Source organism: Neisseriaceae bacterium CLB008 (genome assembly GCA_041228285.1).
Lineage (GTDB): Bacteria > Pseudomonadota > Gammaproteobacteria > Burkholderiales > Neisseriaceae > JAGNPU01.
The window spans coordinates 3,159,686-3,217,356 of record CP166133.1 but is presented as its reverse complement, the minus strand read 5'-3'; the positions used below and the strand labels follow the sequence as shown (position 1 = coordinate 3,217,356).

Below are 57,671 nucleotides of genomic sequence, written 5' to 3'. Positions count from 1 at the left end.
GGCCTATCTTAGAAGCCCCTCAGCGTCAAACCTATGCCGTTTGGCAACCTAACCCTTCACCGGCTGCCCAGCGCTTTTTGGCCTTACTGTCACTGCAATACACCCAGGACTAAGCTGACCATTGCGGTCAGAGACTCAGTATGAGATGCTGTGCCACAATAAAGATGAATATTAAATGAAGCTTATAAATGCAATCAATCTATAAATCAGATAATAGGAACCCTCATGTCCAGCCACTATCTGCAGCAAACGTTTAACCTCCCCCACCCGATTATTCAAGCGCCGATGGCCGGTGGCCCCACCACTCCGGCTCTGGTAGCGGCGGTGGCCAATGCCGGTGGCTTAGGCACGCTGGCCGCCAGCATGCTCACTCCTCAGCAAATGAAGGATGCCGCGGTGGCGATTCGCGCCTTAACCGATCGGCCTTTTGCTTTAAACCTTTTTATCTTGCCCGATCCTCAGGTCGATACTCAGGTTGCACAGCAAGGGCTGGCTCATTTAAAGGCCACATATGATGAACTAGGCTGCCCGGTGCAGCTACCGCAAAAATGGGCCGAGCCGTTCTTGCCGCAGTTTGAGACCTTACTGGCCATCAAGCCCGCTGTCGCCAGCTTTACCTTTGGTATGCTCACCAAAGAGCAAGCTTTAGCGCTCAAGGCTGCGGGCATCGCCATCATTGGTACGGCCACCACGGTGGCTGAGGCGCGCGCATGGGCCGACATCGGCGCCGATGCCGTTTGCGCCCAAGGCTTTGAAGCCGGTGGCCATCGCGGTACCTTCATCAACCCCGTCGATGACAGCTTGGTCGGCTTAATGGCATTGCTACCGGCCTGCGTGGATGTGCTAGACATTCCCGTCATCGCCGCTGGCGGCATCATGGATGGGCGCGGCATTGTTGCGGCACAAGCCTTAGGCGCCGCCGCCGTGCAAATGGGCACCGCTTTTTTAGGTTGCCCCGAAGCTCAGCTGCCTCAGCCTTATTTAAACGCTATGCGCAGGGCCAGCGGTGATCAAACCCGCTTAACCCGACTATTTTCAGGCAAGCACGCTCGCGGCATTGTGAATGATTTTATGAACAGCCATCGCGAAGCCGAAGCCAGCGTACCCGATTACCCCATTCAAAATGCCTTAACTGCACCGATACGCGCAGCGGCCAAGGCTAAAGGCGATCATGAGTATTTATCCCTCTGGGCCGGCCAAGGCCTTGGCCTTAGCCGCCAGTTAGGCGCTGGTGAATTAGTGAGTCAGCTAATGGCGGAAGTGGCCGAGGTAAAAGCCAAGCTCTGAAGATAATCGCCTGTGGATAAGATAAGTGTGTGGATAAGGCTTGTCACGCATCAACGTAAACAGCCCAACGCGTGGGTCACGACCCACCCTACCAGCCGCACGGCAACGCGTAGGGTGGGTAAAGCGCAGCCTACCCACCATAACTTATAGCGGCACAACCATGAATCACCAGACGCCAGACGCAACAAAACCCACCGTCAGGTGGGCTTTGCTTTAGGTGTATGGGGTAAGGTTATGTCTATCGGCTCAACGCGTGGGTCACGACCCACCCTACCAGCCACACGGCCACGCGTAGGGTGGGTAGGCTACGCTTTACCCACCCTACGGTATGGGCACCACCCTACGGTTGTGCCACTACCAATAAAATAAGCCCTGTTGCAATCGCAACAGGGCTTAAGTATGGGGAGTTTGGCGGTGACCTACTTTCACATGGGCATCCACACTATCATCGGCGCTAAGTCGTTTCACTGTCCTGTTCGGGATGGGAAGGAGTGGTACCAACTTGCTATGGCCGCCAAACAAAAAACGGTAACAAATTAAAAGCCTAATCAATCGTTAGATCGTATCAATATATAAGGTGATGTATCGGGTAATATACACACATACAGCCTGTAAGCTTCATCTGAATTCTTCACTTATGTCTTACACAAGTTCTTCAAATGATAGAGTCAAGCCTCACGAGCAATTAGTATCAGTTAGCTCCACACATTACTGTGCTTCCACACCTGACCTATCAACGTCCTGGTCTAGAACGACTCTTTAGGAGGGTTAAACCCTCAGGGAAATCTCATCTTCAGGAGAGTTTCGTGCTTATATGCTTTCAGCACTTATCTCGTCCGAACTTAGCTACCCGGCGATGCGACTGGCGTCACAACCGGTACACCAGAGGTTCGTCCACTCCGGTCCTCTCGTACTAGGAGCAGCCCCTGTCAAATTTCCAACGCCCACTGCAGATAGGGACCAAACTGTCTCACGACGTTTTAAACCCAGCTCACGTACCACTTTAAATGGCGAACAGCCATACCCTTGGGACCGACTACAGCCCCAGGATGTGATGAGCCGACATCGAGGTGCCAAACTCCGCCGTCGATATGAACTCTTGGGCGGAATCAGCCTGTTATCCCCGGAGTACCTTTTATCCGTTGAGCGATGGCCCTTCCATACAGAACCACCGGATCACTATGTCCTGCTTTCGCACCTGCTCGACTTGTCGGTCTCGCAGTTAAGCTACCTTTTGCCATTGCACTATCAGCACGATTTCCGACCGTACCTAGGTAACCTTCGAACTCCTCCGTTACTCTTTGGGAGGAGACCGCCCCAGTCAAACTGCCTACCATACACGGTCCCCGATCCGGATAACGGACCTGGGTTAGAACCTCAAAGGGGTCAGGGTGGTATTTCAAGGACGGCTCCACCAACACTAGCGTGCTGGTTTCATAGCCTCCCACCTATCCTACACAAACCACTTCAAAGTCCAATGTAAAGCTACAGTAAAGGTTCACGGGGTCTTTCCGTCTAGCAGCGGGTAGATTGCATCTTCACAACCACTTCAACTTCGCTGAGTCTCAGGAGGAGACAGTGTGGCCATCGTTACGCCATTCGTGCGGGTCGGAACTTACCCGACAAGGAATTTCGCTACCTTAGGACCGTTATAGTTACGGCCGCCGTTTACTGGGGCTTCAATCCAGAGCTTGCACCCCTTCATTTAACCTTCCAGCACCGGGCAGGCGTCACACCGTATACGTCCACTTTCGTGTTGGCACAGTGCTGTGTTTTTAATAAACAGTCGCAGCCACCTATTCTCTGCGGCCTCTGTCAGCTCATTGCGCAAGCAAATCACCAACAAAGGCATACCTTCTCCCGAAGTTACGGTATCAATTTGCCGAGTTCCTTCTCCTGAGTTCTCTCAAGCACCTTAGAATTCTCATCCTGCCCACCTGTGTCGGTTTGCGGTACGGTTTTATATTAGCTGAAGCTTAGTGGCTTTTCCTGGAAGCGTGGTATGAGTCACTTCAGATCCGTAGATCCTCGTTATCACTTCTCGGCGTTAAAGAAGGGCGGATTTGCCTACCCTTCACGCCTACCGGCTTGAACAAACTATTCCAACAGTTTGCTGACCTAACCTTCTCCGTCCCCACATCGCACTAATATAAAGTACAGGAATATTAACCTGTTTCCCATCGACTACGCATCTCTGCCTCGCCTTAGGGGCCGACTCACCCTACGCCGATTAACGTTGCGTAGGAAACCTTGGGCTTTCGGTGTGCGGGCTTTTCACCCGCATTATCGCTACTCATGTCAACATTCGCACTTCTGATACCTCCAGCAGACTTCTCAATCCACCTTCAACGGCCTACAGAACGCTCCTCTACCATATGCACAATAAATTGTGTCATATCCGCAGCTTCGGTTATCAATTTGAGCCCCGTTACATCTTCCGCGCAGGACGACTCGACCAGTGAGCTATTACGCTTTCTTTAAATGATGGCTGCTTCTAAGCCAACATCCTGGCTGTCTAAGCCTTCCCACTTCGTTTACCACTTAATTGATCATTTGGGACCTTAGCTGGCGGTCTGGGTTGTTTCCCTTTCGACAATGGACGTTAGCACCCACTGTCTGTCTCCCAAGCTCGTACTTTCTGGTATTCTGAGTTTGCCATGGGTTGGTAAGTCGCAATGACCCCCTAGCCATAACAGTGCTTTACCCCCAGAAGTAATACTTGAGGCACTACCTAAATAGTTTTCGAGGAGAACCAGCTATCTCCGAGTTTGTTTAGCCTTTCACCCCTATCCACAGCTCATCCCCTAATTTTGCAACATTAGTGGGTTCGGACCTCCAGTGCGTGTTACCGCACCTTCATCCTGGCCATGGATAGATCACTCGGTTTCGGGTCTACACCCAGCAACTAGACGCCCTATTAAGACTCGGTTTCCCTACGCCTCCCCTATACGGTTAAGCTCGCTACTGAATGTAAGTCGTTGACCCATTATACAAAAGGTACGCAGTCACGGAACAAGTCCGCTCCCACTGTTTGTATGCATCAGGTTTCAGGTTCTATTTCACTCCCCTCCCGGGGTTCTTTTCGCCTTTCCCTCACGGTACTGGTTCACTATCGGTCGATTACGAGTATTTAGCCTTGGAGGATGGTCCCCCCATGTTCAGACAGGATTTCTCGTGTCCCGCCCTACTTGTCGTACGCTTAGTAAGCATGATGTGTTTTCGGATACGGGGCTATCACCCACTATGGCCAACCTTTCCAGGTTGTTCTCCTAACACACTATGTATCACGTACAGGCTGATCCGCGTTCGCTCGCCACTACTTACGGAATCTCGGTTGATTTCTTTTCCTCTGGGTACTTAGATGGTTCAGTTCTCCAGGTTCGCTTCACATGACCTATGTATTCAGTCATGGATACCATGATCACTCATGGTGGGTTTCCCCATTCGGACATCGTGGGATCAAAGCTCTATTGCCAGCTCCCCCACGCTTTTCGCAGGCTTACACGTCCTTCATCGCCTGTAATCGCCAAGGCATCCACCTGATGCACTTATTCACTTGACTCTATCATTTCAAGAACCTATTGACTTTGCTTGCTTTGGGGGTTGACGCCCCTCCACTTGCTTAAGTTTCTACTCTGACAAAGCTTACTGCTGTTGTGTGTATCTCATACGCCTTTTGTTAGTTTCGTATGAGCTACTTCGATACAATCACCCAATATATATTTTTGATTTCGTGTTGCCGCTAACTCAGTATAAATACTAGCTAGCTAACGTGACGAAATCGGTAAAACTAACATTGATTGATTTCGGCTTCTAATTTGTTAAAGATCGATGCGTTGTCTGCTTAAGTTTCCGATGAATCGGAGACTAAGAGACGGTGCAAATTAAATTGAGTTGCGCATTATAAGCTTTTTACAAAGCTTGTCAATCGCATTCACGATTTAATTTGAACCGTCGGGTTCGTTTGCAAAGTTAAGTCAATCAGTGGTGGAGGCAAACGGGATCGAACCGATGACCCCCTGCTTGCAAAGCAGGTGCTCTACCAACTGAGCTATGCCCCCTCTTTGGGGTTGATACCCTATGATTCCTAATGATTGGTGGGTCTGGGAGGACTTGAACCTCCGACCCCACGCTTATCAAGCGTGTGCTCTAACCAGCTGAGCTACAAACCCTTAGGTCTCGTTAAAGTGTCTTAACTTTACGCATCTTTTACTTACAGATTCCCGATAAGTGTGAGTACTTCTTTGCCCCACTTTTTATTTCTCTAGAAAGGAGGTGATCCAGCCGCAGGTTCCCCTACGGCTACCTTGTTACGACTTCACCCCAGTCATGAAGCATACCGTGGTAAGCGGATTCCTTACGGTTATCCTACCCACTTCTGGTATCCCCCACTCCCATGGTGTGACGGGCGGTGTGTACAAGACCCGGGAACGTATTCACCGCGACATTCTGATCCGCGATTACTAGCGATTCCGACTTCACGCACTCGAGTTGCAGAGTGCGATCCGGACTACGATCGGCTTTAAGAGATTGGCTCCACCTCGCGGCTTGGCTACCCTCTGTACCGACCATTGTATGACGTGTGAAGCCCTAGCCATAAGGGCCATGAGGACTTGACGTCATCCCCACCTTCCTCCGGTTTGTCACCGGCAGTCTCATTAGAGTGCTCAACTAAATGGTAGCAACTAATGACAAGGGTTGCGCTCGTTGCGGGACTTAACCCAACATCTCACGACACGAGCTGACGACAGCCATGCAGCACCTGTGTTACGGTTCCCGAAGGCACATCCAACTTTCATCGGACTTCCGTACATGTCAAGGCTAGGTAAGGTTCTTCGCGTTGCATCGAATTAATCCACATCATCCACCGCTTGTGCGGGTCCCCGTCAATTCCTTTGAGTTTTAATCTTGCGACCGTACTCCCCAGGCGGACAATTTCACGCGTTAGCTACGCTACCAAGGACTTTTAATTCCCCAACAGCTAATTGTCATCGTTTAGGGCGTGGACTACCAGGGTATCTAATCCTGTTTGCTACCCACGCTTTCGAGTATGAGCGTCAGTGTTATCCCAGGGGGCTGCCTTCGCCATCGGTATTCCTCCACATCTCTACGCATTTCACTGCTACACGTGGAATTCTACCCCCCTCTGACACACTCTAGCTTGCCAGTTCTAAACGCAATTCCCAGGTTGAGCCCGGGGCTTTCACATCTAGCTTAACAAACCGCCTGCACTCGCTTTACGCCCAGTAATTCCGATTAACGCTTGCACCCTACGTATTACCGCGGCTGCTGGCACGTAGTTAGCCGGTGCTTATTCTTTAGGTACTGTCATGACTACAGGGTATTAACCTATAGCTTTTCCTCCCTAACAAAAGTACTTTACAACCCTAAGGCCTTCTTCATACACGCGGCATGGCTGGATCAGGCTTTCGCCCATTGTCCAAAATTCCCCACTGCTGCCTCCCGTAGGAGTCTGGGCCGTGTCTCAGTCCCAGTGTGGCGGATCATCCTCTCAGACCCGCTACTGATCGTTGCCTTGGTAGGCTTTTACCCCACCAACTAGCTAATCAGATATCGGCCGCTCAAATAACGCAAGGTCCGAAGATCCCCTGCTTTCCTCCGTAGAGCGTATGCGGTATTAGCCATCCTTTCGGATAGTTATCCCCCATTACTTGGCACGTTCCGATATATTACTCACCCGTTCGCCACTCGTCGGCAGAAGAAGCAAGCTTCTTCCCCGCTACCGTTCGACTTGCATGTGTAAAGCATGCCGCCAGCGTTCAATCTGAGCCAGGATCAAACTCTTATGTTTAATCTCTAAGCTATTACTAATTCTGGTCTGCTTTCTCAAATTCATTAACGAGATATTTCTATCTCATACATAAATCTTAAATTGCAGTGTGAGGCTCGAAGCACTCACACTTATCGGTTATCTGTTCTGTTAAAGAGCGTTGCTGACTGGGTTTGTTTCGTTCCGTCATCAGCAGAGGAAGCGAATTATGGACGACCCCCTGATAATCGTCAACCCCTATTTGCCATTAATTTGCTAAAAAACCACCAAAAATAAGCAAAAGACTGTTTTAACTGGGTTTTATGGGGCATCTTTTTTAAAAGAATTTATAGGCAGTGCTGGAAAACGGTGAAAAGCCTGTGGTTGTTGGCGTTAACCGTGGCTGAAATTTAAATCAAAAAGGCGAAAATAAAGTAAAAAAGCGCAAAATAATGGGGAAAACTTTGAAAACGGCGGCAAAACTGAATTGGCTGGCAGCAAAACCAACCCCGTAGGTGGGCTGGCGCCCACCGAAAAACGATGGTGGGTCGCGACCCACCCTACCAATTCACCTATTAATCTCGGCGCTACCTTGCGTAGGGTGGGTAAAGCGCAGCCTACCCACCGCTTGTGTTCATCGCTTCCCCTTCTGAAACGCCAACGACACACCAGCAAAAGATGAGTAGGCTATTTTTTAGCTATATATAGTATGTCTTTAATTTTAACCTGGAGATCAAAACCAAAGCCCGCAGTGCTGCGGGCTTTGGTCTATGCATCAACACAAGGGTCGGCTAGCCAAACAGATCCATCTTAATGCGCTGCTGCGCCTGTAGGTCGGCCAACCAGGCTGTGGCCGCCGCTTCGTCGGCGCCCGTTTGATCTTGATAAATCGTGGCCAGCGCAGCCAGCGCCCCCTGGCCGACGGTACTGGCCTTGCCGCAAACGTACACCACGGCACCTTGCGCTAGCCAGGCATACAGCTCTTTACCGTGGGCCAGCATTTTGTGCTGCACGTACTCGCCATCGTCAGCGTCGTCAGAAAAAGCGGGCGTGAGGTGGGCTAGTACCCCTTGCGCCTGCCAGGCCTGTAGCTGCTCGGCGTAGAAGTAATCGCCTTGCTGACAGCGGTTGCCGAAAAACAGCCAGGTTTGGCCAGACGACTGCTGCTGGGCGCGTTCGGCCATAAAGCCAGGGAAGGCCGCGATGCCGGTACCGGTGGCGATGAGAATGGCTTTTTGCTGTGGGTCTTGCGGCGGATGAAAATCGGCGTGCACCCGCAAAGCGGCTTGTATGGTTGTGCCAACCGCCAGCTCGCGACAGAGGTAGTGTGAACACAAGCCGTAGCCGACAGTGCCTTCTGCATCCTTAAACTGCTCTAGCCCCACCGTGAGCGACAATACTTGGCCCAACAGGTGACTACTGCCAATTGAGTAAACCCGGGGTCGTGCATCCGCATTGGGCGTAATGAGCAAGAGGTCACCGGGGCGGAAATGGCTATCCACCGGCGCTTGAAAATCCAGTTGCCACACTTCTCTTAAGCCTGCGACGTCGGCACAGTCTAGGCGCTGCTTGTGAATCAAGCTTAAGGCTATAGGTTCGTCTTGGACAATGGGCTCTATAGTAGCCAGCGTCACACCAAGGCTCGCCGATAACTGCGCCAACCATTGCTGCCACATGGCGTTGGGATTGCCGTCGGCGTAAGCGGTTGCCTGTAGGCGCTGTGCACCTTGCGCCTCTAGGAGGCCGTCGATGTTTTTACCGGCCTGACAAAAATGGGCGTAGCGGCGATCGCCTAAGGCTAAGACAGCGTACTGGGTTTGGCCTAAATCAGATTGCGGCAAGGCGGCGGCAAAGGCTTTTGCCTGCTCAGGCAGCTCGCCCTCGCCCGTCGTCGACACGATCAGCAACACCTGTTCATAACCATTTAACTCGCTTGGGCTGACGCTGGACAAGGGATTACACACCACGCCTTGGCCTGCGCTGCGTAAGGCCGCGGCTGTTTGCTTGGCTAGGGCGGCGGCAGTGCCGGTTTGGCTGGCAAACGCCACCAGAATGGGTTCATCTCGGCGCACTTGTTTCTGACGACTTTGACGCTGACGCCGTAGCCATGAATAAACACCGGTTGCGGTCAATACCGCCAAGCCCAGACTGATGACAAGGTTGAGCCAACCGCTGAACGAACCCGCCCAGGTGCCTTCATGTAGCTCTTTAGCCCAATAACGGCTAAGCGCCACAGGCTGTAGCTGATTCAGCTCGTTCACTTGGTAGGCAGCCGTTTGGCCTGCGCTCACCAACTTCACCACCTGAAAGCGGCCTTTGATGCTGTCGATGCTGCTCAACCGGCTTAAAGACTGTTCCCCATCAACGGCCTGAATCACGTCAGCCAATGGCTGGCTGCTGGCCTCGAGTCGATTAAAGTCGGGCGCCCCGAAATGCAGGCTCATCAATACCCCAGTCACGGGCAGCAATAGCCATAGCGGCAACGCCAACCAGCCTAAAGCATTGTGGCCATCGATCAGCGTTTTGCGCAGTCTGGGCCGCAGCAACAGCAAGCCCACCACCAGCATGAGCGCCAATAGATAGCTTGCGCCCTCTACCAGCCAGCCAGCACCGATGAGTAGCTTCTTATGCAGGCTTTTAAAAACATTGTAGGTTTGCACACTCAGGCCGACCGAGCCGACTTTTTCGGCCGTACGTACAGCGTAAACGCCCCCTTCTGGGCCTTGCTTACCGCCCTCAAGCAAGATGGTTTCACCATCTTTAAGTACGGTCAGCTTGCTCATTTGGCCTTTGGGGTCGATCTGATTCAGAGTAGACACGATTTGATCGGCGCTGATATTGGCCTGAAAGCCAACGCCAGCCTCGGGGGCCATGATGGGCTTTAAGGCCAATACGGCGCCAGACAGTAAAATCACCAGCAGTAGCGGTGCCAAGATCAGCCCGAAGTAGCGGTGACCGAGCGTTAACGTGGTTTTTATTTTTGTGTTCATGATGATGCCTTTTCATAAGAATGAATCAAGGCCCGTTGGCTATGTCGCCAATCAGCACCTAGAGAAAGATACATCCTCATGGTAGGCAGGCTGTCTTAAGCGAATCTTAAGACTCATGCCTTAATCTATGCCATATAATAGAATCATCACCTTTACAATCAATCGTTTGATCTAGCACAACCCTAAGACACCGTCAGGCTCACCTCTGGGCTGGCGACTTTTCTGATGCGGCGCAGCCTAGCTGCATTTAATGCTATTGAAGTCATTCGATTTAAGATAACCTTAAGATTCAGCCGCCATCATGAGGCCATTATGCGCATTCTATTAGTTGAAGACGATTCTTCTTTAGGCAACACCATCCAGACCTGGCTTAAGCTAGACGGCTATGCCGTAGACTGGGCCAACCGAGGCGATACGGCGAAAACGGCCTTATTGGGACAAAGCTACGACTGTATTTTGCTCGATCGAGGCCTGCCGGGCCTTTCAGGCGACGAACTGTTAAGCCAGCTGCGGGCGCAGCAGGCCACTTTACCCATCATCATGATCACGGCCCAAGACGCTCTAGAGGAACGCATTGAAGGTTTGGATTTAGGCGCCGACGATTATTTAGTCAAACCCTTTGATCTGGAAGAACTGTCGGCACGCATTCGGGCGGCGCTGCGACGCGCCTCGGGTAGCCTAGAGCAACTGTTGACTCATGACGAGGTGTGCCTCAACCCAGCGACCAAAACCGTCACCCTCAAGCAGCAACCCCTGACCTTAACCGCCAAGGAATACACGATATTGCACGCCCTCATGCAGCATCCCACTCAGGTATTCACCCGCGCCCAGCTGGAAGACAAGCTGTACAGCTGGGGGGACGAGGTCGAAAGTAATGCGGTTGAAGTACACATCCACCATCTACGCAAAAAACTTGGCAGCACCTTCATCCGCACTTTACGCAATCTGGGCTATACCTTATCGAAAGAGGCTTAAACCATGCGGTTTAGAAAAAAATCAGCTCATTCTACTGCTCCCACCACGCCGCGCGCCTATTCGCTGCGGCTGCGGCTGTTGTTTTCAGTGCTTGGGCTGTCGGTGTTTTTTTGGCTGGTGAGTTTAAGCATCATGGTTTATGTGGCGTGGGATGAAACCAACGATGTTTTTGATGATGCCCTGAAAGAATCAGCCTCGTTGCTGCTGCACGCCACCCGGCATGAATTTGAATTTCATCCGCGGCCGTCGCGTGACCGGTCGGCTCAGCCCGACACCGACGACTTACATTATCAAGTGGTGCAGCAAGGTCAGGTGGTCTCGCGCACCAAAGAAGCGCCATTACAGCCTTTTGTGGCTGACTTCCATAAGCGTAAAGGCTTTCGCGACATCACCCTCAACGGCGATGAGTGGCGCGTATTTATCATTCGCGCCAAAGACGGCGCCCTCGAAGTTCAGGTCGCCCAAGCGCTGAATAAACGCTTAGACATTTTAGAGGAACTGGCGGAGAACCTGATCGTGCCCGCCTTGGCCTTATTGCTGTTGCTGGTGGCGGTGAGCACGCTGACCATTTATTATTTATTACGCCCGCTCACCCAGATGGCCCAGCTACTGACCCAAAAATCCCCACAAGACTTAACCGCTTTACCGATGCAGCGCTCTTCTGCCGAGGTCAACGCCATCACCGATGCCTTAAATACCTTATTGGCGCGTCTACAGCAGACCTTGCTCAATGAGCGCCGCTTCACCGCTGACGCAGCACATGAGTTGCGCACGCCGCTGGCGGCTCTAAGCATGCAAACTCAGCTGCTCAAGCGCCAACATCCAGAACTGGCCGAGCCCTTAAGCGCTTTACGCCAAGACATTGAACGCAGCACCCATTTAGTCAGCCACCTATTGCTGTTGGCGCGGCTGGATCCACTCAATCAGCAGGGCCAAGAAAAGCTCAATCCGGAACCGCTAAACGTGGCCGCTTTGCTGCAAGATCAGGCACGATTGTTTCAAAACGAGCTGGACGCGCGGCGTATGCAGATGGTCATCACCCTGCCCTCCGAATCGATGTTCCAGCTATACGCGAATCGCGAGCTGATGGGCATTGTCTTGCGCAACCTCATCAACAATGCCCTAAGCTATTGCCCTGAAGGCAGCACCCTCACCCTATCCGCCTCAGACACCCACGCCCACACCCTCGTTGTGGTGCAAGACAATGGCCCAGGGGTCAGCGATGCAGAGGCCGAGCGGCTGACGCAGCGGTTTTATCGAGTATTGGGCACAGACACCAGCGGCAGCGGCTTAGGGCTGTCGATCGTGCAGCGCATTATGGAACTACACCATGCCCAGCTTAAGATCGAATCCGGCAGCCGCTACGCGGGTTTAAAAATAACCCTGATGTTCCCTAAAAAACTTAAGGCTTAAGATTCACTTAAGGTTGATGCGGTTTAATGAATCCCATAGCAAACCTCATTGAACCTAAATAAAGGAACCACACTATGCGTACCCTAGCCATCCTCACCGCCTTAGCCCTCACTTCGACAGCGGCATTCGCCCAATACACGGGCCCTTCCAATCTGGCTGGCGATCAGGTCACCACGGTGAAGCAAATCCTTGCCAACGGTAAGGACGACCAATACGTGACCGTCAAAGGTAAAATCATCCGCCAAGTGCGCAAAGAGCACTATGTGTTTTCTGATGGCACTGGCCAATTAAACATTGAGTTAGACCAAAAATACCTGCCTGTCGGCCAAACGTTTAACGACAAAACCACCGTGGTTTTGAGCGGTGAATTAGAAAAAGACTGGCATCAGCCAATTGAATTAGACGTCAAACACATGCGCATCATGTAATGCGCGCGCCCAGCAAAAAGCCCAGACATGAGTCTGGGCTTTTTCATGCCTTTGATCGCATATTATCCTACACGGCGCTCAACACCAGCGCCGTACGCGCCGCCGATACGCAGCATAATCAGCGCCAAAGCGTTCGCTTAAGGCAGCCTCCTCCGGCTTAATCTGCCATTGGGTGAGATAGGCCACAAACGCCGCCACCAACAGTAGGCCAAATGGCGAAGCCAAATACAGCGTTTGTGCCAACAGTACGCCCGCAAAGGCCAAATACATGGGGTTACGCGTCCAGCGGTACACGCCGTGGGTCAGTAAAGCGCTGCTGCGCTGTGGCTGACGTGGGTCGACCGTGGTCTGGCCGCGCCAAAAGCTCCCGACCGCCGCCAAGGCGATGGCTGCGCTGCTGAGCGCGAACAAGAAAGACAAAAAGAGCCAAATGCCGTGCGCCCGACTGGCTGGCGCAAAAACAGCCTGCGCCGCTAAAAACAAGGCCAGCAACAGCAACGGCGGTACCCTCAAACTGAGCCATTGGTTCATGGTGATGCCTCCTCGGCCACGGCGAGACTCGCCGCCAGCGGTAATTGCGCCCACAGCGCGCGCTTTTGCGCCGCCGTGTGCTGCTTTAGGCGCCGCTCTAATGACAGCGCCAAACCTTTGCTACAACAACAGGCCACAATTTTCATGGCCTGTGGCGGGTGCATCCGGGTAAACTTCGCGCCTTTACCCTGGCTGTGGGCCAAAAATCGCTTGTCCGGCTGATTGCTGATGCCGGTATACAGTCGATCGCCGGCGCACCACAGCAGATACACCGACCAATCGCCACTGGCGGCGACGCCCAAATCTGCCGCTACCACATGACTTCTACGGCCTCGGGGCCCAATAGCTGCCCCAGAGCCTTAATCAAATCAGACGCGGGCACAATCTGCCATTCACGCCCAGGGCGCATTTCGCCATAGGCGGTGCGGTTCTGATAGCTTAACTTCAGGGTCACGCGGCTTTGGCTATCTTGGTAAGGCCGCAACAGCTCGGCGACGCGGTGAGGGTCGTCCTGATCGGTCAGCTTGATGAATACGCTGCGGGCATAATGCTCGCGCGCCTCGTCGAGGCTGTAGACGGTGTCGCCCATGATGCGTAAGCCCGAACCGCCACCGTAATCGTCACGGTTGATCTTCACTTCCATCACCAACACTTGGTCAGCCTTAAGTATATTGGCATAGGTTTCGTAGCTCTGTCCCGCAAACATGACTTCGACTTTGTCTTTCAAGCCTTCGCCATCTTCTAAAGTCACAAACGCCATCTTGCCGCGGCGGCCCATGATGACGCGCACCGCGGTCACAAAACCCGACAACGTTGCCTTACCTTCGCGAATATTGGCTAGGCGCTGCTTTAAGAAGCTGCGGATTTCTTTGGCGTAGGCGTCAAACGGATGTTTGGAGAAATAAAAGCCCATGGCCTGTTTTTCTTCCGCCAACATGGTGGCGTCGTCCCACGGGGCACACTCAACCATGTCAACGGTGACTTCTTCTTCACCCGAGAAATCATCAAACAGCCCGCCTTGATTACGGTTGGCGGCGGCCTGATCGGCATATTCCATGGCCAAAGGAATGTTTGCAAACATTTTGGCGCGGTTCGGATCGATGGCGTCAAACGCACCAGCGCGCACCAAAGCTTCCATGGTGCGCTTGTTGACGTGGCCTTTGCCGATGCGCTCACAAAAATCGAATAGGCTCACAAACGGGCCATTGGCTTCGCGCTCTTTCACGATTTCTTCAACCGCACCCTCACCCGTACCCTTGATTGCGCCTAGGGCATAGCGAATGTGCCTGGCGTCGGTGGGCACAAAACGATAGAACGATTCGTTGACGTCGGGCGGTAAGAAAGTGAGGCTGTTTTTATTCTTGGCGTCTTCATAGAAGACCTGTAGCTGATCGGTGTTGTCCAGCTCGCTGGACATGGTTGCGGCCATAAAAGCCGAACAGTGGTGGGCTTTTAACCATGCGGTTTGGTAGGCCACCAACGCATAGGCGGCGGCGTGCGATTTATTAAACCCATAGCCGGCGAATTTTTCCATATAGTCGAAAATTTCGTTGGCCTTGGCTTCGGGAATGTCTTTTTCGGCGGCGCCGGCGACAAAAATCCCGCGGTGCTCCACCATCTCTTCGACTTTTTTCTTACCCATGGCGCGCCGTAATAAGTCGGCGCCACCGAGCGAGTAGCCGCCCACGACCTGGGCCGCCTGCATCACCTGTTCTTGGTACACCATCACGCCGTAGGTGGGCTCCAAAACCGGCTCTAACAACGGGTGTAGGTATTCAAACTTCTCACCGTGGATGCGGCGGGTAAAGTCGGGAATCAGATCCATCGGACCAGGACGATATAAGGCCACGAAGGCGATAATTTCTTCAAACTTGGTCGGCTTGGCCTCCATCAGCATGCGCTTCATGCCGGTCGACTCAAACTGGAACACCGCCGTGGTGTTGCCAGAAGCAAACACCTTATAGGCTGGCGCATCGTCTAGCGCGATGTGGTTCACGTCCACCACTTCGTTGGTTAAATCCTTAATATAGCTTTGTGCCAACTCAATAATGGTCAAGTTACGTAAGCCCAAGAAGTCAAACTTCACCAGGCCAACCTGCTCCACGTCGTCCTTATCGTACATCGACACGGTGGCGGTGGCATCGGGCGCGCGGTACACCGGACAAAAGTCGGTCAGCTTACCGGGTGCGATCAACACGCCGCCGGCGTGCATGCCCAGGCCACGGGTTAAGTCTTCCAGCTTTTTGGCCAAATCCATCAGCTCATGCGCGTCTTCAGCGTCGAGCAGTTCGCCGATTTGCGGCTCGGCTTCCATTGCTTTAACCAGGCCCAAAGGCTTATTCGCTTCCACCGGAATCAATTTCGACAAGCGATCGCAGAGGCCAAACGGCAAGTCCAACACTCGGCCCACGTCGCGCACCACGGCTTTAGACGACATGGTGCCAAAAGTGACGATCTGGCTCACGGCTTCTTCGCCATATTGGTGGCGCACGTAGTCGATCACGCGGCCACGGTTTTCTTGGCAGAAGTCAATATCGAAGTCCGGCATCGACACCCGCTCTGGGTTCAGAAAACGTTCGAACAGTAGGGCGTATTTCAGCGGATCTAAGTCGGTAATTTTCAGTGCATAGGCCACCAAGGAGCCGGCACCTGAACCCCGACCAGGGCCGACTGGGCAGCCATTGTTCTTGGCCCAGTTAATGAAGTCGGCCACGATCAAGAAGTAGCCAGGGAAGCCCATTTGGGTAATGGTATCTAGCTCAAACTGTAGGCGCGCCGCATATTCCGGCATGCGCTCGGCGCGTTCGGCTTCGTCTGGGTACAGCACCGCCATGCGTTCGTCTAAGCCTTCGAACGACAGTTGCGACAGATAGGCGTCGAGCGACAGGCCATCGGGCGTAGGGAACTGAGGTAAGAAGTTCTTACCCAACACAATGGTCAGATTGCAACGCTTGGCAATTTCTAAACTGTTTTGCAAAGCTTCAGGGATGTCGGCGAAACGGGCCACAAACGTATCGTGGTCGACAAAGAACTGACTGGGTTGAAACTCTTTCGGGCGACGCTTATCCGCCAACACGTAGCCTGCGGCAATGCACACGCGCACTTCATGGGCTTCGTAATCGTCGGCCTGCCAAAACTGAGTCGGGTGGGTGGCAACCACCGGCAGCCCCAGCTCATCGGCTAGCTTTAAGCTGCCGGCCACGCAGGTTTCGAGCTGCGGCAGCTCAGGCAAGCGCTGTAGCTCTAAGTAAAAACGATTGGGAAAAAGATGGGCCAAGGCTTGAGCCGCGTCTTTGGCTTCGGCTTCCTTACCCGCCATCAAGGCCACGCCCACGGCGCCAAGATGGGCGCCCGACAGGCAAATCAGCCCGCTGTTGTCGCCTTCTTGCAGCCAATCCCACTCCAATTGGGCGATGCCTTTGTGCTTGTCATCGTCAAGATAGGCTTGGGTCAGCAGCTCGCACAGGCGCAAATAGCCGGCGTCGTTACGGGCAATCAACATCAATCGATACGGCTGGTCCAGCTGGTCGTGATTTTTAATCATCACGTCCACGCCCATGATGGGCTTAATGCCTTCGCCACGACAGGCTTTGTAAAATTTCACCAAGCCAAAAAAGTTCATCAGATCGCTGATGCCTAGAGCAGGCAGGCCCTGCGCTTTGGCGGTCTTCACCGCTTCTTTAATGCGCACGGTGCCGTCGGTAATCGAAAATTCAGTGTGCAGTCGTAACGGAATGTATTGGGCTTGAGTCATTTAGGGGCTTCGTCAGGATTTTTTATGGGGGCTTCGGCGGCGGCCATGGCTTGATACATCGCCTGTTGCTGCTGCAACACGGCTTTTTGGGTGGCCAAGGCCTGCAGGTGGAAACGCAACCAGGTTTCCACATTGTCTAGTTCGGACAGCTTGCGGTTCACCTCTTCGAGCGAGGTGGGCGGCATAAATGATTTCAGATTCGGTTGGGCGTCTTGCCAAACCTGCTGCCAAAAGGCAAAGGGATTTGCATCATCGTTCATTTGGTCGACCTTCATCAAGGCTGCTTCAAGATTAAGCAGATATTGTACCGCGTTTGCGCCAGCCGCGCTCGGCCTTTGCGTTTGCGTGCAAGCACGGGCACACCCGCGCAGAAAACTTGCGGCGACTTTCTCAAATCCGTACCATGAGGCCTTATTTTGACGTTTGCTATTGAATTCACCTTATGACCACACCCATGACGCCCCCGACCAGCCCGATGACTTTTCCCCTAAGCGGCTGGCCTACTGATTTAGCCCAATTCATCGGCAACCATGCCCCTATGCTTTACCTAAGCCTGCTGGGCTGCGTCGTCGCGCTGACCATACTGGCCTTTTTTGGCTGGCAACGCTTAGGGCCACGCTGCCGCAGTCGCCTGAAAATCGCCTATGCCACCATCGGCACCCTGGCCTTCGCCACCATTGCCTATCAGGTCATGGCGTTTAAAAGCCTGCCCAAATTTGACGCGCTGACGACGTTTTACATCAGCGTACACGCCTCCTTTGGCTATTTAGACTTAGCCGCGAAAGTATCGTACCTGGCCCAAAGCATGGTCATGGCGGCGCTGGCGGTATTCATCGGCGGGCTATTGTGGTGGCGCCGCTACCGCGCCGAGGCCGTCATCTACGTGGTGTCCATCTTGGGCAATGGCGTCTTAAATACGGCCATTAAATTCATCGCCCAGCGCGCCCGCCCGCCGCACCTACATGGCTTTGCCATCGAAACCGGCTACAGCTTCCCCAGCGGCCACAGCTCGGGGGCAATGGCCACCTATGCCATGCTGGCCTTTATTTTGTGCCAAATCACGGCCAAGCGCTGGCACCTTCTGTGGATAGTATTGGCCAGTGCATTGATTGTGAGCATTGGCTTTAGCCGCATGTATTTGCAGGTGCATTTCATGAGCGACGTCATCGCCGGCTTTACCTCTGGTTCGATTTGGGTGTTGCTGTGCGTGGCCATGTATCGACAGCACAAGCGTATGGCCTAGTCTTAACGCATGAAAAAAGCGCCCTAGGGCGCTTTTTTCATGCCGTACACTTGGGCTTAATCCAAGCACACCTGCTCATCAGCCAATAGCTGGGCGATGGTTTCGCGCTGGCGCACTACTTTCACATCTTTGCCGTTGATCATGACTTCCGCCGCACGCACGCGTGCATTGTAGTTGCTGGCCATGCTGCTGGCGTAGGCACCGGCACTTTTCACCGCCAGTAGCTCACCCTCTTTCACCGCCAGCTCTCGGTTTTGACCGAGAAAATCGCCGGTTTCACAAATCGGGCCAACCACGTCCGCCACAATAGGCTTCACGTCGTCATGACGGTTCACCGCCACAATTTCATGGTAGGCCGCGTATAAGGCTGGGCGCAATAAATCATTCATGGCGGCATCGACGATGATGAAGTTTTTCTCTTCACCGGCCTTGATGAATTCTACCTTGGTCAACAACACGCCGGCATTACCCACTAGGCTACGGCCTGGCTCCATCATGATTTTTAAGTCGCGCTGGCCGAGGCGTTGATGCACGGCGGCGGCGTATTGATTTAAATCTGGGGTTTGTTCGTCATGGTAGACAATGCCCACGCCGCCGCCGATGTCGACGTGGCTCAGATGAATGCCTAAATCGGCCAGCTGATCCACCAGCACCAATAGGCGCTCAAATGCCTCCACTAAAGGCGATAGATCGGTAAGCTGAGAGCCAATGTGGCAATCAATGCCGACAATGTTTAAATAAGGCAGGGCCGCAGCGTGTTGATAGGCTTTGATCGCGTCTTTAAACGCGATGCCAAATTTATTCGCCTTCAGGCCAGTTGAAATATACGGGTGGGTTTTGGCATCCACATCAGGGTTAATGCGCAGCGAAATTGGGGCTTTTTGACCCAATTTTTTAGCCACGTCGTTGATGCGCTCGAGTTCATTAATCGACTCAACGTTAAAGCACAACACGCCTTGTAACAGCGCATACTCGATTTCATCGGCGCTTTTGCCCACGCCTGAGAAAATGGTTTTGCTCGCGTCGCCGCCAGCGGCCAAAACGCGCGCCAATTCGCCGCCCGAGACGATGTCAAAACCACTGCCGAGGCTGGCAAAGTGTTTCAACACGCTGAGGTTACCGTTGGCCTTAACTGCATAACAGATTAAAGGATTGAGCTTGGCAAAGGCTTGTTCATAATTATGGTAGGCCTTGGTCAATTCATTTTGGCTGTACACGTACAAAGGGGTACCGTGCTCTTTGGCCAAATCGTTTAACGCCACGTCTTCAAAATGTAAGGTTTGGTTCTGGTAGGTCAGCGCACTCATGATGGGTTTCGTCTCTTTATAGTAAATGTTATGGTTGGCTCGTCGGCGAGGCAACGGCGCGTTCAGCGCTGTCGTCTGCCGCCGCAGCCGGCGTTGCGGGCACTAGGGGCGTTGCCGGTGCCGTACTTTGCTTGGGCGCTGTAGGATCTGGTAAATACAGCGGCCCCTGATAGCCACAGGCAGACAATATTAGGGCACTTAAGGCACCGATTGTGATCAATCGCATGTCGAACTCTCTTTTGTGGCAAAATAAAGATATTATCAAAACCACCGTGAAGACAAAAGGCCAACATGACTGAAAGCGAATTTTTAAATTATTCCGACCAACTCTTTGATCATATTGACAGCCAAATTGATGAGCTCGGCTTAGACCTAGATTGCCAAAGCTCAGGCAACGTGATGACCTTAGAAGTGGACGACAGCGGCGAGCAAATCATCATCAACCGCCACACCCCCAACCAAGAGCTATGGATTGCGGCCAAAAGCGGCGGCTTTCATTTCGCGTTTAAAGACGGCCAATGGTTGGCTACCCGCGACAATGCTGAGTTTTTTGCCGTACTGAACGAAGTATTAACTTCGGCCCTTGGCGAATCCATCACCATTACGCCTTTTTCTGATTAATCCATAGGCAGCCTCGGCTGCCTATTTTGTGGGTACTTAACGCCATGAAACCCTCTGCTTCGGCCCTTATTTTTACACGCCTTCTGGCTGTCAGCGCCCTGCTGCTGCCTAGCGTGCTGTGGGCATTACCGCCGCCAATCGAAGCGCCTGCCGCCGTCAAACCATCGCAGCAGCAAAGCCCCCACGACCTTAAGCTCACCCAGTTGATAGAGGCGGCCGATGCTGGGTCGGCACGGGCGCAGTACCGCTTAGGCAGCAAGTATTATCATGGTCGCGACCTACCCAAAAACCTCAATCAGGCCGTGCGTTATTTTGACCTTGCTGCCAAGCAAGGCGATGGCCGGGCTCAATACGCCTTGGCGCTGTTATACCATCGCGGCGAAGGCGTGCCGCAAGACATGCTCAAAGCAATTGAATACTATAAGCGCGCCGCAGGCCAAAACCATGCCGAATCACAGTACAGCCTCGGCGCCATCTACTATCATGGCGACGGCGTGCCTAAAAATAAAGACGACGCGCTCCAGTATTACCGAGCAGCGGCCGAACAAGGCCATGGCGAAGCGCTTTATGCCTTAGCCACGCTGTATTACAACGGCGAATTGGTCGACAAAAATATGGATCAGGCCATCGACTACTATCGTCAGGCCGCCATCGCCAACAATCCACAAGCGCATAATCAGCTGGCCGCCCTGTATTACCACGGCGTGGGCCTGCCGCAAAACACGGCGCAGGCCATCGCCCACTATCGCATGGCCGCCAAGCAAGGCGTGCCGTCGGCGCAATACAGCCTCGGCCTTTTGTACTACAAGGGCGAGGGCGTCACGAAAGACTTAGGCCGCGCTGCCCAGCTGTATCGTTTAGCCGCCCATAAAGGCCACGCCGCGGCACAGTTTAATCTGGGCCTGATGTATTTGGCCGGAGAAGGCGTGGATAAAAACCCCAGCCGCGGCCGTCATTATCTTGAGCTAGCGGCAGCCCAAGGCTTTGCCGACGCCAAAGCCGCTCTGGCCACCCACTTAGCGCCCTAAACCTCGCACACTCCCCTCCCCACACAACCCATTCATTTCGCCCATCGCGCTCAACCGCCGATGGGCGAATGGCCTTATGGGCGCTCGATTTGGCCGATTCTGGGCCTGCATCCGCACCCTATTGCTTTGTATTAATTCTTATTATTTGAGAATAGATGTATACAAGCAGCTGGTTTTTATTTAATTTATAAAAAACAATACCACCCAGTGAGAATAGAGACATGAGCAGCACAGACCGAATTTTAAGCGTTTTGGCCTTTGTGGTGTCGGCCAGCAAACCCGTATCCCCGCAAGACATTGCGGCCGGCCTAGACCTGCCCATCTCCACCGTCTATCGCCTATTGTCTCACCTCAAAACCTGGGGCTTCATCAGCGACAGCACCCAAAAATCACGCTATTCAGCCGGTGCCGTGGGCCTGCAAATGTCGCAGCAGTTTATGGAGCACTCGTTTTTATTTGACGCCGCTCGGCCCGCCTTACAGCGCTTGGCCAGCCGCAGCCAAGAAACCGTGGCGCTGATCGTCAGCAATCAATACCAAACCATTTGCGTGGACATGATTGAAAGCCCACAGGCGCTGCGCTGCTCGTTTTCGGTAGGCAAAGGCCAATCATTGACCCGTGGCGCCAGCGCCAAAACCCTGCTGGCTTTCAGCACGCCAGCGATACAGCAGGCCATTTTGGCCAAACACCTGCCCAACCCGGCGGAGCAGGCCGACCTCAACCAGCAACTGGCGCGCATTAAGGCCCAAGGCTATGGCGTCAGCGTAGGCGAACTGGACCCAGGCGTATGGGGCGTGGCCGCGCCGATTTTAAAGCGCAAAGCCCTACAAGGCATCATCGCCATCATGGCGCCTCATTCTCGCGTGATGGGAAAAGAACCTATTTTGATTCAGGAGGCGCTCAACTGCGCCGCTTCCATCAACGAATACGTCGAACTCCAACAATAGCCGCCTACGCGGCAGATCAGTACTGCAAGGACACACCATGAACACTGACTATCAATGGCAAGGTCGCCAAGACGGCACCACCACCGAACACCTACGCATTCACCAAATCATCGGCCCAGTGAACCCAGCCGCACCAGGCGTGGTCTTGGTCGGATTCGCCTCAGACGAGGGCGTAGCGCGCAACAACGGCCGCATTGGCGCCAAAGAAGCGCCTAATCTGATTCGCGCCCAGCTCGCTGGTCTGCCGATTCATCAGCCCACGCCACTTTACGATGCTGGCACCGTGGCCTGTGAAGCTCACGACCTCGAAGGCGCTCATCAGCAGCTGAGCCAAGCCGTCAGCAGCCTCTTGGCTGGGCAGCACTTTCCCATCGTGCTCGGCGGCGGCCATGAAGTAGCGTTTGGCAGCTTCTCAGGCCTGTTTGACTACGTACAAAACCACCAGCCCGAGCGCACCATCGGCATCATCAATTTTGACGCCCACTTTGACCTACGCGAAAACGACGTGGCGTCTTCTGGCACGCCCTTCTTGCAGGCAGCCAAGCTCAGCAGCGACCACGAACAGCCATTTCACTACCTTTGCTTGGGCGTGGCCGAACACGCCAATACGGCGGTGCTGTTCCAGCGCGCCGAGGCTTTAGGCTGCGACTACGTCCTCGACCACGACATGACCGAACGCAATCTGGCCGCCTTAATCGCCAAGATCGACGCCTTCGTGGCCAAGGTTGACCTGCTGTACGTCACCATTGATTTAGACGTATTCCCTTACTATCAGGCCCCTGGCGTCAGCGCACCGGCCCCACTGGGCGTGGACTTACGCCTGGTACAAACCCTACTCAAACACATTGTGGCCTCAACCAAAGTAGCGGTGTTTGACGTGGCCGAATACAACCCCAAATTTGATCAAGACCACCACACAGCCAAGCTGGCGGCTTTTTTAATTTATCAGGTCATCACCCAAGTGACCGCCCAAAAACATAAGTAAAAACAAACCCGGAGATTCCTATGGACCTACAGTTCGACTCACTGACGACCCTCATGCTGGCGGTTTTATGCCTGCTTTTGGGTACTTTTTTGAAAAACCACGTTAAATGGCTGCAAACGTTTTGCATTCCATCTCCTGTGATTGGCGGCTTTTTGGTCAGCCTATTAATGTGGTTTTTACATACCCAAACCAGCGTGCGCATTGCTTTTGACACCACTTTGCAAACGCCTCTCATGGTGGCCTTTTTCACCACCGTCGGCATTGGCGGCAGCTACCAGCTGCTGAAAACCGGTGGCAAAACCCTCATCGTGTATTTATTCATCTGCTGGGGCTTGGCTTTATTCCAAAACGCCTTTGGCGCCATGCTGGCGTCGGCTTTTGGCTTGAACCCCGTGCTGGGCGTAATGGCCGGCTCAGTGGCCCTAGAAGGCGGCCACGGCGCGGCAGCCGCGTTTGGCCAAATGGCGGAAGGCTTAGGCGTTCAGTCTGCCACCACGGTGGCCATTGCGGCCGCAACGTTTGGTCTGATCTCTGGCAGCCTAATCGGTGGCCCCTTGGCCAACTTCCTGATCACCCGCTACAAGGTGGCCATTAAAGCCGACGACATCGACGAAGTGGCGGTAGACGCCAAGCAAGCTGATGAGCCCATCAGCAGCACCAGCTTCTTCAAAACCTTGGCCGTGGTCTTGGTGATCATGGTGGCTGGCCTTTACATCGCGACTCGCTTCACCGACAGCACCGGCTTTGCCTTACCTAGCTATGTAGGCGCCATGCTGGTGGCCATCGTCTTGCGTAACGTTAACGACCACACCAAAACCGTGGCCTTACACCAGAAAACCGTGGATTTAATCTCTGACGTGTCTTTAGGCGTGTTTTTGACCATGGCGATGATGTCGTTAAAAATCTGGGAATTGTCGGCCGTAGCCTTGCCACTATTGATCATTTTGCTATTGCAAGTATTGGCCTTGGTGCTGTTCACCATCTTCATCGCCTTTAAAGCTTTAGGCAAAAACTACGACGCAGCGGTGATGTGCGCCGGCCTATTAGGCCATGGCTTGGGCGCAACGCCTAATGCGGTGGCGAATATGGCGTCGGTGTCGGAAAAATACAAACTGGTGTCGAAAAAAGCCTTTTTGATTATTCCTTTATGTGGCGCTGTGTTGATCGACATTGTGGCGATTCCTTACCACACCTGGATCATCAACTTCTTGGTGAACTAAGCGGTGATCTGAAACTGTACAAGCCTGCGCTTTGCGCAGGCTTTTTTTATGGGCTTTATCCCAGTCTCTGCTCTTAAATCATATGATAAAATAAGTTTTAATCCTTATTTACGTTGTTTGACTCATGTCTCTTACCAAACTATTGGCCAAACCCTTGGTGCTTGGCCTCACCTGTCTGGCCTTTCTAAGCGGTTGTACCGCTAAAGATGAAGCCACGCAAATCGATGAACAAATCAAACGCTTCCACACCCTTTACAATCAAGAACAATACGACAAGATGTACACCACTCTGGCTCATACCGAGTACCGCCAAAATGTCAGCGTAGACAAACACCAGCTGTTGTTCGCCAGCATTCAAAAAATTATGGGGCCGTTTGAATACGCTGAAGTCACCCAGTCGCAAAAAATTCTGCAAAACGACAGAACCATCGTCACCATCACGTTGAAGAGTCATTTTGCTAAGGGAGAAGCGACGGAAACCTTGTCTTACCTACCAGAAGAAGCCTACCAACTGTTGATCTATCATTTAAATTCAGATGAAATGAATCGCTTAGACGAAGAAACATATCAAAAGCTAGCCAACTAATAGGGCATCACTAAAAACATCAAAAAACCCATACCTAATGGTATGGGTTTTTTATTGGCACCTTGCCCTTTAAGCCGTTTGTAAGGTGGGTAAAGCGCAGCCTACCCACGGTCTTCAGTGTGTGCGCATGCTTAAGAGAAACCTGCGTGGGTCGCGACCCACCCTACGGCTTAGCAGCCAGCGCTATGGTCGTAAAAAAAAGGATGAAGAACAGCAGAATAAACCATCCTTTACCGCCATAAAAAAACCTGCTGAGGGCTTCAGCAGGCTTAGGCGTACCCTTACTAGGTTTAAGCACCAGCGTACGGCTCGGCGCGCTCACCCGCGGCGGTAATCGCCGCCCATTCGCCGTCCGAAATGCTGATGCCTTCGGCCTGGCGCTGCGCCTTACGCGCCAACTCTGGCTCACCCGCCATCAGAATCGGCTCTCCAGGCGCAGGCGATGATTTGATGTAGTCAATCATCTGGTCGTATTCGTGGTTAAGCCAATCCAAATCGGCTAAACGCGTGGGGTCAACGATGAAGGCCGTCATGTGGTTGACGATGCCGTCTAGGCGCTCATGCTCGGGCTGGTTAGTGCCGCCGCCAGAAAGCATGCCAGCCAAAAATTCCACCGCACTGATCAAACCGCCGCCTTTGTGTTCGGCAATCGGGCGTAGCGCGCCAAACGGTGCTTCGTGCATGGCCTTAGGGTCATTGGTGGGCGTGCCGTTGGCGTCCAGCATCACGTCTTGCTCAAAGGTTTTGCCGGCTAAATAGGCCACCCGCGTTTTGCCGTAGGCCACCATGCTGGTGGCAAAATCCAAAATAAACGCTGGATTTTTTGCCGTCTCGGGGAACGTCACGCATACAGGGTTGGTGCCAAAGCGCGCGGCCGAGCCAGCAAACGGCGCCACCAAAGCTTCTTTATGGTCGACCACGTTGACAAAAAATAGGCCAACTTTACCGGCCGCAGCCACCTGCTCGCCATAGGTGCCGATGCGGCCCAGATGGTGGGCGTTTTTCACCGTCAGCAACACCACGCCGGTGTCTTCAACCCGCACTAAGGCCTCGGCCACGGCCTCTTTACCGATGCGTTGGCCAAAGCCACGCTGGGCGTCATACTGCATGATGGCGCCAAAATCATTGACGCAAACCTTCTCTTGATTCACTTTCAGTGTACCACGCGCGACGCTGTCGACGTAAAACACCAGCATACCCACGCCGTGGCTGTCATGGCCTTTAAGGTTGGCCTCTACCAAATGCTCGGCGACAATCTGCGCTTCGCTGGCGTCAGAACCGAGTTTGGCCAAAATAGCGGCGGCCGTTTGTTGCAAAGTTTCTTGATTAATCTTCATGATGCGTCTCTACACCCTTCTTGTGTATGCCTCTCGATATAGGGGCTAATTTTAGCAGCAGTCCAAATCCTAGCCCAATCGACGGCCTATTGCATCTATTTTTCACCGCGCGGCCCGATTTCTGCCACGATCGACAAAAAATACTGGTGCCCATAGACCAAGACGTTTACCATGATGACAAAGTCATGTTCGCTCTAGCTTCAATCTTTAAAAACCTGTTCAAAATAGTCAGAGCCAATTGCGCCAACGCTCGCTAACAGAAGGTTCTACCACTTTAGATCAAGTTTAGAGTAAACACACTGGCGTCTCAGTCCATCCTCGTTTATGATGGTTTCAATAAAAAACATGTTGTTGTCACGCACTTTGTTGACAAACCACATGACAACTAATGTCATTCAAAGGAGAGTTAAATGACCCCCTCTGCATTTAAAAGCAGCTTGGCTAGCCTGGCGCTGGCCGTCTTACTCAGCGCCTGTGGCGGCCAAAGCCAAGATAAAGCCCCAACCAGCGCGGCATCAGACGGCCTAGATGCCCGCATCATCACCATCGCCACCGGCGGTGCCTCTGGCCCCTACAACATCATTGGCACGACTTTAGCCGACGTCTACCATAACCTCTATGGCGTGAACGCGAAAACCCAGACCACGGGCGCCTCGATTGAAAACATGAACCTCTTGGCCCAAGGTAAGGCCGAACTGGCGCTGGTCATGAGCGACGTGGTCACAGAAAGCATCAACGGCTCGGAAAACTTCCCCAACAAAATCACCAATGTGCAGCAGATTGCCGCCATTTATCCAAACTATGTCCAAGTGGTCAGCAATGCCAACAGCAACATCAGCAGCATTGACGATTTACGCGGCAAGCGCGTGGCCGTAGGCGACCAAAACTCTGGCACCGAATTTAATGCCCGCCGCCTGCTCAACGGCCACGGCATCACCTATCAAGACATCAAAGTGGATTATCTTGGCTTTGCCGAAGCGGCCGATGCGTTAAAAGCCGGTAAAGTCGACGCCGTCTTCATCACCAGCGGCATGCCCAACGCCTCCATCATGGAATTAGAGCGCGGTTTTAACCTTAAAATCGTGCCGATCAACCCTGATAAGATTAAAGAAATTGCCCAAGATCAGGCTTATTTCGTGTCATTAATCATCCCTAAAGGCACCTACGGCAACGCCGAAGACATCCCCACCGCCGCCATCATGAACGCCTTGATGATTCGAGCCGATCTCAGCGAAGAGGATGGTTATAAATTAACCAAAGGCTTCTTTGAAAATCTACCGCAGTTGGTCAACGCCCATCAGGCCGCAAAAGACATCGCCCTAGATAAGGCACAAGACGGCGTGGTCGCTCCGCTGCATCCTGGCGCTCAAAAATACTACGCCGAACAAGGCCTGTAAAACAGCATTAAGACTAAACACGCTTGGCCTCTGTGATGGGGTGGTTCAACCACAGGTTGGCCCACCCTAATGCGGACACTAGACGATTCAGACATAAAAACATGGGCGCTATATGAGCCCAGAACACCACATAAAACTTTTAGTCTATCTTTAAGGAGAAACCCCATGAGCACCCCATTCGTTAAACAAAGTTTATTGGCCTTGATTTTGGCAGGCGCCCTCAGCGCCTGTGGCCAGAGCAATGACGCCAAGCCAGCAGCAAGCAACGACAGCGCCACCACCGAGGCCGCAGCCGCCGACAAACTAGACACCAAATTCGTCACCATCGCCACCGGCGGCGCTTCTGGCCCCTATAACATCATCGCCACCACCTTAGGCGAAGTGTATGCCCAAACCTATGGCGTCAATGCCAAAACCCAAACCACAGGCGCCTCGGTTGAAAACATGAACCTCTTGAATCAAAACAAGGTGGAAATGGCGTTTTTAATGAGCGACGTCTTGAGTGAAGGCCTTGAAGGCATTGGCAGCTTTACCAAAAAAATCGACAACGTCCAACAAATTGCCGCGCTCTACCCTAACTACGTTCAAGTGGTCACCTCTAAAAAGTCTGGCATCAAAACCCTAGAAGACTTGCGCGGTAAACGCATCGCCGTTGGCGCACAAAATTCCGGCGTGGAAGTCAACGCCCGTACCCTATTAAACGGTCATGGCATCACCTATGATGACGTCAAAGTAGACTATCTGGGCTATGCCGAAGCGGCGGACGCCTTAAAATCAGGCAAGCTAGACGCTGCCTTCTTAACCAGCGGCCTGCCCAATGCCTCCCTAATGGAGCTAGAGCAAGGGTTTGACCTACAAATGGTGTCCATCGATCCCAACAAGGTTAAAGAAATCGCGCAAGATAAAGCCTACTTCATTTCCATGACCATCCCTAAAGGCACCTACGGCAATGCGGAGGACATCCCCACCGCCGCCATCATGAATGCACTGGTGGTGCGCTCTGACCTCAGTGAGGACGATGGTTATAAGCTCACTAAAGCCTTCTTCGACAACCTTCCTCAACTGGAAAATGCCCACCAAGCGGTGAAAGACGTGTCTCTAGAACACGCGCAAACCGGCCTAGTGGCACCGCTACACCCTGGAGCGAAGAAGTTCTATGACGAGCAAGCGGCCAAATAAACGCCGTTGTGCTCACTTTAGCCCCCTCGCGGCCTTGGCCGTGGGGCTATTACTGATCGGTTTGGTGGCGTGGCTGTGTTGGCCGGTGGCGGTGACCCAGCTGACGCTTAACGCCACCCAACCCATCGTCTGCCGCTTCAGCGCCCAGACATGGCGCTTAACTTGGCTGCATTCGGTTGAAAAAACCCCGTGGTCGGAAACCTATCAACGCCAAGGCCAGCAGCTGCGTTTGATCAGCACTGAGTTCAAAAGCTTTGGTGCCGGCACACCCAGCAGTGGCACCTTACTGCCCGCGCCCCCAGGCTATGTGGCCTATGCCGTCAATGTGGACCTACCTGAATTAAACTGGGTGGTGTCCCGCCGCGTGCGCTCGACCTTACGGCTAGGCGAGCAGGCTTGGCCGCTGTTTGAATGGGTACCCGACTATACCGAAGCCCACTTTGTGTCTACTTCTGCGCCGCGTTGGCGCACCCTAACTAAGGACTTCTGTCATGAGCAATGAAGACAAAAACAATGAAGCCCATCTGGCTTTAGATGCGCAAGCACAGCAGGCCATCTTAGAACAGTTTGACCGCGAATCGGTGACGCGCCACCCCAGCAATAAAGGCGTGCATTATTTGATCATGGCCGTGGCCATCTTTTATTCTTTATTCCATTTATACATCACCTACAACCCCATCCCCGAACTGCTACAGCGCGCCACCCACGTGGCCATCGGCGTGGCCTTAATTTTCTTACTGTATCCCGCCCGAAAGCGGTCGTCGCGCACCCGCGTGGCCGCCTTAGACTGGCTGCTGGCGCTGGCGGCATTGGCCTCTATGGGCTATTTATTCTATGAATACCAGGCCATTGTGACCACCCGCGGCGGCATTCCCAACACGCTCGACATTGCCATGGCCATCATGACGGTGGTGCTGGTGATCGAGGCCACGCGCCGCGTCATGGGCTGGATTTTGCCGATCTTAGCGCTGATTTTTTTAACCTATCCCTTCATCAGCCATTTTGATTGGATGCCGAACCGTTTATTGACCCGGCCATTTGATTTAGGCGATATTTTTGGGCAAATGTACCTCAAAACCGAGGGCCTCTACTCCACCGCCATCGGTGCGTCGGTCACCTTTATTTTCCTGTTCATTTTATTCGGTGCATTCTTGGCCAAATCCGGCATGGGCAAATTGTTCAATGACTTGGCCTTGGCCCTCGCTGGCCACAAACAGGGCGGCCCAGCCAAAGTAGCGGTGATTTCCAGCGGCTTCATGGGCAGCATCAACGGCACGGCTGTCGCCAACGTCGTCGGCACTGGGGCATTTACCATTCCGCTGATGAAAAAGATCGGCTACGACAAAAACTTTGCCGGTGCCGTCGAAGCCAGCGCATCTGTCGGCGGGCAAATTTTGCCACCGATCATGGGCGCCAGCGCCTTCATCATGGCCGAAACCACTGGCGTAAGCTACGGCACCATTGCCCTAGCGGCCTTATTGCCAGCGCTTTTATACTATTTGGGCGTGATCGCCCAGGTGCATTTTCGCGCGGGTAAAGACGACCTTAAAGGCGTGCCCAAAGCCGACCTGCCACGGGTGAAAGAAGTCTTGAAAGAACGCGGCCATCTGCTGCTGCCAATTTTTGCCCTCGTCTGGTTCTTGGCCGAGTCGGTACCGGTCAGCTATGCGGCGTTTTACACCATTATTTTAACCGTCATCATCAGCGCCTTACGCAAAACCACGCGCATGTCGTTGCGCGACATTCTGGGCGCTTTAGAAGACGGCGCCAAGCAGTCGCTGTCGGTGATGGCCGCCTGTGCCGTGGTCGGCATCATCATCGGCGTGGTCAGCCTCACCAGCTTTGGCACGGTGATGACCTCGTCCATCATGAGCCTCGGCGCTGGGTCGCTGTTTTTGACGCTGTTTTTCACCATGATTGCGTCGATGATTCTGGGCATGGGCCTGCCATCGATTCCGGCCTACATCATCACCGCCACCATGGCGGCGCCGGCCTTGGCCAACTTTGACGTGCCCATTTTGGTGGCGCATATGTTTGTGTTTTACTTTGGCCTATTCGCCAACATCACGCCACCGGTGGCGCTGGCCGCCTTTGCCGGTGCAGGCATTGCCGGCGGCGACCCGATGAAAACCGGCTTTCAGGCCTTAAAATTATCCTTAGCCGGCTTCATTGTGCCGTTTTTATTCGTCTACAACCCAGCCATGCTGATGATCGACGTGACCAATGTGGCCACCACCGCGAAAGAGTTTGCCCTGCCGCCGGTAGGCGTCATCGTCTCGGTTACGCTGACCTCCATCATTGGCATCATCGCCCTAGGCGCAGCGGTGGAAGGCTATTTTAAAACCAACATCAATCTAGTGCTGCGCGTGGTGTTGGCGGCGGGTGCCTTAATGTTGATCGTGCCTGAAACCCTCACCGACATCATCGGCATCGTGCTGGTGGTGGCTGTGGTGGCGCTAAACTGGCGCCAGGCCAAAAAACAGCCGCCTCTGCCCAAGGCCATGGCTTAAGCTGCCCTCACAAAAATACCGCCCCTAGGGCGGTATTTTTCGTTTAGGCTGCAGAGCCTAGGAGACTAGGCCAGCAGCTTTTTCAATTCATATAAAGCCGCCAAGGCATCGCGCGGGCTTAAGTCGTCGGGCTGTAGCTCGGCCACGGCCTGCTTCAAAGCCGCGGCATCAGCATCTATAACCGGCATGGCTGCCTCTGGCTCATCCTCTTCTGGCGGCATTTGCCCAAAAATATCCAGCTGACGGGCATTTTTATTGGCGTCTTCTTCCAATAAGGCCAAATATTTTTGCGCCGTGCGGATCACCCGACTCGGCACGCCAGCCAGTTTAGCCACCGCAATCCCATAGCTCTTACTCGCCGGCCCCGCTTCAATTTGATGCAAGAAGACGATGTCTTGGCCTTGCTCTAAGGCGGCCAAATGCACGTTGGCGGCCAAGGGGAACTGCTCTGGTAGCTTGGTGAGTTCAAAATAATGGGTGGCAAACAGCGAAAAGCTTTGGTTTTTCTGAATCAGGTGTTCGGCAATGGCGTGAGCCAGGGCCAAGCCGTCAAAGGTAGACGTGCCGCGGCCCACCTCATCGATCAACACCAGCGATGAAGCCGTGGCCTGATGCAGAATATGGGCGGCTTCCGACATTTCCACCATAAAGGTCGAACGGTTGCCGGCCAAATCGTCTGAGGCACCAATACGGGTAAAGATGCGGTCAATCGGGCCAAGGGTACAGCTGGTGGCGGGCACAAATGAACCGGTGTGCGCCAACAGCGTGATCAAGGCCACTTGTCGCATATAGGTTGATTTACCGCCCATATTTGGCCCGGTAATCATCAGCATCTTGCGATTGGTGCCCAGCTGACAATCGTTGGCGATGAAGCGCGTCACCTGCGCCTCCACCACGGGGTGGCGGCCGCCTTCAATGCTCAATTCGGGATAGGCCACCATTTTCGGCGCCACATAGTTTTGCTGGACCGCCATGGCGGCAAAGCTGGCTAAGACATCGAGGCTGGCCACGGCTTTGGCGATGCGCTGTAGCTCTGGCAAATGAGTTTGCAGCTTGGCCAACAGCTGTTCGTACAGCCATTTTTCACGCGCCAGCGCCGCATCTTGCGCCTGTAGGGCCTTATCTTCAAAAGCTTTAAGCTCAGGCGTAATGAAACGCTCGACGTTCTTTAGGGTTTGGCGACGCTGATAGTCGGCCGGCACTTCGCCCGCCTGCGCCTTGCTGATTTCAATGTAAAAGCCATGCACGCGGTTGTATTCGACCTTTAAGGTATTGATGCCGGTGCGGGCCTTTTCTGCGGCTTCCAGCTTGAGTAGGAATTCATTGCCATTGTTTTGCAAATCGCGGCATTCATCCAGCTCGGCATCAAAGCCGTGGTTGATCACGCCGCCTTCGCGCAACACCACGCTGGGCTCGGGCAGCACCGCTTGGCTTAAATAATCAGCAATGGCTTGGCCTTGAGGCAAAACGTCGAGCAAGGTTTGCAGCAGCGCGCTGGCGCTGGCGTCGGTCACCGGCAACGCCTGTAGGGCCAATAAGCTGTCGCGCAGCGACGACAAATCGCGCGGACGGGCGCTGGCCAAGGCGATGCGCGCCGCAATGCGCTCAATGTCGGCCACAGGCTTGAGCGCGCTTTGCAGTCCACTGTATTGGGTCAATAGCGCCGCCACGGCCTGCTGCCGCTGCTGAATGTGGCCATGCTGGCATAAAGGATGATGTAGCCACAGCGCCAATAGGCGGCTGCCCATATGGGTGGCGCAACGGTCTAGGGTGGAAAACAGCGTTGGGGCAGCCTTGCCGCTGATGGTTTGGGTTAATTCAAGGTTGCGGCGCGTGGCGGCATCGAGCTGAATAAAGTCGGCGTCACTTTCCAATACCAAGGCCTCCAGATGAGGCGGGATGTGCGACTGGGTCAGCTGAATGTAGTTTAGTAAGGCCCCTGCGGCGCCAATGGCCACGCCATGCTCATCTGGGTTCAGGCCAAAGCCCAACAGGTCTTGGCTGCCAAAATGACGGGTCAGCAGATTCATGGCTGAATCCACGTCAAACTGCCACGGATTGATTTTGGTGATGGCCTGCTGATAGGCGCCGCTGATCTGGAGCTGCTTTTCGTGGGCACACAGGATTTCGGCCGGATGCAGGCGCTCTAGCTCATGCTCTAGGTCATCCGCAGTAATGATTTTGGTTTTGAATTCACCGCTTTCTAAGGAAGCCCAGGCCAGACCCAATTGTTTTTTCAAGGGCAAAATGGCCAGCACGCGGTTGGTAGTCTTGTCTTCTAAGAGGGCGCTGTCGGTTAATGTACCGGGGGTGATGATGCGCACCACTTGGCGCTCAACCGGCCCTTTACCCGCACCCACTTCGCCTACTTGTTCGCAAATGGCAATGCTTTTGCCAAATTTAACTAGGCGCGCCAAATACTGCTCGGCCGCATGATAAGGCACGCCGGCCATTTTAATCGGCTCGCCGTTGGCGTTGCCGCGTGAGGTGAGGGTGATGTCTAACAGCTTAGCCGCCTCGATGGCGTCGTCAAAAAACAGCTCATAAAAATCGCCCATCCGATAAAACAGCAGCTTATCTTGATGATCGGCTTTAATGCTTAAAAACTGAGCAATCATCGGCGTATGAGTGGGTTTTTGGGTCATGGTGCGGCTTTCACTAAAGACAATCAAAGCCTTATTCTACCGAAGAAGTGGCCATCTGCCTAACGCCAAACTTGGGCCCTAAACAAAATAATGGCCGCCCTCAAACAAGGGGCGGCCAAAATGCCAAAGCCTTAAATCATGGTTTATTGGTCATAGCCCTGTAGGGTGGGTAAAGCGCAGCCTACCCACGGTCTTCAGTGTGTGCGCATGCTTAAGAGAAACCTGCGTGGGTCGCGACCCACCCTACGGCTTAGCGGCCAGCGCTATGGTCGTAAAAAAAAGGATGAAGAACGGCAGAATAAACCAAGGCTTACCTACATCACCTGACCGTTCGCATTCGGGCTCAGCGGCTTGGGTACTGGCTCGCCTAATTGCGCCAACAGGCTGATTTCGATCTGCCGACAGATGGAATCTAAAGCCAGCGCGTTAGGCTTGTCGGCGAAGGGATTGCTGATTTCATCGCCTAAGGCATCCAAACCAAAAAACGCATAGGCCATAAAGCTCACCACCACAGGGCTCATCCAGCCCACCGTGGCCACTAGGCCAAAAGGCAATAAATAACAATACACGTGCACGCTTCGGTGCAGCATCAAGAGGTAGGCAAACGGAATCGGCGTCGATCGAATACGCTCGCAGCTGCCTAAAATATGGCTTAATTCATTGATTAAGCCTTCCGTACTCGCCATTAACGGCGCCGCTAGGCCTTTGTCGCTGTGCAAGGTGTAAAACGCTTGACCAATCAGCAGCAAGAGCTGATTCGGGCGGCTGGGACTGGCCAACACCTGAGCCAAGGTTTCGGCATCGAGATAGCGTGCCAAATCGGCGCGCGGGTCGGTGTCGCGTAGCTGATGGCGTAGCGCATGCGCAAAAGCCAGCAGCAGATACAGCCGCCGCTGGGTGTGTTCAGCCGGCTCGCCAGCGCCAAACACTACGGCCTGGCGCGCCAAGGAGCGGCAGGTAATGAGGCAGCTGCCCCAATGGGTGCGTGCTTCCCAAAAGCGGTTATAGCTGACGGTGTTGCGAAATGACAGGAAAATCCCCACCACCAAACCAATAATGGCAAACGGGGTAATCGTCATGTCTAAAAACGTCCAGCCCATACCTAGATACAGCCCACACACCAGCACGGCTAAAGCATCGGTACACAATACCCGTTTTAAAATACGGGGCACAATCGAGCCTTGCATCGTGGTCCACAAAGACCAAAACGAAGGCGCGTTTTCAAACACAATCATGAGACTCGTCCATAAAAAAACACCGTCACCACACCAGCTTAAACGCTTGTGTTTACGATGTTTTTGATTTTCAAGCGACTTATTTTACGCTTTTTTGGCCGACAAACCAGCGTTTTTTTACGCCGCTTAAGGGCTTTATAGGCTCAGCATGCGCTCCACGTCGGCCACGCATTCGTGGAAGCCACAGTGCTCGTAATGCTCAAAAATAGCCGCCACGATCTCATCTGGGTCGTCGATGATTTGGATCAGCTCCATGTCTGTGTCGCCAATCAGGCCTTTGCCAGCTAGCTGCTCTTGCATCCAGTCGACTAGGCCGCTCCAAAATTCACGGCCGCATAAAATCAGCGGAATCTCACGCGCCTTACCGGTTTGTACCAGGGTGAGGCTTTCAAACAGCTCGTCCAGCGTACCGAACCCGCCGGGCATCACCACATAGGCAATGGCGTGTTTCACAAACATCACTTTACGCGGGAAAAAATGCTGAAATTTAACCGACAGATCTTGATAGTCATTGGGCTTTTGTTCATGAGGCAGTACAATGTTCAGACCAACGGAAGGGCTCTTACCGTAGAAAGCGCCTTTGTTGGCGGCCTCCATAATGCCTGGCCCACCGCCAGAGAGGACGCTGAACCCCGCGTCCGAGAGCAGCCGCGCCAACGCTTCAGTGCGCTGATACATAGGGTCTTCCGGTGCAATGCGGGCACTGCCAAAAATGCTGACCGCCGGCTGGATGGCGCGTAACTCTTCGCCTGCCTCCACGAATTCAGAAATGATTTGCAACACATGCCATGATTCACGTGAACGAAGACTTTGTAATTTATCTTCCGGCAACATGGGATGGGGTAATTTATTGGATAAACTCATAGCTGGCCTTTAATAGCAACGGTGACAACGCTCGTCATTCACACACCCGAATAACACAGTCTGTTTGCGACCATCATCGAGCAAACAGGCGTATGAAAATGACTAAACTTATGAAAACACTTCTGTTAGTGGATGGTTCATCTTACCTATATCGCGCTTTTCATGCCATGCCTGATTTACGCAGCCCAGATGGTTTACCCACGGGCGCGCTCTACGGCGTATTGAACATGTTACGCCGCCTGCAGCAAGACGTGCCGCATGACTACGCCGCCTGTATCTTTGACGCCAAAGGCAAAACGTTTCGCAACGATATGTACCCTGAGTATAAGGCCAACCGCCCACCTATGCCAGACGACTTACGTTTGCAGGTAGACAAAGTGCATGATTTGGTGGCGCGTGCGGGCTGGCCCATCATCGTTTTGCCCGGCGTTGAAGCCGACGACGTAATCGGCACTTTGGCCCGTCAGGCCGACGAAGCCGGCTTTAAGGTGGTGATTTCCACCGGCGACAAAGACATGGCTCAGCTGGTCAGCGACAATGTCACCATCGTCAACACCATGACCAATGAAACCTTCGATGAAGCCGGCGTGGTAGCGAAGTTTGGGGTCAAGCCCAACCGCATCATCGACTATTTAACCCTCATCGGCGACAAGGTCGACAACGTCCCTGGCGTAGACAAATGCGGCCCGAAGACGGCGTTAAAATGGCTGGAAGCCTATGACTCGCTAGAAGGCGTAATCGAACACGCGGCCGAGATTAAGGGCAAGGTCGGCGAGCATTTACAGGCCGCCATCCCCCACCTGCCCTTATCGTATGAATTGATCACGATTAAATGCGACGTGCCCCTAGACGAAACCTTACCCAAAGGTTGGGATGATTTAAGCCCCACCGAACCACAGTGGTCGCAGCTGGTGGAAGACTACAAGGCCTTTGGCTTCCGAACCTGGCTGAAAGAAGCCGAAAAGAAGGTTGCCACTCCTGCTACTCAGGCCAACCAAACCGCTGATTTATTTGCCAGTGACGCCGCCGAGCCCGCTACAGCAGACTTGACGGCCAACGTGGACACCCAGCCCGCAGCCTACACGCCGCCTGCACCAGTGGCCTTACACTATGCCGCCATCACCACCGACGCCCAGCTAGACGCCTTGTGCCGTCAGCTCGACGACGTGATCGAAATCGGCTTTGACACCGAAACCACCAGCCTGAACACCCAAGAAGCGCAGCTGATCGGCATGAGCATCGCCACCGCACCGGGCGTGTCGGTGTACATTCCCCTTGGTCACAGCATGACCGCCGTGCCCGACCAGCTGCCGCTGGCGTCGACCTTGGCCAAGCTCAAGCCCTATCTAGAAAACCCTAAACTGGGCAAGATCGGCCAAAACCTCAAATACGATCAACACGTGCTGGCCAACTACGACCTCAAGCTCAACGGCATTGTCGGCGACGCCATGCTGGCCTCTTATTTGGTTGAGAGCCATCTAACCCACAACCTAGACGATTTGGCCATTCGCCACCTCGGCCTCACCACCATCACCTATGAAAGCCTGTGCGGTAAGGGCGTGAAGCAGCTGAGCTTTGCCGACGTGGCCCTAGACGACGCCATGGACTACGCCTGCCAAGACGCCGACTTTGCCCTACGCCTGCATCATGCGCTGGTGGCGCAGATGAACGACGTACAAAAATCGCTCTACCACGACATGGAATTGCCTTTGGCCCAAGTCTTGCTGACCATGGAGCAAAACGGCGTCTACATCGACAAAGACGTCCTGATGCGCCAAAGCCACGAGCTGGGGCAAAAGCTATTGCAGCTCGAACAGCAGGCCTACGAGATTGCGGGCCAGCCGTTTAACCTGAATTCGCCCAAGCAGCTGCAAGAAATCTTATTTGATAAGCTGGAAATCCCCACTAAAGGCCTGAAAAAAACGGCCTCGGGCGGCATTTCCACCAATGAAAGCGTGTTGGAAAAGCTGGCGCTAGACTATCCGCTGCCCAAGCTCATCCTTGAATATCGTGGCTTGGCCAAGCTGAAATCAACCTACACCGACAAGCTGCCGACGCTGATCAACCCAAAAACCGGGCGCGTACACACCACTTATTCACAGGCCGTCGCCATCACCGGCCGCTTGGCCAGCCGCGACCCTAACCTACAGAACATCCCCGTGCGTACAGAAGAAGGCCGCCGCGTGCGCCAAGCCTTCCGCGCGTTGCCGGGCCACCAAATCATTTCCGCCGACTATTCACAAATTGAGCTGCGCATCATGGCTGAGCTGTCGCAAGACGCCACCTTGATCGACGCGTTTAAGCAAGGCCAAGACATTCACCGCCGCACCGCGGCTGAAATCTTCAACGTGGCGCAAGATCAGGTCACGTCAGAACAGCGCCGCTACGCCAAAACGATTAACTTTGGCCTGATTTACGGCATGGGCCAATACGGCCTCGCCCAGTCGCTAGAGATCAGCCCGATGGAAGCCAAAGACTTTATCGACCGCTACTTTGCCCGCTACCCAGGCGTTGCAGCCTATATGAGCGACACCAAGGCCAGCGCCATGGACAAAGGCTATGTAGAAACCCGCTTTGGTCGCCGCCTCTATCTACCGGACATCCACAGCAGCAAAGCCATGATGCGCGCCGGCGCAGAACGCGCGGCGATTAACGCGCCGATGCAGGGCACGGCATCAGATCTGATTAAAAAGGCCATGATTGCGGTACAGGGGTGGCTAGAAACGGAACAATTAGACAGCCTCTTAATCATGCAGGTGCATGACGAACTGGTGCTGCAGGTGCCGGAACATGAAGTCGCATTGGTGAAGGTTGAACTGCCCAAACTCATGGCCGCCGTCGACACGCTGTCGATTCCCCTAGTGGCCGACGTAGGTATTGGCCACAACTGGGACGAGGCGCATTAAACCTGTCTTGAGGCATCGCATCCACCCCTGCACCGCAGGGGTTTTTTTATGGCTGGGCCCGGCGTACCACAACGCCCTTCGCAGCCATTGCGCCGACCTTAAACTCGGCGTTAGAATACACCGCTGGCTTTTAAAAAATTAGATTAATAATAGAGCCGCTTCAACCCACCGCTGAATTCAACAAAGGACAATGGCGTGTTAGCAGATTACGGCGTAGTAAACCTATGGACCTATTTAGTTGGGGTGATTTTCATCATCATCCTACCAGGGCCTAATTCTATTTATGTACTCAAAACCGGCGTGAGCCACGGGGTCAAAGCCGGCTATACGGCGGCATTAGGCGTATTCATTGGCGACGCCATCTTGATTTTTTGCGCCTACATCGGCATCGCTTCGCTGATCCGTACCTCTCCTATGGTGTTCACCGTCATTAAGTTTTTAGGGGCGTTGTATCTACTGTTTTTAGGCCTGAAAATCCTCTACGCCAGCCTGTTTAAACCGCAGCAAAGCGCAGCACCTGTGGTTGAATCCAGCCACAGCATCATGCGTAAATCCCTGACCCTCAGCCTGACCAACCCAAAGGCGATTCTGTTTTACGTGTCGTTTTTTGTGCAGTTCATCGACTTTAACTACGCCCACACCAGCGTGTCGTTCTTGATTTTGGCTAGCATTTTAGAAGTGGTCAGCTTTGTGTATTTGACCACACTGATTTTTGCCGGCGCGCTGTTGGCGAAATTTTTCAGCCATCGCAAGCTCTTGGCCAAGCTCGGCAACAGCGCTGTTGGCGTGCTGTTTTTGGCCTTTGCCACACGCCTAGCCACGCTCTCCAACTGAGGCCGACGCCAGCTGGCCCAGCATGGCGCCGCGCTGATCCAATGCATCTGTCACCACCGCATCCACACCCCAAGCCAACAGCTGTTGCGCTTGGGCTACATCGTTAACCGTCCACGCCAAAGCCTTAAAACCTGCTTGATGCACGGCTTTCACCCGTTCACGCGTCCATAATACTGCGGCAGCGTGCAACGACACGCAGCCTAGGTCGCGCAGCAAAGTCCACAGGTCTTCAGACCAAACATCGATCAGCAAGCCGCGCGGTACTTCTGGCGCCGCCGCCTGCGCGGCGGCCAAGGCCGCCGTAGAAAAGGACGACAAGAGCGGCAGCGGCTGCCCTTTTAAGGCCGGCGTGTGCCAATGGGCGCCCACCTTTTTGGCGATGGCACGGCCAGTCGCGTGTTCCATGCCCGCGCAGGGCTTAAGCTCAATGTTCATCTGCACGCCCTCGGCCAGGCAATACGCCACCACCTGATCTAAGCTGGGCACGCCCTCGGTGCGAAAATCTGCATCAAACCAACTGCCGGCATCCAGGTCAGCAAGCTCAGACCAATGCTTCGCTTTAGCCAAACCCACGCCATTGGTGGTGCGCACTAAATCGTCGTCGTGCAGTACAAAAGGCACCTCGTCACGCGACAGCTTGACGTCAAACTCAACCGCGCTAAAACCATGCACTACGGCTGCACGCATGCCGGCGAGGGTGTTTTCTGGGGCCAGCCGACCGCCGCCACGATGGGCGATGAGCTTGGGTAGGGTCCAATGAGGCTGCATGTGATGCTCCTTCCGGCGCAGATTAAAAGCGCGCTGCCGACGTCTGGGTTTGGCGATGGCCAAAGCTAAAAATAGGCCAGCCTTGCTGTTGGGCCACCTTATTTAGGCGTGCATCAGGGTTCACCACCACAGGGTGGGTCACCTGCTGCAATAGGGGTAAGTCATTGTGGGAGTCGCTGTAAAAATACACCCGCTCAAAGTCCTGCAGCGACTGACCGCGCTCGGCCAGCCACGCCTTCAACCGCTTTACCTTCCCTAAGCTAAAGCTGGGCTCACCAACATAGCGACCAGTGTAATAGCCTTGAGCGTCTTGTTCAGCATTCACCCCAATTAAATGATCGATGCCGAAGTGGGCCACAATGGGCCAGGCCAAAAACGTGTTGGTGGCGGTGATCACCATCACCACATCTTGCGCCCTTTGGTGCAGCGCTACCAGCGATAAAGCCGTGGGGCAAATCATCGGCAAGATTTCGGCAGCCATATAGGCTTCATGCAGGCTAGATAAGGTTTCGGGGCTAAAAGCCGCCAGTGTGGCCAATTGAAACGCCAGATACTCTGGCATATTGAGCCGCCCTTGTTGATAGTCTTGATAATAGGCCAACCGTTTTTGGTAATGCTCAGGGCCATACAAACCTTGCGCCACCAAAAAACGCGCCCAAGCCATGTCGCAATCGCCCAATAATAAGGTGTGGTCTAAGTCAAAAATCGCTAAATTCATCGCCGTGCCCTTTCCTGTACCCAAGCCATCGCTGCAAAATCAAGCAGGTGGGGCAGCGACACGACCCACCCAACGGCGGCCGCTGGCTTTTGGCTCACCGTCTGATCGACGCTGACAGTATAGGCAATCTAATTGACAAAATGATGACAAACAAAGGCTTAGCCTAAACCCACACCCTAGCTCCAATCAGAAACAAAAAATAAAATCGATTTAATTCAATTGTTTAATAAAATTACCTGATTTGCGCACGGTTCTTATCCCATAATCTCACCGTCTTTGTTAAACTAATCCGACCTTAGAGGGTCAGACTGATGGCCTGATCTCGCCTTGCTTGCCCTTTTAACCGAACGAAAGACCCAACAACGCCCATGAAAAAACTGCTTTTATCCGCCTGTATGATCGCGTTTTTAACCAGCTGTGCGGTGAAACAACCGACCACGCCGACCACGCCGCCTAAAAGCAGCACTCTGCCACCACCACCTGCCGCCCAGCAGCTGCCCGCTCAGGTAAGCGACCCTCGCACCTCGGTCAAATACGTACCGGCTGCCCACGCCCAACTGCCCAACTGGGCACAGCAAAACTTCAGCAAAAGCCTAGAATCGTTTAAGCGCAGCTGTGAAAGCCTACAAAAGCAGCCAAACTGGGCCTATACCTGCCAGGTGGCCGATCGCATCGATCCCAATAATCAAAACCTCGTGAAGCAGTTTTTCGAACAGTATTTTGTGGCGTGGAAGGTCATCGACAAAGAGCAAGATAAAGGCACCGTCACTGGCTATTATGAGCCGGTCTTACACGGCGCCATCAACCCCTCCATGACGGCTAAGTTCCCGATTTACGGCGTGCCCAACGACATGGTCACGGTTGAACTCACCCCTGCTGCTCGCGCACAAGGTCAGGTCAGCGTACGCAAAGTCAGCGACACCCGTGGCCAAATCGTGGCGGGCGGTGAATATCAAGCCAATCTAGCCGACTTCCCGATCACCGATCGCTCCAAGGCAATTAAAGGCCGCTTTGAAGGCAATCGTCTGGTGCCTTACTACACCCGTGGCCAGATCAACACCGGCATTTTAAACAACCGAGCGCCGATTTTAGGCTACGCCAACGATGCCGTGGAGCTGTTTTTCTTACAGGTACAGGGCTCTGGCCGAATGCAAACGCCAGACGGTAAGTTTGTGCGCCTGAGCTTTGCCGATAAAAATGAACACCCCTACAAATCCATTGGCCGCTACTTAGCCGACCGCGGCGAGCTGCCCTTGGCGCAAACCTCAATGCAGGGCATTAAAGCCTGGGTGCAACAAAACCCCACCCGCCTAAACGAAGTGTTGAGCCACAACCCCAGCTTTGTCTTCTTCCGCGTGTTGCCTAATGCCGGTAACGCTGGCCCTATCGGCGCCTTAGGCGTGCCGTTGACCGACGAATATTCCGGCGCCGTGGATCGCCACCACATCGAGCTAGGCGCCCCGATTTTCTTGGCCACCACCTATCCCGTGACTTATCAGCCGCTCAATCGCCTCATCATGGCTCAAGACACGGGTTCAGCCATTCTAGGCGGCATCCGCGTAGATTTCTTCTGGGGCTATGGCGATAAAGCCGGAGAAGTAGCCGGCAAAATGAAGCAGCAAGGCCAGGTGTGGCAGCTGTTGCCCCACGGCACCTTGCCCAAATATCGTCCCTAAGCCACAACGCCCATCCAAGCCTTGCGTCAGCAAGGCTTTTTTTGTGGCATCCAAACCATAAAATAAACCATAGTCATGAAAAGTGTTGACTTAGATTTGCTCTTAGTTTACCTTTATGTCATAAAATATGAGTACGCTTTATCAAAGGTTACTTGATTGCTTTACCCCAGTGCTTTAAGACCAGCGGTTCGGGTTTTAAAGCACTCTTTTTACGCCAAGCCACACGGGTATACGTTCAGCCCACATGGAACACACGCCGTTTAGCACACCCTAAACTTAAGCCATTTTATGGCAACCTCTTCACCCTACTTCATGGCGCCAGTGGGCCAGCATTCACGCCCATAACTGAAGAACCACCGTACCTTCGCAAGCCTAACCAAAAATTTTACGCTTGAGCCGAAAGCCGACACCCAGCATTAATCGGTCTTTTTGGACAAAATGTATTGCCCTCATCTTCAGCTTTGCCTACCATGCCGCACTCAGCACATCACCATAAAAATAATGGGGTGTGTCCCTACCATCAAACAAAGGAATCAATATGGCGCAAAAACCTGTCCCGACCCCGCCCGCACAAGCGGGCGTACGTAAAAATATCTTCACCCGTTTTCTCGACACCGTCGAATGGCTAGGCAACCTCTTGCCTCATCCTGTCACCCTATTTGCCCTATTTTGTGTATTTATCGTCTTGGCCTCTGGCGTTGCCGGCTATTTGGGTGTGTCCGTGGTCGATCCTCGTCCCGAGGGCGCTTCTGGCCGTGCCGCCGACGGCATGATCCACGTGGTCAGCCTCTTCAATGCCGAAGGCTTGCAGCGCATCCTGACCGAAATGGTCAGAAACTTCACCGGTTTTGCCCCTCTGGGCACGGTTTTAGTCGCCCTATTGGGCGTTTCCCTAGCGGAACACTCTGGCCTCTTGTCTGCCGCCATGCGTAGTTTGGTGATGGGCGCTTCTAAACGTATGGTCACGATTGTGGTGGTCTTTGCCGGCATTATGTCCAACACCGCAGCCGAACTAGGCTATGTGATGTTGATCCCGCTCGCGGCCATGCTGTTTCACTCGCTGGGCCGACACCCCTTGGCCGGCCTAGCCGCTGCCTTCGCAGGCGTGTCTGGCGGCTACAGCGCCAACCTTTTATTGGGCACCGTCGACCCCTTGCTCTCTGGCATCACCGAAACCGCGGCCCAAATGTTAGACCCCACCTACACCGTTGGCCCTGAAGTGAACTGGTACTTCATGGCCGTCTCCACCTTTTTAATCACCTTATTGGGCGCTTTCATCACTGAAAAAGTCGTAGAGCCTAAGCTGGGCACCTACAATAGCGACGACGCCAGCGAGCCGTTAAGCACCAATATGGAGCGCCTCAGCCCACTAGAAAAGCGTGGTCTACGCAACGCCGGCATCGCCGCCCTAGTCATCGTGGCCCTGTTCGCCCTGACCATCGTGCCGGAAAACGGCATCTTGCGTCATCCAGAAACCGGCACCATCACTGGCTCACCGTTCTTAAGGGGGATTGTGGCGCTGATTTTTGTGTTCTTTGCAGTGCCAGGCTATGTTTATGGCCGCACCGTGGGCACCATGCGTCAAGACACCGACGTCATCAAAGCCATGTCCAGCACTATGGGCACCATGGGTACCTACATTGTGTTGGTGTTTTTTGCGGCTCAATTCGTGGCCTTCTTTGATTGGACCAATTTTGGCCAAGTATTTGCCGTGGGCGGCGCGGAATTCTTGCAGAATATTGGCCTCACGGGCCCCTTCTTGTTCTTTGCCTTCATCGTCATTTGCGCCATCATCAACCTGATGCTGGGCTCGGCCTCGGCACAGTGGGCCATTACCGCGCCCATTTTTGTGCCCATGTTGATGCTGGTCGGCTACGCACCAGAGGTCATTCAAGCCGCCTACCGAATCGGCGACTCCGTCACCAACATCATCACGCCGATGATGAGCTATTTTGGCATGATCATGGCCGTGGCCATTCGCTACCAGAAAAATCTGGGCCTAGGCACCCTCATTGCCACCATGCTGCCTTATTCTATTACCTTCCTCATTGGTTGGAGCCTGTTATTCTACGTCTGGGTCTTCCTCTTAGGCCTACCCGTTGGCCCTGGCGCCGCCACCTACTACTCGCCCAATTAAACTAGGCGTACCCTCCTCCCACCGATGCGAACCTTGAAGGTTTGCATCGGTGTTTGGCGTGATTAAAGCCTGATTTAAATAGGGATGGTATTTTTTTGCTAATCATTGGATAATAAGCCTTGGTTAAGCAGTTGATTCCGAACCAAAACATTGAAAAATAACCCATATTGACGCCAGCATAAATGACCGCATCTGTGAAACCTTCTGCGTTAATCACACTGCCTGATGACGCCCACCATCACCACCATGAATATCATCAGGTGGTTATTGGCATTTCTGGGCAGTCGCGCTTTGACGTCACCGGCAAGCAGCGGCTGATCGGGCCGGCGCAAGGATGCTTGGTGTATTCAGAAGCCGAGCATGAGTTTTTAGGCATCGGCCAAAACAAAATGCTGATCCTGAACGTACAGCTGAGCGAATCATTGGGACAGCAAACGCTGAATCAGGTGTCGAATTTATTTGAGCAAAATCCGTTTTTCCAGCTCAACCACAGCAGCCAACAGCTGACCCAGCTGTTGGCCAACCAGATTGCGCTCTACCCCAACGACCCCTTGCTCAACCAAGCCTGTACCGATACCTTAATTTGCATGCTGCGCCACCATCTGCCGGATGAAGGCCCTGAGCGGCCGATGAGCCGCTTAAATATGGACATCATCGATGCCTACATCGACGCCCACCTAGAGCGAAAAATCAGCGTGGCCCAGCTGGCAGGGCGCGTATTTTTAGGCGAAAGCCAGTTTCATGCGCTGTTCAAACAGCAAACGGGGGTAACGCCCTACCAATACGTATTACGCAAACGCTTAACCAAGGCCTTAAGCCTCATCGAAGCAGGCCAGCGTAGCCTGATCGAAGTGGCCCACATGGCCGGCTTTGCCAACCAGAGTGCGTTTACCCATGCTTTTTCAAGGCACTATGGTGTTTCACCTTCAAAATATTTAAAATAATCAGACACAACCACCGCCACTTCGTACTTTTCGACAAATCTTTCGGGGTTTTTGGCAAGACTGATGTGGAAGCAGAGCCATAAACTACTTTGATCGGCCTTGAGTGCCTATATAACTTATGCTTAATGATTAAGCCAGTCTCAAAGGATGTCATATGTTTCATGCAATTGATGTGTTACGCCCTGATTTTCTTAAACAACCGCTGTCAGACCTGTGGAACGAGATTTCCCCACTTTACTGCGTCGATGAAGACAGCTGGTTAACCGAATTATTGCCCTTGGCCACCCCAACGGAAGCCGAGTTGGCCAAGATCACCCAGCGCACCCGCGCCCTCATCGAAACCACCCGTACCGACAAAAACGCCATCCAATTGATTGATGCGCTGCTGTTGGAATACAGCCTCGACACCCGTGAAGGCGTGCTGTTGATGTGCGTGGCCGAAGCGCTGCTGCGCATTCCCGACGTGGCCACGGCCGATGCGCTGATTTACGACAAATTAAGCGTGGCCGACTGGCAAGCGCACTTAAAAAAATCTCAATCGACCATGGTCAACACCGCCTCTTGGGGCTTGGCCTTAACCGGTAAAGTGCTGAAACTCAGCGACGAAGAGCAACAGCCTGCCTCGGCGCTGGCCAAGCTCACCACCAAACTGACCGAACCTGTGATTCGCCACGCCATGCTGCAAGCGATGAAAATCATGGGCCACCAGTTTGTATTGGGCCGCACCATGGAAGAGGCTTTGAAAAAAGGCCGTCCTAACCGCGCCAAAAACTGCACCTATTCTTTCGATATGTTGGGCGAAGCGGCCTTAACCGCTGCCGACGCGCAAAAATACTTTAACGACTACCGTCAGGCCATCCAAACCGTCGGCCAAGACATCGTTAACAACCCCGCCGCATCACCGACCCCAACCGTGTCGATTAAGCTGTCGGCGCTACACCCACGCTACGAAGTCGCCAACACCGATCGCGTGTTAGACGAGCTGTTCAACACCGTCCTGACCTTGCTTAAGCAAGCGCGCAGCGTCGACGTGGGCATCACCATTGATGCGGAAGAAGCCGATCGCTTGGAGCTGTCGCTACAGCTGTTTGAAAAGCTGTATCGCGATCCTGCCGTACAAGGTTGGGGCAAATTTGGCCTGGTGATTCAAGCTTACTCTAAACGTGCTCTGCCCGTTTTAGCCTGGCTTGCCGCCGTGGCCGCCGACCAAGGCGACGTGATTCCGCTGCGCTTGGTAAAAGGCGCCTACTGGGACACCGAAATCAAGATCAGCCAGCAGCGTGGTCTGCCTAGCTATCCTGTGTTCACCCGTAAAGAAGCCACCGACGTCAGCTACTTAGCCTGCGCGCGCTTCTTGCTGTCTGAGCCGGTACGCGGCCTACTCTACCCACAATTTGCCGGCCACAATGCCCAAACCATCTCGGCCATCGCCGAAATGGCCGCCCACAAAGACTTTGAGTTCCAACGCCTACACGGCATGGGCGCCGCGCTGCATCTACACGCCATGGCCAAACACGGCCAGCCAGTGCGCATTTATGCGCCCGTCGGCAGCCACAAAGACTTATTGCCTTACTTAGTGCGTCGCCTTTTAGAAAACGGCGCCAACAGCTCATTTGTGCACCAATTGGGCAACCACGACATCCCCGTGGCCGAACTGTCTGAGCATCCGGTGAACATTCTGTTGGGCCAACCGACCCTGCACAATGCACGCATCGCGCTGCCGCCAGCCATTTTCGGTGCCAAACGTAAAAACTCTTTGAGCGTGAACATCGACATCGATTCTAGCTGGACGCCGATGGCCACAGCCTTAGCCCCCTTCTTGCAGCACCAATGGCAAGCCACTTCTTTGATCAATGGTCAGGCCAGCAGCGGCGGTGAAACCCAAGCCGTACGCGCGCCTTACAATCATCAAGAAGTGTTGGGTCAAGCTATTTTCGCTACTGCCGAAGAGGCACAGGCAGCCCTTACGGCAGCCCAAGCGGCCTTCCCAAGCTGGCGTGACACGCCGGCCAGCGACCGCGCTGCCGCCATTTTGCGCTTTGCCGACCTGATCGAAACCCATTACGCTGAATTCATTGCCTTGTGTCACCGCGAAGCGGGTAAAACCATTCAAGACTGTATTGATGAAATCCGCGAAGCCATCGACTTTTGCCGCTACTACGCGCAACAGGCCAGCGACAACTTCAGCCAGCCTTACGCCGTCGTTAACCACCTAGGCCAAAGCATTCAAAAACGCCGTGAAGGCCGTGGCGTTATGGTGTGCATCAGCCCGTGGAACTTCCCTTTGGCGATTTTCCTAGGCCAAATCACCGCTGCCCTAGCTGCGGGTAACACCGTGGTGGCCAAACCGGCGGAACAAACTTCGTTGATTGCCCATCGTGCCATCGGCCTCTTACATGAAGCGGGCGTGCCCACTGCGGCCGTTCACTTAGTATTGGGCACAGGTAAAACCGTGGGTGCCGTACTGACTTCAAGCGCCGACATTGCTGGCGTGGTCTTCACTGGCTCCACCCAAACCGCTCAACACATTAACCGCGCCCTAGCCGCCAGTAACACCGACGTAGTGCGCCCATTGATCGCCGAAACCGGTGGCCAAAACGCCATGATCGTCGACAGCACGGCGCTGCCAGAGCAAGTGGTGCGCGACGTAGTGCGCTCTTCCTTCGCCTCTGCTGGCCAACGCTGCTCGGCGCTACGCGTACTGTATGTGCAAGAAGACGTGGCCGAACGCATGATTACCTTAATCAAAGGCTCTATGGCCGAGCTTAAAGTCGGCAACCCGGTCGACCACAGCACCGACGTTGGCCCGGTAATCGACAAAACGGCGCAAGACAAACTGCAAGCGCACATTGCCAAAATGAGCCAATCAGCCAAGCTGATCGCCCAAACCCGCTTGCCTGATGCGTGCCAACAAGGCACCTTCGTGGCCCCGACCGCGTTTGAGATCAAGCACATGAATGAGCTGGTGGAAGAGCAGTTTGGCCCCATCTTGCACATCATCCGCTACCGCGCCGCCGACTTAGACCAAGTCATCAACGCGATTAACCAAACCGGTTATGGCCTCACGCTTGGGGTACACAGCCGCAACGAACACACCTACCAGCACATTGATGCGCGGGCGCGCGTGGGCAACAGCTACATCAACCGCGACCAAGTAGGCGCCGTTGTCGGCGTACAGCCGTTTGGCGGCCAAGGCCTATCAGGTACCGGCCCTAAAGCCGGCGGCCCACGCTATTTGTTGCGCTTTACCCACGAAGTGGTGGCGTAAGCCCCTCAGGACAAAGGACTCTCAATGAACACCAGTAATTTGATCAACCATGGCCTGCAACAGTGGGAAGCATGGAATGCTTTAGGCTTCGCCCAACGCGACGCCATCGTGGCCCGCTGGGCCCAAAACCTAAACGACAATGCGGCGCAACACATGGTCGCCTTCCAACGCCAGTGTGCGGCTGAACACATCGCCAAGGTACAGATGATGCCAGGGCCAACGGGCGAGCTGAACGAGCTCTACTGTAGCGGCCGTGGCGTCTTCATCGTCCACGCCGAAGCCGATGCCCCTTTAAGCGCCACCGTAGCCGCCTTAAGCGCTGCCTTACTGGCCGGCAACACCGTGGTGTTGGCTTTGCCTGAAGGCCAAACCCCGGGCGCCAACGCCATGGCGCAAGCCTTGGCGCAGGCAGGTTGCCCCCGCGATGTGGTACAAGTGGCCCAGGTGGCCGACTTGGCCGAGCTGATCACCCATCCGCTCTTGGCGGGCTTTGCCTACGCCGGCCATGCTCAAGCCGCCCACGACTGGCTCAATCAGCTGGCCCAGCAAGACGGTGCCCTGACCCAGCTAGTGGCCGAGACCGACTATGCCACGCTCTCGACTGTGGCAGAAAGCACCTACTGCCTGCGTTTCATCACCGAACGCACCCGTTCCATCAACCTCACCGCCATCGGCGGCAATGCCTCATTGATGGAATCAAGCCACGCCTAAAGCAGGTTTAGCCCTAGCCCACTGCCGCAGCAGTGGGCTTTTTTATGCTTACGAAGGCGGGGCGTAACGTGTTAAAATCAACGCCAATTTAGACAGGATGAGCACTATGGACGCAATGCAACAACACTTGGCCTTGGCCGTACACCAACGCATGGAAACCGAACGGTTGATCTTAAGACCAGTGACGCTGGCCGACGCTGAGGACATGTACGCCTACGCCTCCAACGAAACCACCACCCAACACATGCCGTGGCCGCGCCACACCAGCTTAGACGACACCAAAAGCAATATCGCCAACTTTTTCATGGCCGTGCCTTTGGGTAAATTTGGCATTCAGCTCAAAGGGACCGACACATTAATCGGCACCTGCGACATCCGCATCAAAGGCAATGGCGTGGCGGAAATTGGCTACATCATTCATCAAGACTATTGGGGTAAGGGCTACGCTACCGAAACCGCAGCAGCGCTGATCGCCTTAGGCTTTAACCACATGGGCATGGACAAGGTGATGGCCGTTCACCACGAAGACAACCAAAGCTCAGGTAAGGTCATGACCAAGCTGGGCATGCAGCTAGAAGGCGTGTTGCGCCAAGGCGAGGCCTTGATGGGCAAGGTGTATTCACCGCACATCTACGGCATCTTAAAAAGCGACTACCAAGGCTAGTCCGCGCGACTACAGCCAGGGCCGATCCGCAAGGGTCGGTTTTTTAATGGCCCACAGCAGCGTAAAGCAGCCGCCATGATCGGGCTTTACAAAAAAAGCCAGCCCTAAGGCTGGCTTTTTCAGACTAGAGGCTTACGCCTCATCGTAAGGGATGGCATAAATCTTCACCCGCTCAATACGCTGGTTCGCCATTTCAATCACTTCAAAACGCCAGTCCTGATAGTCGACGCAGTCGCCCACCTTAGGAATGCGCTGTAGCTCTTCCATCACCAAGCCCGCCACGGTGTGGTAGTCCACGTCTTCTTCCAAGACGGCTAAGCCTAACTGCTGCTCGAGCGCCGAATACTCTAAGCTACCGTCAACGGTAAAGCTTTCGTCGCCGTTGGCCTGAATACTTGGGCCCTCTTCGCTTTCGTATTCTTCAGGGAAGTCACCGGCGATGGTTTCCAATAAGTCTTTCATGGTCACCAGGCCTAAGATGGTCCCGAATTCATCGACCACAAACGCCAGGTCAGCGGTTTGACCACGGAATTGTTCCATGGCTCTTAACGCCGTAGTGTTTTCCAGCAAAATCAACGGCTTGCGGATGGCTTCATTGATGTTCATCTGGCCATCGGTCAAATACTGGGTCAGCAAGTCTTTTTTATTCACATAGCCCAGCGCTTCATCAATACCGGCCTTGCCCACTACCACTAATCGTGAGAACGGGGTGATCTTCAATTGGCGGATTTGCTGCTCTTTGGTCTGCGAAATATCCAAACGTTCAATGTCGCGGCGCGGCGTCATCATCCCCAAAATAGGGCGCTCGGCCAAGGTCAGCACGCTGCGAATCATGCTGCGTTCGTTTTCGTCGAAGTGGCCATCGTCAATCACGCCATCGGCCATGCGCTCTTTCGCCAACAGCTGATCGCGTACCCCCATCGCGCCCAGTACGTTATCGGCCAAACGATGGCGCCACGAACGACTGGTGTAGAGGTTTTTCTTGCTGTTTTTCTGGGCAATTTGGTTAAACACTTCGATCAAGATCGAGAAACCAATCGCCACGTATAGGTATTCTTTCGGAATGTGGTAGTGCAGGCCTTCCACAATCAGGCTAAAACCAATCATCAATAGGAAGCCCAAGCACAGCATCACCACGGTCGGGTGGCGGTCCACGAAGGCGGTTAAGGGCTTACTGGCCCAGATCATGATGGCCATCGCCACCGCAACAGCCAGCATGGCCACGGTGATGTGGTCGACCATGGCGACGGCGGTGATCACCGAGTCGATGGAGAACACGGCGTCTAGCACCAAGATTTGCACCACCACGGCGCCAAAGGCCGAATACACTCTGGTTTCTTTGGTTTGGGCGTGACTGTTGTGGCCTTCGAGGCGCTCGTGTAGCTCCATCGTGGCCTTATACAGCAAGAACAAACCGCCGACCATCATGATCAAGTCTTTCACCGAGACGGCAAAATCACCGACGTGAAAGAGCGGATTGGTCAGGGTGATGATGTAAGACACAAAGCCCAGCATGATCACACGGATCACGATGGCCATGCTTAAGCCCATGATACGGGCACGGTCTCTGAGCTCCGGGCGCACCTTATTGGCCAAGATGGCCACGAACACCAAGTTGTCGATGCCCAAAACAATTTCTAATACCAATAGCGTCACAAACCCCACCAAAATGCGGGGGTCCATGACCCAACTTAAATCAATATCCATGATTATGCGTTTTCACCTTTTTTGAAAAATCATGTTAAAAAAACGAACAAAGGCAACCTGAAATGATTCAGGTTGCCTAAAATTTGTTACATAACACAGGCACAATGCGCCGTCAGCGCAGTGTGTTGCAGCCAAATAGTCCTCGTTCGGGGTCCAGGGTCGTCGTCCATGTGTTATACAAATACTCTTAAAAGAAAGCCAAATATTATCATGATTTATTCAAAAATGACAAATTTGTCATGCGTTTATGGCGAATTTACTACAGCGTGCCGTATGAGTGCAGGCCCGATAGGAAAATATTCACCCCGATGAAGGCAAAGGCAGTAATGAATAAGCCAATGATCGCCCACCAAGCCAGAATACGGCCACGCCAGCCCGCCACCAAACGCAGGTGCAACCAAACCGCGTAGTTCAACCACACGATTAAAGCCCAGGTTTCTTTCGGGTCCCAGCTCCAGTAGCGGCCCCAAGCATCAGCAGCCCACAGCGCGCCTAAAACGGTGGCAATGGTAAAAAACAAGAAGCCCACGGCGATGACTTTATACATCACTTCATCGATGATCTCAGCCGCAGGCAGCAGGCCACGGCCTTTATTGTTCAATACCAACAGTTCGGCAATCCCCAACATGGCGGCGATACAGAAGGCGCCATAGCCCACAAAGTTAGCCGGCACGTGAATCTTCATCCACCACGACTGCAAGGCTGGAATCAAGGGTTGAATCTCATGAGCGTCTTTTTCAAAGCTGTACCACAATACAAAACACATGGTCACCGACATGAATAGGTAAACAAAGGCGCCCAAGCGTTGCACCTTAAACTTACCTTCATAGTAAAGGTACATTAAGGCCGTGATCACCATGAACAGCACAAACACTTCATACAGGTTAGACACCGGAATGTGGCCGGCGTCCGGACGCAGTAAATAACTTTCATGCCAGCGCACCAATAGGCCGATCATGCCCATGGCAGCAGCGGCCCAAGCCATACCGCTACCCATGCTCAACAAGACGTTGCCCGATGCTTGTTCACCCGCCTTAGGGCGGCCCACAAACAGGCCCACTACGTAGCAGCCAAAGGCTAAGAACGTCAGCGCCGCCTGCCACATAATGGCGGCTTGGCTAGACACTAAATACTGCAAGAAGAAATTGCTTTCGCCATTGGCCATCGCCCCTTGGTAGGAATACACCCCCAAGTAGGCCGCTAGGCCGCAAATCACGGTAAATAGACGCAGCGGCTTATCGAACCAGCCCAGTAGGATGATGCCGACGGTGCTGCCCCATAAAATCGCTACCTCATACACGTCCATGTGATGGGCAATGACTTTTTGCGCGAATAAAGCTGCGCCGATGATGAGGGCGGCAAACACCCAGTCAAACCAGCTTAACGAACCCAATAACGATTTTTTGGTAAGCAGTGAGTGGGCCTGTGGTTTATTATTTTGCTTGGTCATGGTTTAAATCCTTAGCCAATTGGTTTAGTTTTTCTGCGTGTTCCGGACATTCTTTATCTAAATCACGGGCATGGCGTGTCGCGCTCATGGCCATACGGACGCCATCTTTGCCAAACCAGAGCCATAGGCGTTTTTCGCGCATATAGAACATAAAGATGGTGCCTAAAATCAGCAATACCGAACCGACGTATACCCACGTTTGGCCAGGAGAGCGGGCCAACTGTAAGCCTGACGATTGTAATTGCTCAAAGTTTTCTAAATGCATGTACACCGGTGATTTAATTTCTTGCAGCGCCGTTAAGGCCACAAGCGCATTCACCACAAACTGGCCACGGCTGGCATCGTTAGGCCAGGCTTCTTGGCCATTGGCGGCCATAGACACGTCCAGTAAATCAGCGCCCACGCCGTGTAAAATGCTCACGAACAGCGCGCCCATGTCTTGCTGCTGCTCAGGCGGAATATTGGCTTTCACGAATTCATCGATGCCTAAATAGCCTTTGTTCTCGACGAATAAACGCATCACGTTTTTCACCGCCAAGATAAACTGTGGCCGCATGCGTGGCTCTACTTTAGCCGTGGCACGCTCAATCGCGGCATTGAGCTGGGCGGGATCGGCCAAGCTCTTACGGAAATTCATGAAGGTATCAATGCTGCCGTCGCGGTCGGCAGGGATGCGCATCCAGTTATACGGCTCGCTCACCACCGTGCGCTCGCCCAACACAAAGTAATCCACGCCTTCTTGCGTAATCGGCAGCATGTACTGCATATACTCTTGCGCTTGGCCTGCGGCATCACGGATTTTATAGGTGATGCTCGGGCCGATATTGCTCATGGTTTTTTCTTTGGTCACCGCCCGAACGTCTTTGATTTTCTCATTCAAAGTACGCGCTTTCGGATCTTTTTGATCAAAGTCTTCCACGTTGATCATGCTGAATTCAGCAAACTCAATGGTGTATTTTTGGTCGCCTAAGGTCAGCGGAAAGGCATTCATCGAGGTGGCATTCATCACCGCGGGCGCCAATGCGGGCTGGCTTAAATCCCAAGTTCTGAAATTCAGCTTCGAGCCGCCATCGCCGAAGCTAGACTGATAGATGGTGATGCCTTGCACGGTTAAAGGATGGTTCACGCGAATCGTGGCCTCATGCTTTTTACCGCTTTCGGTTTCGGTCACCTCAATGTCGCTGGCAAAGTTTTTCGGCATGCCGGTATTATAATAGTCGACGTGGAATTCTTTCAGCTTAACCGTAAACGGCAGCTCTTGTACAAAATAGCCTTTGTCGGCATTTAAAAACACCACGTTGGCGCTGCCGCCTTCAGGCAACATCACGTCGCCACGAAACGACAAGGCATCAGGCCCAATACGGCTTTCAGGCTTAAATTCACTGGCCAAAAGCGTGGTCGGATCGGGAACCAAACGTCCAGTTAACATGTTTATTTTTAACAACATATTACTGTCGATCAGGCCGCCCAAACAAATCACCACCAGTGCGGCATGGGCAAAAATGTAGCCAAGTTTACTGGCACTGCCCTTTTTAGCGGCCACCAGAATGTCGCCGTTGTCCTGCACTTTTTCTTTGTAGCTAAATCCCTGCACCTCTAAATACTGCTTGGCAACTGCGGGATCAAGAGCCTCGTTCAACACCACCGAATGCTTCATCGCTTTCAGCGATTTTTCGGTCGCCTTAATCCGATAAGAGCGCATGTCCTTCAGAAAGGGAGGCGTATTACGAATCAAACACAGCGTGGTGGAAATCACCAAGAACAGCATGATCAACACAAACCATGCCGACGCATACACATCGTATAGGCCTAAAAATTTAAAAATTTCATACCAAAATGGGCCAAACTTAAAGGCATAATCGGTCATGGCTTGGGCCTGCTGTAACACCGTGCCCACTACAGACGCAATGCCCAAAACGGTCAGCAAAGCCACGGCAAAGCGCATTGAGCTTAAAAACTCATACACGGCCTTGCCCTTAAAAGAAGATTTTTTCGGTTTCATCATAGCTCAAAAGAAAAAAAAGGGACGCTCATTCGCGACCCTTTCGATTATACCTGAAATTACTGGAACCAACCTGATATCACAGGATTATTCTAAGCCTTGAAGGTAGTTCGCCACCGCAGCGATCTCTTCATCATTCAGACGATTAGCAATTGGATCCATCATATTGTGAGAACGCTGACCGCTTCTAAACGCCGTCATTTGCTCCACTAGGTAATCAGCGTGCTGACCACCAATGCGTGGGTAGGTGTCGGGCATGCCGGCGCCGTTAGGGCCGTGACACGACATACAGGCGGGTACTTTTTTGTCCGCGATGCCGCCACGGTATACTTTTTTACCCAAAGCCACATTCTTGTTTGGGTCGGTCTCACCAGGCTTGGCCTGTTGGTGAGAGAAGTACGTTGCCACATCCCAAATGTCTTGATCAGACAAACCTTGTACCATAGGTACCATGGTGGCTGATAGACCGGTGGTGCGTTTGCCTTCTTTAATGGCAACCGTTTGGGCATGTAAATAAACCGCGTGCTGCGCCGCTACACGTGGGTAAATAGACAAGCCGCTGTTACCGTCTGCTGTATGGCAAGCCACACAAACAGTTTCGGCAATTTGCTTACCGCGGGCAATATCCCCTTTGGGTGTCGCGGCCAAAGCCACGCCAGACAACGCTAGTGACACAGCCACTAAGGTAAAACGTTTCATGAAGCGCTCCTAATTAGCAATAGATGAAGCGTAAGTCAGACAACCTAACCTCAAAATACTCTCAAAATACTCAACTTAGCCTAGTTTAATCTAAACTAACTCTATATAAACGTGATATTCTATACCAACTTCAATCAATTATTCTACCCATGAGCCTATTTCAAAACGCAAAATTTTTTACAACGGTCAATCATCTGAAAGATTTGCCGCCTACTTCTGCTGAAATTGCCTTTGTGGGCCGCAGTAATGCGGGCAAGTCTAGCGCCATTAATACACTCACCAATCACACTCGTTTGGCTTATGTATCAAAGACTCCGGGCCGTACCCAACACATCAATTTCTTTGAATTAAGAAATGGTCACTACATGGTTGACCTGCCTGGCTACGGGTACGCTAAAGTCCCTGAGGCAATTCGGGCACACTGGGTGAATTTACTCGGACAGTACCTGCAATCGCGTACTTCTTTGATTGGTCTGATCCTCATCATGGATGTACGCCACCCACTTCGAGAGCTGGATCAAAGAATGTTGGACTTTTTTGCCACCACGGGACAACCCGTGCACATTCTGTTGTCCAAGTCTGATAAATTATCCAAGAATGACCAGATTAAAACCTTGTCTGCAGTCAAGAAAGCGTTAAAACCTTTCTCTGATCGTCAACAAGTGACCATTCAGTTGTTTTCTAGCCTCAAAAAACAGGGTATTGACGACGTCAACACCGTTGTTGAAGCCTGGTTCCAGGCCCATGATGAAGCTATGCAGGCCAAGGCAGCACCAGAAGACGACGCCGAAGCCACGCCAGACGCGGAATAAACGGCTTAAAAACGGCCCGACTGATGAACCATCAGTCGGGCCGTTTGCGTTTGCTGGTCGCCTTAAGCTTCGATTCAGCCACGCGTCCAATGCGTTTCTAACGCCACATTGGCATCGCGCAAA

43 protein-coding genes, 2 tRNA genes and 3 rRNA genes (2 of these 48 running past the window's edge) are annotated in these 57,671 nt (G+C 53.4%); 25 read left to right on the top strand and 23 right to left on the bottom strand.

What is annotated here, in order from left to right; genetic code table 11:
• Positions 1-113 carry the 3' portion of a LysR family transcriptional regulator gene (locus AB8Q18_14960; GenBank protein ID XDZ51442.1) on the top strand. It extends 769 nt beyond the left edge of the window, so the window shows 113 of its 882 coding nt (coding positions 770-882); its start codon lies beyond the left edge, outside the window; the stop codon is at positions 111-113.
• A 112-nt stretch (positions 114-225) separates the two neighbouring features.
• A complete protein-coding gene (locus AB8Q18_14955) occupies positions 226-1,287 on the top strand; it encodes an NAD(P)H-dependent flavin oxidoreductase (GenBank protein XDZ51441.1) in 1,062 nt (353 codons plus the stop codon).
• Between the two features lie 406 nt (positions 1,288-1,693).
• Here AB8Q18_14955 and rrf read toward each other — a convergent pair.
• From rrf to AB8Q18_14925, 6 genes are all read right to left on the bottom strand, one after another.
• Positions 1,694-1,806 (bottom strand): 5S ribosomal RNA (gene rrf, locus AB8Q18_14950).
• A 145-nt stretch (positions 1,807-1,951) separates the two neighbouring features.
• Positions 1,952-4,849 (bottom strand): 23S ribosomal RNA (locus AB8Q18_14945).
• A gap of 423 nt (positions 4,850-5,272) precedes the next feature.
• Positions 5,273-5,348, bottom strand: a tRNA-Ala gene (locus AB8Q18_14940).
• 34 nt (positions 5,349-5,382) lie between these two features.
• Positions 5,383-5,459: transfer RNA gene (locus tag AB8Q18_14935), tRNA-Ile, on the bottom strand.
• A 96-nt stretch (positions 5,460-5,555) separates the two neighbouring features.
• Positions 5,556-7,099 (bottom strand): 16S ribosomal RNA (locus AB8Q18_14930).
• The 16S, 23S and 5S rRNA genes sit together here with 2 tRNA genes alongside, the layout of an rRNA operon.
• A 749-nt stretch (positions 7,100-7,848) precedes the next feature.
• Positions 7,849-10,047 carry a PepSY domain-containing protein gene (locus AB8Q18_14925; protein ID XDZ51440.1) on the bottom strand — a complete coding sequence of 733 codons (2,199 nt, stop codon included), beginning with the start codon at positions 10,045-10,047 and terminating at the stop codon, positions 7,849-7,851.
• A 312-nt stretch (positions 10,048-10,359) separates the two neighbouring features.
• On the opposite strand from AB8Q18_14925, the gene AB8Q18_14920 reads away from it, so the two are divergent.
• The 3 genes from AB8Q18_14920 (at position 10,360) to AB8Q18_14910 (ending at position 12,863) form a co-directional block, all read left to right on the top strand.
• Positions 10,360-11,022, top strand: a complete 663-nt coding sequence (locus AB8Q18_14920) for a response regulator (GenBank protein ID XDZ51439.1) — start codon at positions 10,360-10,362, stop codon at positions 11,020-11,022.
• A 3-nt stretch (positions 11,023-11,025) separates the two neighbouring features.
• On the top strand, positions 11,026-12,435 hold the full coding sequence (locus tag AB8Q18_14915; GenBank protein XDZ51438.1) for a sensor histidine kinase N-terminal domain-containing protein: 1,410 nt from the start codon (positions 11,026-11,028) through the stop codon (positions 12,433-12,435).
• A gap of 74 nt (positions 12,436-12,509) precedes the next feature.
• Positions 12,510-12,863: a YgiW/YdeI family stress tolerance OB fold protein gene (locus AB8Q18_14910; protein ID XDZ51437.1), complete on the top strand. Its 354-nt coding sequence runs from the start codon at positions 12,510-12,512 to the stop codon at positions 12,861-12,863.
• Positions 12,864-12,941: 78 nt separating this feature from the next.
• Here AB8Q18_14910 and AB8Q18_14905 read toward each other — a convergent pair whose 3' ends face one another.
• From AB8Q18_14905 to AB8Q18_14890, 4 genes are read right to left on the bottom strand one after another with little or no spacing between them, the layout of a single operon-like run.
• Entirely contained in the window at positions 12,942-13,394 is a 453-nt protein-coding gene (locus tag AB8Q18_14905) for an isoprenylcysteine carboxylmethyltransferase family protein (protein XDZ51436.1), read from the bottom strand.
• Complete coding sequence (locus tag AB8Q18_14900) at positions 13,391-13,711, bottom strand: GIY-YIG nuclease family protein (protein XDZ51435.1); 321 nt, start codon at positions 13,709-13,711, stop codon at positions 13,391-13,393. The genes AB8Q18_14905 and AB8Q18_14900 overlap by 4 nt, the downstream gene beginning before the upstream one ends.
• Positions 13,705-17,148, bottom strand: coding sequence for a DNA polymerase III subunit alpha (gene dnaE / locus AB8Q18_14895; protein ID XDZ51434.1), 3,444 nt, complete (start codon positions 17,146-17,148; stop codon positions 13,705-13,707). Before dnaE ends, AB8Q18_14900 begins: the two co-directional genes overlap by 7 nt.
• Positions 17,145-17,408 (bottom strand): PhaM family polyhydroxyalkanoate granule multifunctional regulatory protein, encoded by a 264-nt coding sequence (locus tag AB8Q18_14890; protein XDZ51433.1) that lies wholly within the window; start codon positions 17,406-17,408, stop codon positions 17,145-17,147. Before AB8Q18_14890 ends, dnaE begins: the two co-directional genes overlap by 4 nt.
• A gap of 194 nt (positions 17,409-17,602) precedes the next feature.
• On the opposite strand from AB8Q18_14890, the gene AB8Q18_14885 reads away from it, so the two are divergent.
• Complete coding sequence (locus tag AB8Q18_14885) at positions 17,603-18,391, top strand: phosphatase PAP2 family protein (protein ID XDZ51432.1); 789 nt, start codon at positions 17,603-17,605, stop codon at positions 18,389-18,391.
• 56 nt (positions 18,392-18,447) lie between these two features.
• Here the strand turns inward: AB8Q18_14885 and lysA are convergent, their stop codons facing one another.
• Positions 18,448-19,698 carry a diaminopimelate decarboxylase gene (gene lysA, locus AB8Q18_14880; protein XDZ51431.1) on the bottom strand — a complete coding sequence of 417 codons (1,251 nt, stop codon included), beginning with the start codon at positions 19,696-19,698 and terminating at the stop codon, positions 18,448-18,450.
• A gap of 28 nt (positions 19,699-19,726) precedes the next feature.
• On the bottom strand, positions 19,727-19,924 hold the full coding sequence (locus AB8Q18_14875) for a lipoprotein (protein ID XDZ51430.1): 198 nt from the start codon (positions 19,922-19,924) through the stop codon (positions 19,727-19,729).
• Positions 19,925-19,989: 65 nt separating this feature from the next.
• Here AB8Q18_14875 and cyaY point away from each other — a divergent pair, with 65 nt between their 5' ends.
• The 6 genes from cyaY (at position 19,990) to AB8Q18_14845 (ending at position 25,085) form a co-directional block, all read left to right on the top strand.
• Positions 19,990-20,319: an iron donor protein CyaY gene (gene cyaY / locus AB8Q18_14870; GenBank protein XDZ51429.1), complete on the top strand. Its 330-nt coding sequence runs from the start codon at positions 19,990-19,992 to the stop codon at positions 20,317-20,319.
• Between the two features lie 44 nt (positions 20,320-20,363).
• Positions 20,364-21,347 (top strand): hypothetical protein, encoded by a 984-nt coding sequence (locus AB8Q18_14865; GenBank protein XDZ51428.1) that lies wholly within the window; start codon positions 20,364-20,366, stop codon positions 21,345-21,347.
• A gap of 221 nt (positions 21,348-21,568) precedes the next feature.
• Positions 21,569-22,294, top strand: coding sequence for an IclR family transcriptional regulator (locus AB8Q18_14860; protein XDZ51427.1), 726 nt, complete (start codon positions 21,569-21,571; stop codon positions 22,292-22,294).
• A 37-nt stretch (positions 22,295-22,331) separates the two neighbouring features.
• Positions 22,332-23,279, top strand: coding sequence for a formimidoylglutamase (gene hutG, locus AB8Q18_14855; GenBank protein XDZ51426.1), 948 nt, complete (start codon positions 22,332-22,334; stop codon positions 23,277-23,279).
• Between the two features lie 20 nt (positions 23,280-23,299).
• Entirely contained in the window at positions 23,300-24,499 is a 1,200-nt protein-coding gene (gene gltS, locus AB8Q18_14850) for a sodium/glutamate symporter (GenBank protein ID XDZ51425.1), read from the top strand.
• A gap of 124 nt (positions 24,500-24,623) precedes the next feature.
• Positions 24,624-25,085, top strand: coding sequence for a hypothetical protein (locus tag AB8Q18_14845; GenBank protein ID XDZ51424.1), 462 nt, complete (start codon positions 24,624-24,626; stop codon positions 25,083-25,085).
• Between the two features lie 290 nt (positions 25,086-25,375).
• On the opposite strand, the gene AB8Q18_14840 is transcribed toward AB8Q18_14845, so the two are convergent.
• A complete protein-coding gene (locus tag AB8Q18_14840; protein XDZ51423.1) occupies positions 25,376-26,422 on the bottom strand; it encodes a malate/lactate/ureidoglycolate dehydrogenase in 1,047 nt (348 codons plus the stop codon).
• Positions 26,423-26,832: 410 nt separating this feature from the next.
• Between AB8Q18_14840 and AB8Q18_14835 the strand changes: the two genes are divergently transcribed.
• The 4 genes from AB8Q18_14835 (at position 26,833) to AB8Q18_14820 (ending at position 31,508) form a co-directional block, all read left to right on the top strand.
• Positions 26,833-27,819 (top strand): TAXI family TRAP transporter solute-binding subunit, encoded by a 987-nt coding sequence (locus tag AB8Q18_14835; GenBank protein ID XDZ51422.1) that lies wholly within the window; start codon positions 26,833-26,835, stop codon positions 27,817-27,819.
• A 165-nt stretch (positions 27,820-27,984) separates the two neighbouring features.
• Positions 27,985-28,998, top strand: coding sequence for a TAXI family TRAP transporter solute-binding subunit (locus AB8Q18_14830; protein XDZ51421.1), 1,014 nt, complete (start codon positions 27,985-27,987; stop codon positions 28,996-28,998).
• Positions 28,976-29,500 (top strand): DUF1850 domain-containing protein, encoded by a 525-nt coding sequence (locus tag AB8Q18_14825; protein ID XDZ51420.1) that lies wholly within the window; start codon positions 28,976-28,978, stop codon positions 29,498-29,500. Before AB8Q18_14830 ends, AB8Q18_14825 begins: the two co-directional genes overlap by 23 nt.
• Positions 29,490-31,508, top strand: a complete 2,019-nt coding sequence (locus AB8Q18_14820) for a TRAP transporter permease (GenBank protein XDZ51419.1) — start codon at positions 29,490-29,492, stop codon at positions 31,506-31,508. Before AB8Q18_14825 ends, AB8Q18_14820 begins: the two co-directional genes overlap by 11 nt.
• Before the next feature lie 65 nt (positions 31,509-31,573).
• On the opposite strand, the gene mutS is transcribed toward AB8Q18_14820, so the two are convergent.
• The 3 genes from mutS to AB8Q18_14805 form a co-directional block, all read right to left on the bottom strand.
• Positions 31,574-34,153, bottom strand: a complete 2,580-nt coding sequence (gene mutS, locus AB8Q18_14815; protein XDZ51418.1) for a DNA mismatch repair protein MutS — start codon at positions 34,151-34,153, stop codon at positions 31,574-31,576.
• A 314-nt stretch (positions 34,154-34,467) separates the two neighbouring features.
• Positions 34,468-35,388 carry a bestrophin family protein gene (locus tag AB8Q18_14810; GenBank protein ID XDZ51417.1) on the bottom strand — a complete coding sequence of 307 codons (921 nt, stop codon included), beginning with the start codon at positions 35,386-35,388 and terminating at the stop codon, positions 34,468-34,470.
• Positions 35,389-35,523: 135 nt separating this feature from the next.
• Positions 35,524-36,252: a TIGR00730 family Rossman fold protein gene (locus AB8Q18_14805; GenBank protein ID XDZ51416.1), complete on the bottom strand. Its 729-nt coding sequence runs from the start codon at positions 36,250-36,252 to the stop codon at positions 35,524-35,526.
• A 98-nt stretch (positions 36,253-36,350) separates the two neighbouring features.
• Here AB8Q18_14805 and polA point away from each other — a divergent pair, with 98 nt between their 5' ends.
• Positions 36,351-39,158 (top strand): DNA polymerase I, encoded by a 2,808-nt coding sequence (gene polA / locus AB8Q18_14800; protein XDZ51415.1) that lies wholly within the window; start codon positions 36,351-36,353, stop codon positions 39,156-39,158.
• Positions 39,159-39,353: 195 nt separating this feature from the next.
• The gene (gene leuE, locus AB8Q18_14795; GenBank protein ID XDZ51414.1) at positions 39,354-39,992 is read left to right on the top strand and encodes a leucine efflux protein LeuE; all 639 of its coding nucleotides are present in this window, start codon (positions 39,354-39,356) and stop codon (positions 39,990-39,992) included.
• Here leuE and ugpQ read toward each other — a convergent pair.
• Complete coding sequence (gene ugpQ, locus AB8Q18_14790; protein ID XDZ51413.1) at positions 39,972-40,760, bottom strand: glycerophosphodiester phosphodiesterase; 789 nt, start codon at positions 40,758-40,760, stop codon at positions 39,972-39,974. The genes leuE and ugpQ overlap by 21 nt on opposite strands.
• A gap of 22 nt (positions 40,761-40,782) precedes the next feature.
• Complete coding sequence (locus tag AB8Q18_14785; GenBank protein XDZ51412.1) at positions 40,783-41,478, bottom strand: HAD family hydrolase; 696 nt, start codon at positions 41,476-41,478, stop codon at positions 40,783-40,785.
• 368 nt (positions 41,479-41,846) lie between these two features.
• Between AB8Q18_14785 and AB8Q18_14780 the strand changes: the two genes are divergently transcribed.
• The 6 genes from AB8Q18_14780 (at position 41,847) to AB8Q18_14755 (ending at position 50,878) form a co-directional block, all read left to right on the top strand.
• Positions 41,847-43,154, top strand: coding sequence for a murein transglycosylase A (locus tag AB8Q18_14780; GenBank protein ID XDZ51411.1), 1,308 nt, complete (start codon positions 41,847-41,849; stop codon positions 43,152-43,154).
• Positions 43,155-43,692: 538 nt separating this feature from the next.
• Entirely contained in the window at positions 43,693-45,291 is a 1,599-nt protein-coding gene (locus AB8Q18_14775; protein ID XDZ51410.1) for an AbgT family transporter, read from the top strand.
• A gap of 194 nt (positions 45,292-45,485) precedes the next feature.
• Positions 45,486-46,235: an AraC family transcriptional regulator gene (locus tag AB8Q18_14770; protein XDZ51409.1), complete on the top strand. Its 750-nt coding sequence runs from the start codon at positions 45,486-45,488 to the stop codon at positions 46,233-46,235.
• Positions 46,236-46,389: 154 nt separating this feature from the next.
• Positions 46,390-49,503, top strand: coding sequence for a bifunctional proline dehydrogenase/L-glutamate gamma-semialdehyde dehydrogenase PutA (putA, locus tag AB8Q18_14765; GenBank protein ID XDZ51408.1), 3,114 nt, complete (start codon positions 46,390-46,392; stop codon positions 49,501-49,503).
• Positions 49,504-49,527: 24 nt separating this feature from the next.
• Positions 49,528-50,214 carry an aldehyde dehydrogenase family protein gene (locus AB8Q18_14760; protein XDZ51407.1) on the top strand — a complete coding sequence of 229 codons (687 nt, stop codon included), beginning with the start codon at positions 49,528-49,530 and terminating at the stop codon, positions 50,212-50,214.
• A 106-nt stretch (positions 50,215-50,320) separates the two neighbouring features.
• Positions 50,321-50,878 carry a GNAT family N-acetyltransferase gene (locus AB8Q18_14755; protein XDZ51406.1) on the top strand — a complete coding sequence of 186 codons (558 nt, stop codon included), beginning with the start codon at positions 50,321-50,323 and terminating at the stop codon, positions 50,876-50,878.
• 132 nt (positions 50,879-51,010) lie between these two features.
• Here the strand turns inward: AB8Q18_14755 and AB8Q18_14750 are convergent, their stop codons facing one another.
• From AB8Q18_14750 to AB8Q18_14735, 4 genes are all read right to left on the bottom strand, one after another.
• Positions 51,011-52,579 carry a TerC family protein gene (locus AB8Q18_14750; GenBank protein ID XDZ52947.1) on the bottom strand — a complete coding sequence of 523 codons (1,569 nt, stop codon included), beginning with the start codon at positions 52,577-52,579 and terminating at the stop codon, positions 51,011-51,013.
• Between the two features lie 265 nt (positions 52,580-52,844).
• Complete coding sequence (gene ccsB, locus AB8Q18_14745; protein XDZ51405.1) at positions 52,845-54,035, bottom strand: c-type cytochrome biogenesis protein CcsB; 1,191 nt, start codon at positions 54,033-54,035, stop codon at positions 52,845-52,847.
• Entirely contained in the window at positions 54,019-55,980 is a 1,962-nt protein-coding gene (locus AB8Q18_14740; protein ID XDZ52946.1) for a cytochrome c biogenesis protein ResB, read from the bottom strand. Before AB8Q18_14740 ends, ccsB begins: the two co-directional genes overlap by 17 nt.
• Before the next feature lie 144 nt (positions 55,981-56,124).
• Positions 56,125-56,736, bottom strand: a complete 612-nt coding sequence (locus AB8Q18_14735; GenBank protein XDZ51404.1) for a cytochrome c — start codon at positions 56,734-56,736, stop codon at positions 56,125-56,127.
• A gap of 149 nt (positions 56,737-56,885) precedes the next feature.
• On the opposite strand from AB8Q18_14735, the gene yihA reads away from it, so the two are divergent.
• Positions 56,886-57,548, top strand: a complete 663-nt coding sequence (yihA, locus tag AB8Q18_14730; protein ID XDZ51403.1) for a ribosome biogenesis GTP-binding protein YihA/YsxC — start codon at positions 56,886-56,888, stop codon at positions 57,546-57,548.
• 74 nt (positions 57,549-57,622) lie between these two features.
• Here yihA and AB8Q18_14725 read toward each other — a convergent pair whose 3' ends face one another.
• A protein-coding gene (locus AB8Q18_14725) for an OsmC family protein (protein ID XDZ51402.1) crosses the window boundary here: on the bottom strand, positions 57,623-57,671 show its 3' end. The gene runs 401 nt beyond the window's last position; only the last 49 of its 450 coding nucleotides appear in the window; its start codon lies beyond the right edge, outside the window; it ends in the stop codon at positions 57,623-57,625.

Bases quoted from the DNA above. Each gene is read 5' to 3' on its own strand.
- AB8Q18_14955 (XDZ51441.1), top strand. From the start codon at position 226: ATGTCCAGCCACTATCTGCAGCAAACGTTTAACCTCCCCCACCCGATT.
- AB8Q18_14925 (XDZ51440.1), bottom strand. From the start codon at position 10,047: ATGAACACAAAAATAAAAACCACGTTAACGCTCGGTCACCGCTACTTC.
- AB8Q18_14920 (XDZ51439.1), top strand. From the start codon at position 10,360: ATGCGCATTCTATTAGTTGAAGACGATTCTTCTTTAGGCAACACCATC.
- AB8Q18_14915 (XDZ51438.1), top strand. From the start codon at position 11,026: ATGCGGTTTAGAAAAAAATCAGCTCATTCTACTGCTCCCACCACGCCG.
- AB8Q18_14910 (XDZ51437.1), top strand. From the start codon at position 12,510: ATGCGTACCCTAGCCATCCTCACCGCCTTAGCCCTCACTTCGACAGCG.
- AB8Q18_14905 (XDZ51436.1), bottom strand. From the start codon at position 13,394: ATGAACCAATGGCTCAGTTTGAGGGTACCGCCGTTGCTGTTGCTGGCC.
- dnaE (XDZ51434.1), bottom strand. From the start codon at position 17,148: ATGACTCAAGCCCAATACATTCCGTTACGACTGCACACTGAATTTTCG.
- AB8Q18_14890 (XDZ51433.1), bottom strand. From the start codon at position 17,408: ATGAACGATGATGCAAATCCCTTTGCCTTTTGGCAGCAGGTTTGGCAA.
- AB8Q18_14885 (XDZ51432.1), top strand. From the start codon at position 17,603: ATGACGCCCCCGACCAGCCCGATGACTTTTCCCCTAAGCGGCTGGCCT.
- lysA (XDZ51431.1), bottom strand. From the start codon at position 19,698: ATGAGTGCGCTGACCTACCAGAACCAAACCTTACATTTTGAAGACGTG.
- AB8Q18_14875 (XDZ51430.1), bottom strand. From the start codon at position 19,924: ATGCGATTGATCACAATCGGTGCCTTAAGTGCCCTAATATTGTCTGCC.
- cyaY (XDZ51429.1), top strand. From the start codon at position 19,990: ATGACTGAAAGCGAATTTTTAAATTATTCCGACCAACTCTTTGATCAT.
- AB8Q18_14865 (XDZ51428.1), top strand. From the start codon at position 20,364: ATGAAACCCTCTGCTTCGGCCCTTATTTTTACACGCCTTCTGGCTGTC.
- AB8Q18_14860 (XDZ51427.1), top strand. From the start codon at position 21,569: ATGAGCAGCACAGACCGAATTTTAAGCGTTTTGGCCTTTGTGGTGTCG.
- hutG (XDZ51426.1), top strand. From the start codon at position 22,332: ATGAACACTGACTATCAATGGCAAGGTCGCCAAGACGGCACCACCACC.
- gltS (XDZ51425.1), top strand. From the start codon at position 23,300: ATGGACCTACAGTTCGACTCACTGACGACCCTCATGCTGGCGGTTTTA.
- AB8Q18_14845 (XDZ51424.1), top strand. From the start codon at position 24,624: ATGTCTCTTACCAAACTATTGGCCAAACCCTTGGTGCTTGGCCTCACC.
- AB8Q18_14840 (XDZ51423.1), bottom strand. From the start codon at position 26,422: ATGAAGATTAATCAAGAAACTTTGCAACAAACGGCCGCCGCTATTTTG.
- AB8Q18_14835 (XDZ51422.1), top strand. From the start codon at position 26,833: ATGACCCCCTCTGCATTTAAAAGCAGCTTGGCTAGCCTGGCGCTGGCC.
- AB8Q18_14830 (XDZ51421.1), top strand. From the start codon at position 27,985: ATGAGCACCCCATTCGTTAAACAAAGTTTATTGGCCTTGATTTTGGCA.
- AB8Q18_14825 (XDZ51420.1), top strand. From the start codon at position 28,976: ATGACGAGCAAGCGGCCAAATAAACGCCGTTGTGCTCACTTTAGCCCC.
- AB8Q18_14820 (XDZ51419.1), top strand. From the start codon at position 29,490: ATGAGCAATGAAGACAAAAACAATGAAGCCCATCTGGCTTTAGATGCG.
- mutS (XDZ51418.1), bottom strand. From the start codon at position 34,153: ATGACCCAAAAACCCACTCATACGCCGATGATTGCTCAGTTTTTAAGC.
- AB8Q18_14810 (XDZ51417.1), bottom strand. From the start codon at position 35,388: ATGATTGTGTTTGAAAACGCGCCTTCGTTTTGGTCTTTGTGGACCACG.
- AB8Q18_14805 (XDZ51416.1), bottom strand. From the start codon at position 36,252: ATGAGTTTATCCAATAAATTACCCCATCCCATGTTGCCGGAAGATAAA.
- polA (XDZ51415.1), top strand. From the start codon at position 36,351: ATGACTAAACTTATGAAAACACTTCTGTTAGTGGATGGTTCATCTTAC.
- ugpQ (XDZ51413.1), bottom strand. From the start codon at position 40,760: ATGCAGCCTCATTGGACCCTACCCAAGCTCATCGCCCATCGTGGCGGC.
- AB8Q18_14785 (XDZ51412.1), bottom strand. From the start codon at position 41,478: ATGAATTTAGCGATTTTTGACTTAGACCACACCTTATTATTGGGCGAT.
- AB8Q18_14780 (XDZ51411.1), top strand. From the start codon at position 41,847: ATGAAAAAACTGCTTTTATCCGCCTGTATGATCGCGTTTTTAACCAGC.
- AB8Q18_14775 (XDZ51410.1), top strand. From the start codon at position 43,693: ATGGCGCAAAAACCTGTCCCGACCCCGCCCGCACAAGCGGGCGTACGT.
- putA (XDZ51408.1), top strand. From the start codon at position 46,390: ATGTTTCATGCAATTGATGTGTTACGCCCTGATTTTCTTAAACAACCG.
- AB8Q18_14760 (XDZ51407.1), top strand. From the start codon at position 49,528: ATGAACACCAGTAATTTGATCAACCATGGCCTGCAACAGTGGGAAGCA.
- AB8Q18_14755 (XDZ51406.1), top strand. From the start codon at position 50,321: ATGGACGCAATGCAACAACACTTGGCCTTGGCCGTACACCAACGCATG.
- ccsB (XDZ51405.1), bottom strand. From the start codon at position 54,035: ATGACCAAGCAAAATAATAAACCACAGGCCCACTCACTGCTTACCAAA.
- AB8Q18_14740 (XDZ52946.1), bottom strand. From the start codon at position 55,980: ATGCGCTTTGCCGTGGCTTTGCTGACCGTTTTGGGCATTGCGTCTGTA.
- AB8Q18_14735 (XDZ51404.1), bottom strand. From the start codon at position 56,736: ATGAAACGTTTTACCTTAGTGGCTGTGTCACTAGCGTTGTCTGGCGTG.
- yihA (XDZ51403.1), top strand. From the start codon at position 56,886: ATGAGCCTATTTCAAAACGCAAAATTTTTTACAACGGTCAATCATCTG.